At 73.4% G+C, this 56,024-nt stretch carries 48 protein-coding genes and 1 riboswitch (1 of these 49 running past the window's edge); of the genes, 18 read left to right on the top strand and 30 right to left on the bottom strand.

The window, feature by feature from the left end; all coding sequences use genetic code 11:
• Positions 1-441, bottom strand: the 5' portion of a protein-coding gene (locus tag ACZ5ID_RS20765) for a decaprenyl-phosphate phosphoribosyltransferase (RefSeq protein ID WP_406553163.1). Its footprint begins 504 nt before the window's first position; 441 of the gene's 945 nt are visible here — the first part of the coding sequence; the start codon lies at positions 439-441; its stop codon lies off the left edge, out of view.
• Positions 438-992, bottom strand: a complete 555-nt coding sequence (locus ACZ5ID_RS20760; RefSeq protein WP_468899829.1) for a phosphatase PAP2 family protein — start codon at positions 990-992, stop codon at positions 438-440. The genes ACZ5ID_RS20765 and ACZ5ID_RS20760 overlap by 4 nt, the downstream gene beginning before the upstream one ends.
• 187 nt (positions 993-1,179) lie before the next feature.
• Between ACZ5ID_RS20760 and ACZ5ID_RS20755 the strand changes: the two genes are divergently transcribed.
• Both ACZ5ID_RS20755 and ACZ5ID_RS20750 read left to right on the top strand, forming a co-directional pair.
• Positions 1,180-2,535 (top strand): FAD-binding oxidoreductase, encoded by a 1,356-nt coding sequence (locus tag ACZ5ID_RS20755; RefSeq protein ID WP_468899826.1) that lies wholly within the window; start codon positions 1,180-1,182, stop codon positions 2,533-2,535.
• A gap of 35 nt (positions 2,536-2,570) precedes the next feature.
• Positions 2,571-3,326, top strand: a complete 756-nt coding sequence (locus ACZ5ID_RS20750; RefSeq protein WP_468899823.1) for a decaprenylphospho-beta-D-erythro-pentofuranosid-2-ulose 2-reductase — start codon at positions 2,571-2,573, stop codon at positions 3,324-3,326.
• Between the two features lie 76 nt (positions 3,327-3,402).
• Here the strand turns inward: ACZ5ID_RS20750 and ACZ5ID_RS20745 are convergent, their stop codons facing one another.
• From ACZ5ID_RS20745 to ACZ5ID_RS20735, 3 genes are all read right to left on the bottom strand, one after another.
• Positions 3,403-3,999: a 2'-5' RNA ligase family protein gene (locus tag ACZ5ID_RS20745; protein WP_468899820.1), complete on the bottom strand. Its 597-nt coding sequence runs from the start codon at positions 3,997-3,999 to the stop codon at positions 3,403-3,405.
• A gap of 160 nt (positions 4,000-4,159) precedes the next feature.
• Positions 4,160-5,170 (bottom strand): tryptophan--tRNA ligase, encoded by a 1,011-nt coding sequence (gene trpS / locus ACZ5ID_RS20740; RefSeq protein WP_468899818.1) that lies wholly within the window; start codon positions 5,168-5,170, stop codon positions 4,160-4,162.
• Positions 5,171-5,327: 157 nt separating this feature from the next.
• Positions 5,328-6,614 (bottom strand): serine hydroxymethyltransferase, encoded by a 1,287-nt coding sequence (locus ACZ5ID_RS20735; protein WP_468899815.1) that lies wholly within the window; start codon positions 6,612-6,614, stop codon positions 5,328-5,330.
• Between the two features lie 26 nt (positions 6,615-6,640).
• A riboswitch (ZMP/ZTP riboswitch) is annotated at positions 6,641-6,730 on the bottom strand.
• 110 nt (positions 6,731-6,840) lie between these two features.
• On the opposite strand from ACZ5ID_RS20735, the gene rocD reads away from it, so the two are divergent.
• Positions 6,841-8,049, top strand: coding sequence for an ornithine--oxo-acid transaminase (rocD, locus tag ACZ5ID_RS20730; protein ID WP_468899813.1), 1,209 nt, complete (start codon positions 6,841-6,843; stop codon positions 8,047-8,049).
• A 50-nt stretch (positions 8,050-8,099) separates the two neighbouring features.
• Here rocD and ACZ5ID_RS20725 read toward each other — a convergent pair whose 3' ends face one another.
• Complete coding sequence (locus ACZ5ID_RS20725) at positions 8,100-9,281, bottom strand: glutathionylspermidine synthase family protein (RefSeq protein ID WP_468899810.1); 1,182 nt, start codon at positions 9,279-9,281, stop codon at positions 8,100-8,102.
• A gap of 3 nt (positions 9,282-9,284) precedes the next feature.
• Positions 9,285-9,611, bottom strand: a complete 327-nt coding sequence (locus tag ACZ5ID_RS20720; RefSeq protein ID WP_468899807.1) for a hypothetical protein — start codon at positions 9,609-9,611, stop codon at positions 9,285-9,287.
• A gap of 143 nt (positions 9,612-9,754) precedes the next feature.
• Between ACZ5ID_RS20720 and ACZ5ID_RS20715 the strand changes: the two genes are divergently transcribed.
• Positions 9,755-10,591, top strand: a complete 837-nt coding sequence (locus ACZ5ID_RS20715; protein WP_468900000.1) for a hypothetical protein — start codon at positions 9,755-9,757, stop codon at positions 10,589-10,591.
• 405 nt (positions 10,592-10,996) lie between these two features.
• Here the strand turns inward: ACZ5ID_RS20715 and pdxR are convergent, their stop codons facing one another.
• Positions 10,997-12,418 (bottom strand): MocR-like pyridoxine biosynthesis transcription factor PdxR, encoded by a 1,422-nt coding sequence (gene pdxR, locus ACZ5ID_RS20710; RefSeq protein WP_468899804.1) that lies wholly within the window; start codon positions 12,416-12,418, stop codon positions 10,997-10,999.
• Positions 12,419-12,507: 89 nt separating this feature from the next.
• Between pdxR and ACZ5ID_RS20705 the strand changes: the two genes are divergently transcribed.
• Genes ACZ5ID_RS20705 through ACZ5ID_RS20695 form a run of 3 tightly spaced genes read left to right on the top strand, consistent with a single transcriptional unit; the run spans position 12,508 to position 14,176 of the window.
• Positions 12,508-13,014: a carboxymuconolactone decarboxylase family protein gene (locus ACZ5ID_RS20705; protein WP_468899997.1), complete on the top strand. Its 507-nt coding sequence runs from the start codon at positions 12,508-12,510 to the stop codon at positions 13,012-13,014.
• Positions 13,011-13,460: a carboxymuconolactone decarboxylase family protein gene (locus tag ACZ5ID_RS20700; protein WP_406556803.1), complete on the top strand. Its 450-nt coding sequence runs from the start codon at positions 13,011-13,013 to the stop codon at positions 13,458-13,460. The genes ACZ5ID_RS20705 and ACZ5ID_RS20700 overlap by 4 nt, the downstream gene beginning before the upstream one ends.
• Positions 13,457-14,176, top strand: coding sequence for an isocitrate lyase/PEP mutase family protein (locus ACZ5ID_RS20695; RefSeq protein WP_468899994.1), 720 nt, complete (start codon positions 13,457-13,459; stop codon positions 14,174-14,176). Before ACZ5ID_RS20700 ends, ACZ5ID_RS20695 begins: the two co-directional genes overlap by 4 nt.
• Positions 14,177-14,311: 135 nt before the next feature.
• Here the strand turns inward: ACZ5ID_RS20695 and ACZ5ID_RS20690 are convergent, their stop codons facing one another.
• The 4 genes from ACZ5ID_RS20690 to ACZ5ID_RS20675 all read right to left on the bottom strand — a co-directional run bounded on the left by ACZ5ID_RS20690 (position 14,312) and on the right by ACZ5ID_RS20675 (position 18,307).
• Positions 14,312-15,301: a malate dehydrogenase gene (locus tag ACZ5ID_RS20690; protein ID WP_468899800.1), complete on the bottom strand. Its 990-nt coding sequence runs from the start codon at positions 15,299-15,301 to the stop codon at positions 14,312-14,314.
• A 252-nt stretch (positions 15,302-15,553) separates the two neighbouring features.
• Positions 15,554-16,567 carry a helix-turn-helix domain-containing protein gene (locus ACZ5ID_RS20685; RefSeq protein ID WP_468899797.1) on the bottom strand — a complete coding sequence of 338 codons (1,014 nt, stop codon included), beginning with the start codon at positions 16,565-16,567 and terminating at the stop codon, positions 15,554-15,556.
• A 354-nt stretch (positions 16,568-16,921) separates the two neighbouring features.
• Complete coding sequence (locus tag ACZ5ID_RS20680) at positions 16,922-17,428, bottom strand: DUF3017 domain-containing protein (RefSeq protein ID WP_468899794.1); 507 nt, start codon at positions 17,426-17,428, stop codon at positions 16,922-16,924.
• Between the two features lie 18 nt (positions 17,429-17,446).
• Positions 17,447-18,307: a bifunctional methylenetetrahydrofolate dehydrogenase/methenyltetrahydrofolate cyclohydrolase gene (locus ACZ5ID_RS20675; RefSeq protein WP_468899791.1), complete on the bottom strand. Its 861-nt coding sequence runs from the start codon at positions 18,305-18,307 to the stop codon at positions 17,447-17,449.
• 206 nt (positions 18,308-18,513) lie between these two features.
• Between ACZ5ID_RS20675 and ACZ5ID_RS20670 the strand changes: the two genes are divergently transcribed.
• Complete coding sequence (locus ACZ5ID_RS20670; RefSeq protein ID WP_468899789.1) at positions 18,514-19,140, top strand: hypothetical protein; 627 nt, start codon at positions 18,514-18,516, stop codon at positions 19,138-19,140.
• A gap of 129 nt (positions 19,141-19,269) precedes the next feature.
• Here ACZ5ID_RS20670 and purH read toward each other — a convergent pair whose 3' ends face one another.
• Positions 19,270-20,826, bottom strand: a complete 1,557-nt coding sequence (gene purH, locus ACZ5ID_RS20665; RefSeq protein ID WP_468899787.1) for a bifunctional phosphoribosylaminoimidazolecarboxamide formyltransferase/IMP cyclohydrolase — start codon at positions 20,824-20,826, stop codon at positions 19,270-19,272.
• On the bottom strand, positions 20,823-21,458 hold the full coding sequence (gene purN / locus ACZ5ID_RS20660; protein ID WP_468899784.1) for a phosphoribosylglycinamide formyltransferase: 636 nt from the start codon (positions 21,456-21,458) through the stop codon (positions 20,823-20,825). Before purN ends, purH begins: the two co-directional genes overlap by 4 nt.
• Positions 21,459-22,099: 641 nt before the next feature.
• Between purN and ACZ5ID_RS20655 the strand changes: the two genes are divergently transcribed.
• A complete protein-coding gene (locus tag ACZ5ID_RS20655) occupies positions 22,100-22,906 on the top strand; it encodes a hypothetical protein (protein ID WP_468899991.1) in 807 nt (268 codons plus the stop codon).
• Between the two features lie 516 nt (positions 22,907-23,422).
• On the opposite strand, the gene ACZ5ID_RS20650 is transcribed toward ACZ5ID_RS20655, so the two are convergent.
• Entirely contained in the window at positions 23,423-25,258 is a 1,836-nt protein-coding gene (locus tag ACZ5ID_RS20650; RefSeq protein WP_468899781.1) for a cell division protein PerM, read from the bottom strand.
• A 152-nt stretch (positions 25,259-25,410) separates the two neighbouring features.
• Here ACZ5ID_RS20650 and ACZ5ID_RS20645 point away from each other — a divergent pair, with 152 nt between their 5' ends.
• Positions 25,411-26,985: a SigE family RNA polymerase sigma factor gene (locus ACZ5ID_RS20645; protein ID WP_468899778.1), complete on the top strand. Its 1,575-nt coding sequence runs from the start codon at positions 25,411-25,413 to the stop codon at positions 26,983-26,985.
• 120 nt (positions 26,986-27,105) lie between these two features.
• On the opposite strand, the gene sucD is transcribed toward ACZ5ID_RS20645, so the two are convergent.
• The 5 genes from sucD to ACZ5ID_RS20620 all read right to left on the bottom strand — a co-directional run bounded on the left by sucD (position 27,106) and on the right by ACZ5ID_RS20620 (position 34,191).
• Positions 27,106-27,990, bottom strand: coding sequence for a succinate--CoA ligase subunit alpha (gene sucD, locus ACZ5ID_RS20640; protein WP_468899775.1), 885 nt, complete (start codon positions 27,988-27,990; stop codon positions 27,106-27,108).
• Between the two features lie 46 nt (positions 27,991-28,036).
• Positions 28,037-29,215 carry an ADP-forming succinate--CoA ligase subunit beta gene (gene sucC / locus ACZ5ID_RS20635; RefSeq protein ID WP_468899773.1) on the bottom strand — a complete coding sequence of 393 codons (1,179 nt, stop codon included), beginning with the start codon at positions 29,213-29,215 and terminating at the stop codon, positions 28,037-28,039.
• Positions 29,216-29,420: 205 nt separating this feature from the next.
• Positions 29,421-30,536, bottom strand: a complete 1,116-nt coding sequence (locus ACZ5ID_RS20630) for a vWA domain-containing protein (RefSeq protein ID WP_468899988.1) — start codon at positions 30,534-30,536, stop codon at positions 29,421-29,423.
• 68 nt (positions 30,537-30,604) lie between these two features.
• The gene (locus ACZ5ID_RS20625) at positions 30,605-33,058 is read right to left on the bottom strand and encodes a DUF5682 family protein (RefSeq protein WP_468899770.1); all 2,454 of its coding nucleotides are present in this window, start codon (positions 33,056-33,058) and stop codon (positions 30,605-30,607) included.
• Positions 33,055-34,191 (bottom strand): ATP-binding protein, encoded by a 1,137-nt coding sequence (locus ACZ5ID_RS20620; RefSeq protein ID WP_468899768.1) that lies wholly within the window; start codon positions 34,189-34,191, stop codon positions 33,055-33,057. Before ACZ5ID_RS20620 ends, ACZ5ID_RS20625 begins: the two co-directional genes overlap by 4 nt.
• Positions 34,192-34,342: 151 nt before the next feature.
• Here ACZ5ID_RS20620 and ACZ5ID_RS20615 point away from each other — a divergent pair, with 151 nt between their 5' ends.
• Both ACZ5ID_RS20615 and ACZ5ID_RS20610 read left to right on the top strand, forming a co-directional pair.
• Positions 34,343-35,737, top strand: coding sequence for an SWIM zinc finger family protein (locus ACZ5ID_RS20615; RefSeq protein WP_468899766.1), 1,395 nt, complete (start codon positions 34,343-34,345; stop codon positions 35,735-35,737).
• A gap of 86 nt (positions 35,738-35,823) precedes the next feature.
• Positions 35,824-37,446: a DUF5691 domain-containing protein gene (locus tag ACZ5ID_RS20610; protein ID WP_468899763.1), complete on the top strand. Its 1,623-nt coding sequence runs from the start codon at positions 35,824-35,826 to the stop codon at positions 37,444-37,446.
• A 375-nt stretch (positions 37,447-37,821) separates the two neighbouring features.
• On the opposite strand, the gene ACZ5ID_RS20605 is transcribed toward ACZ5ID_RS20610, so the two are convergent.
• A complete protein-coding gene (locus ACZ5ID_RS20605) occupies positions 37,822-38,235 on the bottom strand; it encodes a cobalamin B12-binding domain-containing protein (RefSeq protein ID WP_468899760.1) in 414 nt (137 codons plus the stop codon).
• A gap of 279 nt (positions 38,236-38,514) precedes the next feature.
• On the opposite strand from ACZ5ID_RS20605, the gene ACZ5ID_RS20600 reads away from it, so the two are divergent.
• Positions 38,515-39,495 (top strand): esterase/lipase family protein, encoded by a 981-nt coding sequence (locus ACZ5ID_RS20600; RefSeq protein WP_468899757.1) that lies wholly within the window; start codon positions 38,515-38,517, stop codon positions 39,493-39,495.
• 251 nt (positions 39,496-39,746) lie between these two features.
• Positions 39,747-41,204 carry a M23 family metallopeptidase gene (locus tag ACZ5ID_RS20595; RefSeq protein WP_468899754.1) on the top strand — a complete coding sequence of 486 codons (1,458 nt, stop codon included), beginning with the start codon at positions 39,747-39,749 and terminating at the stop codon, positions 41,202-41,204.
• A 42-nt stretch (positions 41,205-41,246) separates the two neighbouring features.
• Here ACZ5ID_RS20595 and pcrA read toward each other — a convergent pair whose 3' ends face one another.
• The gene (gene pcrA, locus ACZ5ID_RS20590; protein ID WP_468899751.1) at positions 41,247-43,712 is read right to left on the bottom strand and encodes a DNA helicase PcrA; all 2,466 of its coding nucleotides are present in this window, start codon (positions 43,710-43,712) and stop codon (positions 41,247-41,249) included.
• Positions 43,713-43,931: 219 nt separating this feature from the next.
• On the opposite strand from pcrA, the gene ACZ5ID_RS20585 reads away from it, so the two are divergent.
• Positions 43,932-45,104, top strand: a complete 1,173-nt coding sequence (locus tag ACZ5ID_RS20585) for a C40 family peptidase (protein WP_468899748.1) — start codon at positions 43,932-43,934, stop codon at positions 45,102-45,104.
• Positions 45,105-45,141: 37 nt separating this feature from the next.
• On the opposite strand, the gene ACZ5ID_RS20580 is transcribed toward ACZ5ID_RS20585, so the two are convergent.
• Complete coding sequence (locus ACZ5ID_RS20580; protein ID WP_468899746.1) at positions 45,142-45,495, bottom strand: hypothetical protein; 354 nt, start codon at positions 45,493-45,495, stop codon at positions 45,142-45,144.
• A 325-nt stretch (positions 45,496-45,820) separates the two neighbouring features.
• Between ACZ5ID_RS20580 and ACZ5ID_RS20575 the strand changes: the two genes are divergently transcribed.
• On the top strand, positions 45,821-46,903 hold the full coding sequence (locus ACZ5ID_RS20575) for a C40 family peptidase (RefSeq protein ID WP_468899743.1): 1,083 nt from the start codon (positions 45,821-45,823) through the stop codon (positions 46,901-46,903).
• Here the strand turns inward: ACZ5ID_RS20575 and ACZ5ID_RS20570 are convergent.
• The 4 genes from ACZ5ID_RS20570 to ACZ5ID_RS20555 all read right to left on the bottom strand — a co-directional run bounded on the left by ACZ5ID_RS20570 (position 46,867) and on the right by ACZ5ID_RS20555 (position 51,335).
• Positions 46,867-48,003: an alpha/beta hydrolase gene (locus tag ACZ5ID_RS20570; RefSeq protein ID WP_468899741.1), complete on the bottom strand. Its 1,137-nt coding sequence runs from the start codon at positions 48,001-48,003 to the stop codon at positions 46,867-46,869. The genes ACZ5ID_RS20575 and ACZ5ID_RS20570 overlap by 37 nt on opposite strands.
• Complete coding sequence (locus ACZ5ID_RS20565; RefSeq protein ID WP_468899738.1) at positions 48,003-49,220, bottom strand: alpha/beta hydrolase; 1,218 nt, start codon at positions 49,218-49,220, stop codon at positions 48,003-48,005. The genes ACZ5ID_RS20570 and ACZ5ID_RS20565 overlap by 1 nt, the downstream gene beginning before the upstream one ends.
• Before the next feature lie 136 nt (positions 49,221-49,356).
• Entirely contained in the window at positions 49,357-50,058 is a 702-nt protein-coding gene (locus ACZ5ID_RS20560; RefSeq protein WP_406556991.1) for a LuxR C-terminal-related transcriptional regulator, read from the bottom strand.
• Positions 50,055-51,335, bottom strand: coding sequence for a PspC domain-containing protein (locus ACZ5ID_RS20555; protein ID WP_468899735.1), 1,281 nt, complete (start codon positions 51,333-51,335; stop codon positions 50,055-50,057). Before ACZ5ID_RS20555 ends, ACZ5ID_RS20560 begins: the two co-directional genes overlap by 4 nt.
• Before the next feature lie 217 nt (positions 51,336-51,552).
• Between ACZ5ID_RS20555 and ACZ5ID_RS20550 the strand changes: the two genes are divergently transcribed.
• Positions 51,553-52,908 carry a PspC domain-containing protein gene (locus ACZ5ID_RS20550; RefSeq protein ID WP_468899733.1) on the top strand — a complete coding sequence of 452 codons (1,356 nt, stop codon included), beginning with the start codon at positions 51,553-51,555 and terminating at the stop codon, positions 52,906-52,908.
• Positions 52,895-53,161, top strand: coding sequence for a hypothetical protein (locus ACZ5ID_RS20545; RefSeq protein WP_468899730.1), 267 nt, complete (start codon positions 52,895-52,897; stop codon positions 53,159-53,161). Before ACZ5ID_RS20550 ends, ACZ5ID_RS20545 begins: the two co-directional genes overlap by 14 nt.
• On the opposite strand, the gene ACZ5ID_RS20540 is transcribed toward ACZ5ID_RS20545, so the two are convergent.
• The 3 genes from ACZ5ID_RS20540 to ACZ5ID_RS20530 form a co-directional block, all read right to left on the bottom strand.
• Positions 53,065-53,595: a DoxX family protein gene (locus ACZ5ID_RS20540; protein ID WP_468899727.1), complete on the bottom strand. Its 531-nt coding sequence runs from the start codon at positions 53,593-53,595 to the stop codon at positions 53,065-53,067. The genes ACZ5ID_RS20545 and ACZ5ID_RS20540 overlap by 97 nt on opposite strands.
• 107 nt (positions 53,596-53,702) lie before the next feature.
• On the bottom strand, positions 53,703-54,947 hold the full coding sequence (locus ACZ5ID_RS20535) for a hypothetical protein (protein WP_468899725.1): 1,245 nt from the start codon (positions 54,945-54,947) through the stop codon (positions 53,703-53,705).
• A 120-nt stretch (positions 54,948-55,067) separates the two neighbouring features.
• On the bottom strand, positions 55,068-55,871 hold the full coding sequence (locus ACZ5ID_RS20530) for a class II aldolase/adducin family protein (RefSeq protein ID WP_468899723.1): 804 nt from the start codon (positions 55,869-55,871) through the stop codon (positions 55,068-55,070).
• Between the last annotated feature and the right edge of the window lie 153 nt (positions 55,872-56,024).

Below are 56,024 nucleotides of genomic sequence, written 5' to 3'. Positions count from 1 at the left end.
GCAGTAGGCGAGCTGCATCGCCACGTACGCGGTGAGCAGGGTCGCCGTCATGGCGTTGCAGGTGAGGGCCGCGCCGAGCGGGGCGAGCAGCGCGAGCAGCCCCCCGGTGGCGTACGCGACGGACACCGGCACCTGTCCGGTGGCCACCGGGCGGCGGCACTTGAGCGGGTGCGCGCGGTCGGCGGCGGCGTCGCGGGCGTCGTTGACGAGGTAGACGGCCGAGGCGGCGGCCGTGAACAGTACGAAGATCAGCAGGAGTTGGCGCAGGGTGTGCCGCGAGTCGAGCTGCCCGGCGGCGGCGGGCGCGGCGGCCACCAGCACGTTCTTGATCCACTGCCGGGGGCGCGCGGTCCTGAGCAGGCCGGCGGGCACGCCGAGCGCGCGCCGCCCGGGGTGCCGGGCGACCCGTTCTTCGAGGACGGCGAGGCCGGGGCGGCTCATGAGGCGGCTCCCGCGGCGGGCAGCGGCCGGACGGGGGGACGCGGACGGCTCGGCCACCGTGCCCCCAGCCGTGCCGTGGCCCCGCCCAGGAGCGCTCCGGCCACCACGTCCGAGGGGTAGTGGACGCCGGCGACCAGCCGGGACACGCACATCGCGGCGGCGAGCGGCGGCACCAGACGCGCCCCGGCGGGCCGCAGCGCGCCGTAGGCGACGGCCGCCGCGGCGGCCGAGGCGGCGTGCGAGCTGGGGAAGGAGTGCCGCCCCGCGGTGCGCACCAGCGGCTCCCGGGCGGCCAGGAGCGGCCGGGGCCGCCGCACCACCCGCTTCACGCCCATACTGGCCAGGTGCGCGCCCGCGACCAGCGCGGCCCCGCGCAGCCAGCCCGCGCGCCGCTCCCGGTCGACGGCGGCGGCCAGCGCCCCGCCCGCCAGCCACACCGCCGCGTGCTCCCCGGCGTACGAGAACGCGCGGGCGACCGCGGCCACCCGTGGCCGGGCGCCGCAGTCGCGCAGCGCCGCCAGCAGCCGGTGGTCCGCGTCGGAGTACCGCATCTGCCACCCCAATCCCGTGAGACGGCCCCGCCGATCGGCCGTCAGCCGTACGCGACTCTCCCCGGCGGCGGCGCCGGATGCGCGTCAATGCCGCTTGACACTCACTCAATCACCCATTTCGGTGAGCAACATGCCAAACAGGGCATAACGCCACACTCGTCGGAGAAGCCCCGCTACGGTCGCTGTCATGCCTGCCGCCACCGCCCCGACGCCCGTGACCGGCTGGGGCCGCACCGCCCCGACGGCCGCCCGGCTGGTCCGCCCGCGCAATTACGAGGAGGCGGTGGCCGCCGTCCTGGCGGGCGGGGCACGCGGGTCCATCGCCCGGGGTCTGGGCCGGGCGTACGGTGACGCGGCGCAGAACGCCGGGGGCGCCGTCCTGGACATGACCGGACTCGACCGCGTCCGGACCATCGACGCCGAGGCGGGTGTGGTGGTCTGCGAGGCGGGGGTCAGCCTGCACCGCCTGATGGAGGTCCTGCTGCCACTGGGCTGGTTCGTGCCGGTGACGCCCGGGACCCGGTACGTCACGGTCGGCGGCGCGATCGGCGCGGACATCCACGGCAAGAACCACCACGGCGCGGGCGCCTTCTCCCGCCATGTACGCGCCCTCGACCTCCTCACGGCGGACGGCGCGGTCCGCAGGCTCACCCCCTCGGACGAGCTGTTCCACGCGACGGCTGGCGGCATGGGCCTGACGGGGCTGATCCTCGCCGCCGAGCTGCGTCTGCACCCGGTGGAGACGTCCCTGATGACGGTGGACACCGAACGGGCGGCGGACCTGGACGACCTGATGGCGAGGCTGACGGCGACGGACCACCGCTACCGCTACTCGGTGGCCTGGATCGACCTGCTGGCCCGGGGCGCGAGGACGGGCCGGGCGGTGCTGACCCGGGGCGACCACGCGCCGCTCGGGGCGCTGCGCGGACGCGCGGGCAGGGCCCCGCTGCGCTTCTCCCCGCCCCGGCTCCCGCCCGCCCCGCCCCACCTCCCCGGGGGCCTGCTGACCCGCGCCTCGGTGTCGGCGTTCAACGAGCTCTGGTACCGCCGGGCCCCCCGGCACCGGACGGGGGAACTCCAGTCGATCGCCCGGTTCTTCCACCCCCTGGACGGCGTCCCGCACTGGAACCGGATCTACGGCCGGGGCGGCTTCGTCCAGTACCAGTTCGTGGTGGGCCACGGGCAGGAGGAGACACTGCGCCGGGTGGTGGACCGGATCGCGCGCCGGGGCTGCCCGTCCTTCCTCGCGGTCCTCAAACGCTTCGGCGAGGCCGACCCCGGCTGGCTCTCCTTCCCGCTCCCCGGCTGGACCCTGGCCCTGGACATCCCGGCCGGCCTGCCGGGCCTGGCCGGGTTCCTGGACGCACTGGACGAGGAGGTGGCGAGCGCGGGCGGCCGGATCTACCTGGCGAAGGACTCCCGCGTCCGCCCCGAGGTCCTGGAGTCCATGTACGCCCGCCTCCCCGCGTTCCGCGCCCTGCGCCGCGAACTGGACCCGGACGGGGTCTTCGTCTCCGACCTCTCCCGCCGTCTGAACCTCTGAAGGACCGCCCGCCCGGAGTTACGAGGAGTCACGAGATGAAGGACGCGTTCGGCACCCCCCAGTCCCTGCTGATCCTGGGCGGCACGTCCGAGATCGGCCTGGCCACCGCGCGCCGTCTGGTGGCCCGCCGCACCCGTACGGTCTGGCTGGCCGCCCGCCCCTCGCCCGCGCTGGACGCGGCGGCGACGGAGCTGCGCGAGCTCGGCGCGGACGTGCACACGCTCGCCTTCGACGCGCTGGACGCCGAGGCGCACGAACGGGTCCTGGGCAAGGTCTTCGCCCAGGGCGACATCGACATGGTCCTGCTGGCGTTCGGAATCCTGGGCGACCAGGAACGGGACGAGGGGTCGCCGCTGGCGGCCGTACGGGTCGCGCAGACCAACTACACGGGCGCGGTCTCGGCCTCCCTGATCTGCGCGAAGGCCCTGCGGAGCCAGGGCCACGGCTCCCTGGTGGTCCTCTCCTCGGTGGCGGGCGAACGCGCCCGCCGCGCCAACTTCATCTACGGCTCCAGCAAGGCGGGCCTGGACGCCTTCACCCAGGGCCTGGGCGACGCACTCCACGGCTCGGGCGTCCACGTGATGGTGGTACGCCCCGGCTTCGTCCGCACCAGGATGACGACCGGCCTCCCGGAAGCCCCGCTGGCGACCACGCCGGAGGCGGTGGCGGAGTCCATCGAGTCGGGCTTGCGGAGACGGGCGGAGGTGGTGTGGGTGCCGGGGACGCTGAGGGTGGTGATGTCGGCGCTTCGGCACGTACCGAGACCGCTGTTCCGGCGTCTGCCGGTGTAGGAACTCCAGGGCCAGGGGTACGGCTGCGGACCGTGGTGGGTTGCTCGCGCGGCTGACGCGAAGGCGATGCCGGCGCTCAGGCCCGCACGGACGGCTCGTCCCGCGACCCGCACGGCTCGTCCCTCGACCCGCCCTGCGCCGGCACCCCGCTCAGCCCGAACCCGTACTCGTGCAGCTTCCGCCACACGCCGTCCGCACCCTGCTCGTACAGCGCGAACCCGCCGCACGTCCACTCGGCCTCGAAACCCGCCAGCTCCTCGAACGCCCGGTCCATCCCCTCCTCGGAGATCCCGTGCGCCACCGTCACATGCGGGTGGTACGGAAAGTGCAGCTCACGCACGAGCGGCCCGGCCTCGTCCCGTACCCGCTGCTGGAGCCACGCGCAGTCCGCCCCGCCCTCGACGACCTGCACGAACACCACCGGCGACAGCGGCCGGAACGTCCCCGTCCCCGACAGCCGCATCGGAAACGCCCGCCCGGCCGACGCGACCTCGGCCAGATGGGCGCGGATCGCCGGCAGCCGTGCCGCGTCGACCTCGGTCGGCGGCACAAGGGTGACGTGCGTGGGAATCCCGTACGCGGCGGGATCACCGAAGCCCGCGCGCCGCTCCTGGAGCAAGCTGCCGTACGGCTCCGGGACCGCGATCGAAACGCCGAGCGTTACGGTCCCCACGTCGTTCTCCTCCGTCGTTGTCCGGGTACGTCTGTGTCCGTCAGTGTGCAGTGTGGCGGGCGCCCGGCCCTTCTGGCCAGAGCCCTCGGCCGGGCCGTCGGCCGGGCCATCGGTCCCGTGGGCCCGAGCGCGCCCCCCGCACCCCGCGCCTCGGCTCGGCTCAGTGCTTGGCGGGCAGGAACCCGACCCGCTCATATGCCGTGGCCAGCGTCTCGGCGGCGACCGCTCGCGCCTTCTCCGCGCCCTTGGCCAGGACAGAGTCCAGCGTCTCGGGGTCGTCCAGATATTCCTGGGTCCGGTCCCGGAACGGCGTGACGAACTCCACCATCACCTCGGCGAGGTCCGTCTTCAGCGCCCCGTACATCTTGCCCTCGTACTCCGTCTCCAGCTCGGGAATCGTCCTGCCGGTGAGAGTGGAATAGATGGTGAGCAGATTGGAGACACCCGGCTTGTTCTCGGCGTCGTACTTGATCACCGTGTCCGTGTCGGTGACCGCGCTCTTGACCTTCTTGGCCGTGGTCTTCGGCTCGTCGAGCAGGTTGATCAGGCCCTTCGGCGTGGACGCCGACTTGCTCATCTTGATCGACGGGTCCTGGAGGTCGTAGATCTTCGCCGTCTCCTTGAGGATGTACGGCGCCGGAATCCTGAACGTCTCCCCGAACCGGCCGTTGAAGCGCTCGGCCAGGTCGCGGGTGAGCTCGACGTGCTGGCGCTGGTCCTCACCGACCGGGACCTCGTTGGCCTGGTAGAGCAGGATGTCCGCGACCTGGAGGATCGGGTACGTGAAGAGGCCGACGGTGGCGCGGTCGGCGCCCTGCTTCGCCGACTTGTCCTTGAACTGCGTCATCCGGGACGCCTCACCGAAGCCCGCCAGGCAGTTCATGATCCACGCGAGCTGGGCGTGCTCGGGCACATGGCTCTGCACGAAGAGCGTGCAGCGCTCCGGGTCGAGCCCGGCGGCGAGTAGCTGGGCGGCGGCGAGCCGCGTGTTGGCGCGCAGCTCCTTCGGGTCCTGCGGAACGGTGATCGCGTGCAGGTCCACGACCATGTAGAACGCGTCGTGGGACTCCTGCAGCGCCACCCACTGGCGGACCGCGCCGAGGTAGTTGCCGAGGTGGAACGAGCCTGCCGTGGGCTGGATTCCGGAGAGCACTCGCGGGCGATGCTGCATGGCGGAGCCATTCCCCTGAGGGTGGTGGTGGGCGACGGGCGGGCGATCAGAGGCCATGCTCATCATTCTCTCAGGTGCCGCCGACAGCTCGGAAACGGTGTGGACAGCAGGGAGAGGAGGAACACAGTGTGTTCCTCCTCTCCCTGGTGCGAGAGCGCTAGTCCGTGGGCAGACCCGGCGCCGGGAACGCGGCCATCAGCTCGGCCACCTCGTCCCGGATCGCCGCGAGGGCGTCCTCGTCGCCGGTGCGGGCCGCGCCGACGCCCCGGTCGATCCAGTCGGCGACGGCCGCCATGTGCTCGGTGCCGAGGCCGCGCGAGGTGAGGGAGGGGGTGCCGATCCGGATGCCCGAGGGGTCGAACGGCTTCCTGGGGTCGTACGGGACGGTGTTGTAGTTGACGACGATCCCGGCCCGGTCCAGGGCCTTCGCGGCCACCTTGCCCGGGACGTCCTTGGGAGTGAGGTCCATGAGGATCAGATGGTTGTCCGTGCCGCCGGAGACCAGGTCGAAGCCGCGCGCGAGGAGCTGCTCGGCCAGGGCGTGGGCGTTGGCGACGACGGACCGGGCGTAGTCGCGGAACGAGGGCTCGGCCGCCTCGCGCAGGGCGACGGCGATCGCGGCGGTGGTCTGGTTGTGCGGGCCGCCCTGGAGGCCCGGGAAGACGGCCTTGTCGATGGCCTTGGCGTGCTGCTCGCGGGACATGAGCATGGCGCCGCGCGGGCCGCGCAGGGTCTTGTGGGTGGTCGTGGAGATCACGTCCGCGTACGGGGCCGGGGACGGGTGGGCGCCGCCGGCGATCAGGCCCGCGATGTGCGCCACGTCGGCGACCAGGACGGCGCCCGCCTCCCGGGCGATCTCCGCGAAGGCCGCGAAGTCGATGGTGCGCGGCAGAGCGGTGCCGCCACAGAAAATGATCTTCGGTCGTTCCTTGAGGGCGAGTTCGCGCACCTCGTCGAAGTCGATCAGGCCGGTGTCGTGGCGCACGCCGTACTGGACGCCCCGGAACCACCTGCCGGTCGCGGAGACGCCCCAGCCGTGGGTGAGGTGGCCGCCCATCGGCAGGGCCATGCCCATCACGGTGTCGCCGGGCTCGGCGAAGGCGAGGTAGACGGCCAGGTTGGCGGGCGAGCCGGAGTAGGGCTGGACGTTGGCGTGCTCGACGCCGAACAGCCTCTTGGCGCGCTCCACGGCGAGCGTCTCGACCTGGTCGATGTTCTGCTGGCCCTCGTAGTACCGGCGGCCCGGGTAGCCCTCGCTGTACTTGTTCTGCAGCACCGTGCCGGAGGCTTCGAGGACCGCTTGCGAGACGTAGTTCTCGCTGGGGATCAGCCGCAGGGTCTCCGACTGGAGCCGTTCCTCGGCGGCGACGAGCGCGGCGAGTTCGGGGTCCGTGGCGGAGAGGGCCGGGTGCGAGACGGCAGGGCGGGAAACGGGCTGGCTCATGGCGTCCTCCGGGGTCCGTGGTGGTCCCGGGGTGCCCAGGCGGGCGGCACCTCGTGCGCGTGGCACGCACGGCTTCCCCGGGGTCGCTTCCCCGTGCGCCAGTCGCCGTACGTACCACCCACCCTAACGGGCACACCGGGAATCAAGGTTTCCCCGTCCAGCATCCGAGCGACGAGAGAAACTGGGCCCTACCCCGTCCCACGCCGCACGATGAAACGGAGACCCCGTGTCGACTACATCGGACGCCATCCGCTCTGCCGAGGCCCACAGTGCGCACAACTACCATCCGCTGCCCGTCGTCGTCGCCTCGGCCGAGGGCGCGTGGATGACCGATGTCGAGGGGCGCCGCTTCCTCGACATGCTCGCCGGGTACTCGGCGCTGAACTTCGGACACGGCAACCGCAGGCTGATCGACGCGGCCAAGGCGCAGCTGGAGAGAGTGACGCTCACCTCACGGGCGTTCCACCACGACCGGTTCGCCGAGTTCTGCGGGCAGCTCGCACAGTTGTGCGACAAGGAGATGGTCCTGCCCATGAACACCGGGGCGGAGGCCGTGGAGACGGCCGTGAAGACCGCCCGGAAGTGGGGGTACCGGGTCAAGGGGGTCCCGGACGGGACGGCGAAGATCGTCGTCGCCTCCAACAACTTCCACGGGCGCACGACCACGATCGTCAGCTTCTCCACGGACCCCGAGGCGCGCGCGGACTACGGCCCGTACACGCCCGGCTTCGAGATCGTGCCGTACGGGGACCTGACCGCGCTGTCGGCGGCCGTCACGGAGAACACCGTGGCGGTGCTCCTGGAGCCGATCCAGGGCGAGGCCGGGGTGCTGGTGCCGCCGGCCGGATATCTGCCGGGCGTACGGGAGCTGACCCGCGAGCGGAACGTGCTGTTCATCGCGGACGAGATCCAGTCGGGTCTCGGGCGGACCGGGAAGACGTTCGCGTGCGAGCACGAGGGCGTGGTGCCCGATCTGTATGTGCTGGGCAAGGCGCTCGGCGGCGGGGTGGTACCGGTCTCGGCGGTGGTGGGCTCGGCGGAGGTGCTCGGGGTGTTCCGGCCCGGCGAGCACGGGTCGACCTTCGGCGGCAACCCGCTGGCGTGCGCGGTCGGCCTGGAGGTGATCGCGATGCTGCGCACCGGGGAGTACCAGCAGCGGGCGACCGAGCTCGGTGAGCACCTCCACCACGAGCTGGGCCTGCTGACCGGCACCAGCGCGGTCCGGGCGGTGCGCGGGCGCGGCCTGTGGGCGGGTGTCGACATCGACCCGTCGTTCGGCACGGGGCGGCAGATCTCCGAACGGCTGATGGACCGGGGCGTCCTGGTCAAGGACACCCATGGTTCGACGATCCGGATCGCCCCGCCGCTGGTGATCAGCAAGGAGGACCTGGACTGGGGGCTCGACCAGCTGCGGGCGGTGCTGGGCCAGGAGTAGCACCGGGGCGGCGGGGCCGGGCTTCGGACGGGCCCGGCCCCGCCGGTCCGCTAGCGGATCACATGCGGGACGAACCGCGCGTACTCGTCCGTGATCGGCCCCGACGACTCGCGGATGCCCAGGCCCGCCGCCTCGTCCTCGACCACCCAGGCGCCCAGGACGACCCGGTTGCCGTCGAAGTCGGGGAGCGGGGCGAGGGCCTGGTAGCAGACGGGTTCGTCGCGCCGGACGGGCGGCGCGCCGGGGCGGTGGATCTCGACCCCGGCGCCCTCCCGGCCGAGCAGCGGCTTGGAGACGTAACCGCCGGCGCCGGCCAGCTCGCGCGGCCCGTCCAGGTAGGCGGGCAGCAGATTCGGGTGGCCCGGGTACAGCTCCCACAGGACCGCCAGCAGCGCCTTGTTGGAGAGCAGCATCTTCCAGGCCGGCTCGATCCAGCAGGTGCTGCCGGTGCCGCCGCCGTTGTCCAGGGTCTCCAGGACGTGCGGGGCGAACCGGTCGGTGGTCAGCCACTCCCACGGGTAGAGCTTGAAGCAGCTGCGGATGAAACGGATGCGGTCGTCGACGAAACGGCCGGTCAGACCGTCCCAGCCGATCCGCTCCACCGACAGCGCCAGCGTCTCGATGCCCGCCTGCTCGGCGGTCTCGCGCAGATACGCCACGGTCATCAGGTCCTCGCCGAGCTCGTCGTCGTCCGAGTGGGCGAAGTGCAGCGGGCCGGGCGGGAGCAGCGCGGCCTGCCGCTTCCAGGCGGCGACCAGCCGTTCGTGGAGCGAGTTCCACTGGTCGGCGCCGGGGAAGCGCTCCTCCATCCAGAACCACTGCGGGCTCGCGGCCTCGACGAGCGAGGTGGGGGTGTCGGCGTTGTACTCCAGCATCCTGGCCGGGCCCGTGCCGTCGTAGCGCAGGTCGAACCGGCCGTAGATCGAGGGGAGTTCGGCGCGGCGGTGCCAGGACTCGGCGACCCGGGCGGCGAGCGCCGGGTCGGTGATCCCCAGTTCGGCGAAACGATTTTGCTCGACGATGTGCGCGGCTGCGGCCAGGCACATCGCGTGGAGCTCCTCGACGACCTCCTCCAGCGCCTCGACCTCGGGCAGGGTGAAGGAGTAGTACGCGCTCTCGTCCCAGTACGGGCGGAGCGAGCCGTCCGGGTAGCGGGTGAGGGGGTAGATCAGCCCCTGGGCCTCGACGGTCTGCTGCCAGCCGGGGCGCGGGTCGATGCGGTGCCGCTGCATCCCTCAGCCGCCGCCCGAGCCGGAGTGGCCGCCGAAACCGCCCCGGTCGACGCCTCCGGAGGAGCCGTCGGAGGTGGAGGACCCCGAGGAACCGGAGGAGCCGGAACCGGACCGGGAGCGGAAGGAGCCGCCGTAGACCGTGCCGTTGCGGACGTGGCCGCCGTAGTAGTACGAGCCGTGGCCGCCGTCCTTGCACTCGTACTTGGGGAGCTCCTTGTGCGTGACGGGGTCGACGCAGCGGCGGTCCGGCTCGTGGGAGCACGCCGTCAGCGTGGCGGCTAGTACCCCCATGCCACCGAGCACCACCGTGGTGGACCTGAGTCTGCGCATGTGCGGACCTCCCCCTCGCGAACCGTACGTATGCCTGGGACGTAAACCGGCCACACCCTAGTTCCCGCTCCTCGGGGACGAGGAACCCTCTTGCTCCTGCCCCCCGAACTCCCTTCCATTACAGTCCGTCTGTGCTCTTTGGGATGATCTGTGCGCTGGGGTCGGCGGTCTGCTACGGCACCGCGACCGTTCTTCAGGCCGTCGCGGCGCGGGCGGCGTCCGGGCCGGCCGCCGGGTCCGGGGCGACGGGGGTCGATCCGGCGCTGCTGCTGCGGGCGGTGCGGCAGTGGCGCTACATCGCCGGGCTCGGCCTGGACGGGCTGGGCTTCCTCCTCCAGATCGTGGCGCTGCGAGCCGTCCCGATCTACGCGGTCGGGGCGGCGCTGGCCGCGTCGCTGGCGGTGACGGCGGTGGTCTCGGCGCGGGTACTGGCGGTACGGCTGTCCGGTACGGAGTGGGCGGCGGTCGGGGTCGTCTGCGCCGGGCTTGCGATGCTGGGGCTGGCGTCCGGCGAGGAGGGCCACGAGGCCGGGCCCGCCGCGCTGCCCTGGGCGCTGCTCGCGGTCGCGGCGGCGATCCTGCTGGCCGGGGCGGTCGCCGGGCGCCTGCCCGGACGCGCCCGGGCCCTGGTCCTCGGACTCGGCGCGGGGTGCGGCTTCGGGGTGGTGGAGGTCGCGGTCCGGCTCATCGACTCCCTCGACCTCACCGAACCGGCGCTGTACGCGCTGCTGCTGGGCGGGGGCGCGGCGTTCCTGCTGCTGACGTCTGCGTTGCAGCGGGGGTCGGTGACGACGGCGACGGCCGGGATGGTGCTGGGCGAGACGATCGGCCCGGCGCTGGTGGGGGTGGGGTGGCTGGGGGACCGTACGCGGGAGGGGCTGGGGTGGTTGGCGGTCGTGGGGTTCGTGGTGGGGGTTGCGGGGGCGCTGGTGCTGGGGCGCTTCGGGGAGGTGCCCGGGGGGGCTCGGGGTGAGGTGTAAGTGGCTCCCGGTGGTGGGGGTTGCTCGCGCAGTTCCCCGCGCCCCTGATCGGCCCGGGGGTCGTCCGCGGGCCGGTGGGGGCTGATCGCGCAGTTCCCCGCGCCCCTGATCGGCCCGGGGGTCGTCTGCGGGCCGGTGGGGGCTGATCGCGCAGTTCCCCGCGCCCCTGATCGGCCCGGGGGTCGTCCGCAGGCCGGTGGGGGCTGATCGCGCAGTTCCGCGCGCCCCTGAAGTCCTGGGCCTTCGGCCCGGACCCCTCCCGCCCGAGGGACAGGAGTGGCAGCGGCCGGAAGTACCTAAGGGGCGCGGGGAACTGCGCGAGAATTCCCACCGGCCCGCAGACAAAGACCGGGCAGCACAGGGGCGCGGGGAACTGCGCGACCAGCCACAGACGGCCCGCCGCCCCTACGGCAACACCCTGCACAGCGCATCCAGCGCCCCACCCCACCCCCAGTCCGGCGGCGCCGCATACCCCACCACCAGTGCGTCCCGGGACGCCGGCGTCGCCGGGTGGCGGAAGGCCGAGAGGCCCTGGAGGGCCAGGCCCTGCCACGCCGCGGCCTGGATCACCGCGCGTTCGGTGCCGGGCGGAAGCTCCAGCACCGCGTGCAACCCCGCCGCGATCCCGCTCACCCGCACCTCCGGCGCCCGCGCCGCCAGCGCCGCCACCAACTGGTCGCGCCGGCGCCGGTAGCGCAGCCGCATCCCCCGGACATGGCGGTCGTACGCACCGGACGCGATGAACTCCGCCAGCGTCAGCTGGTCGAGCGCGCCGCACGACCAGTCGATGTCCCCCTTCGCCTCCGCCACCTCCCCCGCGAGCCGCTCCGGCAGCACCATCCAGGCCAGCCGCAGCCCGGGGGCGAGGGACTTGCTGGCCGTGCCCAGATAGACGACGTGGTCGGGGTCGAGGCCCTGCAACGCCCCGACGGGCTGGCGGTCGTAGCGGAACTCGCCGTCGTAGTCGTCCTCCAGGATCAGCCCGTCCACCGCCCGCGCCCAGTCGACGGCCGAGGCCCGCCGGTCCGGCGGGAGCGCGACCCCGACGGGGAACTGGTGCGCGGGCGTCAGGAGCACCGCCCCGAGCCCCTTGACCTCGCCCAACTCACCGGTGAGCGTGCCGTGTTCGTCGAACGGCAGCGGCGGGGTGCGCAGCCCCGCGTGCGCGAGGAGGTCCCGGTGGACGTCGAGCCCGTACGACTCGACGCCCGTCACCCGCACCCGGCGCGCCCGCAGCACCCGTCCGAGCAGCATCAGACCGTGGACGAAGCCCGCGCAGACGACGATCCGCTCGGGGGCCGCGTGGACGCCGCGCGCCCGCGCCAGATACTCGGCGAGCACCGTGCGCAGCTCGATGCGCCCGCGCGGGTCGCCGTAGCCGAAGGCCTCGTGGGGGGCGGCCGTCAGCGCCCGCCGGGACGCCTTGAGCCATTCGGCGCGCGGGAAGGACGCGAGGTCGGGGCTGCCCGCGATCAGGCTGTACGCGGGGCTGCGGCGCGCCGGATGGCGGGGCCCGGACGGCTGCGGGCGGCGCGGCGCGGTCCGCTGGGCGACCCGGGTCCCCGAGCCCTGGCGTGCGGTGAGCCAGCCCTCGGCGACGAGTTCGGCGTACGCGTCGGCCACCGTGTTGCGCGCGATGCCCAGGTCCGCCGCGAGCGAGCGCGACGAGGGCAGCCGGGCGCCGGGGGCGAGCCTGCCGCTGCGCACCGCCTCGCGCAGCGCGTCCATGAGACCCGCGCGCAACCCGCCCGTGCCCACCTCCACATGGAAGTCGACACCGAAGACTTCAGCCAGGGTTCCGGAGGAAGTGGCCCAGGATTCCACCATGAAAATGGACCATACCCGTGTGACATGTGCCGCGTACCGTCATCCGTATGACGGCGACGAACGAGAACACCGGGAACACGGGAGACGGCATGAGCGGGAACGACCCGGGCGGGACCGGCTCCTACGCTGCCGAGCACACCCCCCGGCTGCACTGGGCGAAGGCCGCCCCCGAGGTCTACAAGGCGATGGTCAAGCTGGACGCGGCGGCCGGGCGCGGGGTGGACCCGGTGATCCACGAGCTGGTCAAGATCCGGGCCTCGCAGCTCAACCACTGCGCCTTCTGCCTCGACATGCACACCAAGGACGCCCTCGCGGCGGGCGAGTCGGTCGAGCGGATCGTGCAGCTCAGCGCCTGGGAGGAGTCCCAGCACTTCTACACCGCCAGGGAGCTCGCGGCGATCGAACTGACCGAGGCGATCACGGTCCTCACCGACGGTTTCGTACCGGACGAGGTGTACGCGAAGGCGGCCGAGCAGTTCGACGCGACCGAGCTGGGCCATCTGATCGCCGCCATCACGGTGATCAACGCCTGGAACCGCTTCGGCGTCACCACCCGGATGGTGCCGGGCCACTACACCCCCGGGATGTACAAGTGACCGCCCGGGCCTGGCAGGTCCCGCAGGAGGTCTACCGGGCCCTGGCGGGGGTGAGCGCAGCCGCCAAGAAGGTGCTCGACCCGACCCTGACGGAGCTGGTCATGGTCCGCGCCTCGCAGCTCAACCACTGCGCCTTCTGCCTCGACATGCATCTCGACCTCGCCCGCGAGCACGGCGAGACCGAGGGACGGCTCGATCTCGTCGCGGCCTGGCACGAAGCGGGCGACCGCTTCAGCGAGCGCGAGCGTGCGGCCCTCGCCCTCACCGAAGGCATAACGGTCCTGACCGACGGATTCGTTCCCGACGAGCTCTACGCGCTCGTCTCCAAGCACTTCGACGAGACCGAACTGGCCCACCTCATCGCCGCGATCACCGCCATCAACAGCTGGAACCGGCTGATGGTGGCGCGGCGCACCGCACCCGGAGAGACCGAATGGCACAGCTGACCCCCGTCGCCGCCTTCCGCGCCCTGCACCACGGGCGCGCCACGGGCGACCCCCTGATCCTGCCCGGCCCCTGGGACGCGGCCAGCGCCCGCGTCTTCGAGGAGGCGGGCTTCCCGGCACTCGCCACGCCGAGCGCGGGGGTCGCCGCCTCGCTCGGTTACGCGGACGGCGCCACGCCCGGGGACGAGATGTTCGCGGCGGTCGCCCGGATCGTGCGGGCCGTCTCCGTACCGGTGTCGGCGGATGTCGAGGGCGGCTACGGGCTCGAACCCAAGGAGCTGGTGGACCGCCTCCTGGAGACCGGCGCGGTCGGCTGCAATCTGGAGGACTCCGCCGACGGCGCCCTCAAGGACCCGGCGCGCCACGCCGACTGGCTGGCGGAGGTGCGCGCGGCGGCCGGGGACCGGCTCTTCATCAACGCGCGCGTGGACACCTACATCGAGGGCGTCAACGATCTGGACGCCACGATAGCGCGGGCGCGCGCGTATGTGGCGGCGGGCGCCGACTGCGTCTACCCGTACGGGGCGCCCGCCGGCCATGTGCCGAAGATCGCCGCCGCCGTGCCGGCCCCGGTCAACCAGGTGGCACTGGCGGACGGCCCGACCCCGCGCCGCCTGGGTGAACTGGGCGCCGCCCGCGTCACGTTCGGCCCGCTCCTCCAGCGGCGCGCGACGAACGCGGTACGGGAGATCGCGGAGCAACTGCGCGCCGGCTGAGCGGGGAGGGGCGCCGGCCCGTGACGTACGCCGGAAAGACGCCCGTCAAGACGCCGGAGAAGACGCCCGAAAAGACCACCCCCGTCGGCCCGGTGGGGCCGACGGGGGTGGGGGCGAGCCGGGGCTCGGGTGGTACTAGATCAGGCCGAGCTCGCGCACCGCGTCGCGCTCTTCCTTGAGCTCCTGCACCGAGGCGTCGATGCGGGCGCGCGAGAAGTCGTTGATCTCCAGGCCCTGGACGATCTCGTACGCGCCGTTCTTCACGGTGACCGGGAAGGACGAGATGAGGCCCTCGGGGACGCCGTAGGAGCCGTCCGACGGGATGCCCATGGAGGTCCAGTCGCCCTCGGCGGTGCCGTTGACCCACGTGTACACGTGGTCGATGGCGGCGTTGGCGGCGGAGGCCGCCGAGGAGGCGCCACGGGCCTCGATGATCGCGGCGCCGCGCTTGGCGACGGTCGGGATGAAGGTGTCGGCCAGCCACGCCTCGTCGTTCACCAGCTCGGCGGCGTTCTTGCCGGCGACCTCGGCGTGGAAGATGTCCGGGTACTGGGTGGCCGAGTGGTTGCCCCAGATGGTCAGACGCTTGATGTCCGAGACGGCCGAGCCGGTCTTCTTCGCGAGCTGCGAGATGGCCCGGTTGTGGTCCAGCCGGGTCATCGCGGTGAAGCGCTCGGCCGGGACGTCCGGGGCCGCCGCCTGGGCGATCAGGGCGTTGGTGTTGGCCGGGTTGCCGACGACGAGGACCTTGATGTCGTCCGCGGCGTTGTCGTTGATGGCCTTGCCCTGCGGCTTGAAGATGCCGCCGTTGGCGGAGAGCAGGTCGCCGCGCTCCATGCCCTTGGTGCGCGGGCGGGCGCCGACGAGCAGCGCCACGTTGGCACCGTCGAACGCGACGTTCGGGTCGTCGGTGATCTCGATGCCGCGCAGCAGCGGGAAGGCGCAGTCGTCGAGCTCCATGGCGGTGCCCTCGGCGGCCTTCAGGCCCTGCGGGATCTCCAGCAGACGGAGGTTGACCGGCACATCCGCGCCGAGCAGGTGACCGGAGGCGATACGGAAGAGCAGCGCGTAGCCGATCTGTCCGGCCGCGCCGGTGACGGTGACATTCACGGGAGTGCGGGTCATGGCGATCTCCGTTTAGAACAGCAGGTGGTGGGGGTTGTGCCCCCTAGTTCCGGCTGTCTCCTCACGTCAAGGTCCGGCTCGGGAACCGGCGCGGGGAACGACTCGGGAAAAGCTCGTCCCGCGGGCGTCCCGAACTGAATCTTGACGTGAAGAGACATCCAGCGGTCAGGCTATCCGACCCCGGCCCTCCCGAACCCCCGCCCCCCTGTGGGACGCCTCACCCGATGGCCCGTCCGGGCCACCGGGGCGCGCTCACCGCGCCGCGGTGCAGCCCTTCTTGCCGGAGACGAGGGTCGCGCAGGCCTGCGCCGATCCGGGGCCGTCGACCGCGAGCATCCGGGTGTACGCCTCCTTGTCCGCGTCCACCGTCCCGGTCCCGCCCGCCGTGGCGCCCGAGCCGATCCGCACCTCGTCGCCGGGCGCGGCCTGCTGGATACGGGCCCAGGCGGCCTGGCACGTCGGGCTGTAGCGGACCTGGACCAGGGCGGTGCCGATCTTCGCGGATGCCACCGTCTTGGCGAACGCCCCGCCGCACCCCATCGTTTCCGGGTCCTGCCCGGTGCAGCTGTCGCGGACGCACTTCACTCCCGGGGGCAGCGAGGGCGCCGGGGTGGTGGGCGTGGCCGAGGGCGCGGGGGACGCCTTGTCGTCGCCGCCCCCCACTCCGGTGAGCAGGACCACCGCGGCGATGACCAGCAGGACGCCCAGGACACCCGCCACGATCAGGGCGGGCCGGCGCCGGGCGCCCGGTCCGGGCCGGTCCCCGCCGCCCGGACCCCGGCCCGGTCCCCGGGGCGGCACGCCGCGGCCGGTGTCCGGCTCGGCCCCGGGGACGCCGAAACCGGCGGGGCGCGGGGTGGTGGGCAGCGGTTCGGCGGTGCGCCGAGGGGCCGGGGTCTGCGGTCCGCCGCCGCCGGGGGGCGGGCCGAACTCGCCCAGCGCCGCACGCGCCTGGGATATCCGGATCTGTTCCATCGTCATGTCGTGGCGCATCTCGGCACGGCTCCAGGCGCGCTCCGCGAGCTCCCACATGGTGGTGAGGTGGAGGGGATTGGTGCCGGTGACCTCGGCGAGCGCGACGATGGCGCCCTTGGGCGCGAGCAGCCGTCCGCCCAGATAGCGCTCCCACGAGGTCTTGCTGTAGCCGGTGCGGTCGGCGACCGCCGCCAGGCTCAGTCCACTGCGGTCGACCAGTCTGCGCAGCTGGCTGGCGAACTCCCGTACCTGCGGGTCGAGTTCCTCCGGCAGCGCCTTCCAGCGAGGCATGTGCTTCCCCCTTGTCCCCCCGTATGTGCCCGATGTGCCCCCCGGGGCCCGTTGCCGCCCCCGGCACACCCTTGGCCCCTGTTCCGCCCCCATCCTCCCATCGGCGGAGGGTGCCGTCACCAAGGCCCCCGCCGCCCGGGGAGGGCTGTTGCCCGACGCACACACAGTTGCGGAACGGTCACCTCCGCGCCACAGGCCTCCGGCTTCTCTTGTAGCCGCCTTGGCGCGTCCATGACTCTTACGTCCACGGGGGACAGACGGCGCCCGTCGTCCCACGGGGGAGAGGACGGGCGCCGCTCTGTTTCCGGGTGTTGCGGGCTCCGGGTGTTGCGGGCTCCGGGTGTTGCGGTCCGGTCAGCGCACCGTGAAGCGGACCGCGTCCTCCAGGAACGGGATGTCCAGCCAGGGCCTGGGCTGCGCCACCAGGGCGAGCAGCACGATCAGGACGCCCAGCGCGCCGTACGTGGTGATGTCGGTGAAGCGCGAGCGCACCGCCAGCATTCCCACCGAAGGCAGCAGCCAGCGCAGCACCGCGCCCGCCAGCAGGGCCAGCCCGATGATGATCAGGCCGACCCGGAAGAGGTCCAGCGAGACGAGCAGCAGCCCGAGCCCGGTCGACCCCAGCACGCTCAGCAGCGGCCACTGGCGCGCGGGCGCGGGCGAGGCCCCCGAGGCCGCCCGCCCGCCGCCCTCGGGCCGCGCGGTGTAGCGCGTGACCGAGGGGAACCGGCGGGAGGTCCTGCGGGGGGCGGGGGTGGCGGCCACGGCCGCTTCGGGGGACGCCTGGGCGCCGCTCGCCGACGGCGCGGCGGGCTCGTTGCCCCCGGCGCCGCCGTCGCCCGTACTCGTGTCGGCGTCCATGCCTCGGTCCCTTTCCGGTCAGCTCGCGGACGCGCCGCGCTCCGCCGCTTCGACGACGTTGACCAGCAGCTGGGCGCGGGTCATCGGGCCGACGCCGCCCGGGTTGGGCGAGACCCAGCCCGCCACCTCGGTGACCCCGGGGTGCACGTCGCCGAGGATCCTGCCGTTCTCGTCGCGGCTGACGCCGACGTCGAGCACGGCCGCGCCGGGCTTGACGTCCTCGGGCCTGACCAGGTGCGGCACCCCGGCGGCGGCGACGATGATGTCGGCCCGGCGCAGATGGGACGCGAGGTCACGGGTGCCGGTGTGGCACTGCGTCACCGTCGCGTTCTCCGAGCGGCGGGTCAGCAGCAGCGGCATCGGGCGCCCGATGGTCACCCCGCGGCCGACCACCACGACCTCGGCGCCGTTGATCTCCACACCGTGCTCGCGCAGCAGCTGGATGATCCCGTACGGCGTGCAGGGCAGCGGGCCGGGCTCGTTGAGCACCAGCCGGCCGAGGTTGGTCGGGTGCAGTCCGTCCGCGTCCTTGGCCGGGTCCATCAGCGTCAGGATACGGTTCTCGTCGATGCCCTTGGGCAGCGGGAGTTGGACGATGTAGCCGGTGCACTCCGGGTCCTCGTTCAGCTCACGGACGACCGCCTCGATCTCCTCCTGCGTGGCGGTGGCGGGCAGTTCGCGCTGGATGGAGGCGATGCCCACCTGGGCGCAGTCGCGGTGCTTGCCCGCCACGTACTTCTGGCTGGCGGGGTCCTCGCCGACCAGGACGGTGCCGAGACCGGGGTGGATCCCCTTCTCCTTCAGGGCCGCCACGCGGACGGCCAGGTCGGACTTGATCGCTGCGGCGGTGGCCTTGCCATCGAGAATCTGGGCGGTCATGGTTCCCATTCTTCCAGGGCGACCGATGATCGCCCAAGTTGCACTTGCACAACACATCCAGCGTCCGGCTGGACAAACTTATGTCTCGTTTAGAACGATGATCTGCGCAGTACCGCGGGCAGTGCCGGGGGGCGAACCGCTCACACATCATCTTTCCTCCGCTCGGGCCGCGTCGTCCCCGCACGGAACAACGGAGGAACCCCGCCATGAGCTTCGGCGACCCGAACAACCCTTACGGCCAGGCACCCCCGCCCCCGCCGCAGAACCCGCCGGGCTACGGCTACCCGGCCGCACCCCAGGGGCCGCCGCAGCAGCCGTACGGCTACCCGCAGCAGCCCGCGTACCCGGGTTACCCCGGCGGCATGGTGATGCCCCCGCAGATGCCGGGCCTCATGCAGACCGCCCGGGTGTTCCTGTTCATCGTGGCGGCCGTCCAGGTGATCATCGGCTTCGTCTTCCTGTTCATCGGGGCCGCCGCCAACGACGTCTCCAACAAGTCGGACGACACCTTCGGCGACACGCCGTTCGGTGACATCGGCCACGCCGCCGCCGGCATCATGGTCGTCTTCGCGTTGGTCTTCTTCGGCCTCACCGCGCTGTCGATCACGCTCGGCGTACGGCTGTCCAAGGGCCGTCAGGGCGTCCGCATCACGACGATGGTCTACGGCATCCTGGGCGCCGTGGTCGGCGTGCTCGCGCTGGTCGGCTCCGCCAACAACGACTCCTCCGGCGGCCTGATCTGGGCCGTCCTGTGGATGGCCTTCGGCGGCATCATGGCGGCGGCCATGATGACCCGCGACGGCGCGGCGTGGTTCAACCGCCCGCGTTACTGACACACCGCGCCAAGGGCCGCACTCCGCATACGGGGTGCGGCCCTCGGCATGTGCGCCCTCGGGCCACTCCGGTGCGCCCTGAGGCACTCGGACGCGCCCCGGGGACACTCCGGTGCGCCCCGGGGACACTCAGTGGAAGAAGTGCCGCGTACCGGTGAAGTACATCGTGACGCCCGCCTTCTTCGCGGCCTCCACGACGAGCTCGTCCCGGACCGAACCGCCCGGCTGCACGACCGCCTTCACACCCGCGGCGGTGAGGATCTCCAGCCCGTCCGGGAACGGGAAGAACGCGTCTGAGGCGGCGTAGGAGCCCCGCGCCCGCTCCTCCCCCGCCCGCTCCACCGCGAGCTTGGCGGAGTCGACCCGGTTGACCTGCCCCATGCCGACACCGACCGAGGCCCCGCCCTTCGCGAGCAGGATCGCGTTGGACTTGACGGCGCGGCACGCCTTCCAGGCGAACGCGAGCTCCTTGAGCTCGTCCGCGGAGAGCGCCTCACCGGTGGCCAGCGTCCAGTTCGCCGGGTCGTCGCCCTCGGCCTGGAACACATCGGTCTGCTGGAGCACGGCGCCGCCCGAGACCGGCTTGAGGTCGCCGGGCTGGTGCGGGGTGCCGTCGACCTTGAGGACGCGGATGTTCTTCTTGCGCGCCAGGACCTCCAGCGCCCCGTCCTCGTACCCCGGTGCCGCGATGACCTCGGTGAAGATCTCCGCGACCTGCTCGGCCATGGCGACCGTCACCGGGCGGTTGACCGCGATGACACCGCCGAAGGCGGACAGCGGGTCGCACTCGTGGGCCTTGCGGTGGGCGGTGGCGAGGTCGGCGTCGACCGCGATGCCGCACGGGTTGGCGTGCTTGATGATCGCGACGCAGGGCTCGTCGTGGTCGTAGGCGGCACGCCGGGCCGCCTCGGTGTCCACGTAGTTGTTGAAGGACATCTCCTTGCCGTGCAGCTGCTCCGCGTTGGCGATGCCGCCCGGCTGACCGTCCGTGTAGAGCGCGGCGGCCTGGTGCGGGTTCTCGCCGTAGCGCAGCGTGGACTTGCGCTCCCAGGTGCCGCCGAGGAAGCCGGGCAGTACCGCGCCGTCCTCGGGCGCGTACACGTTCGTCATCCAGGAGGCCACGGCCACGTCGTACGCGGCGGTGTGCTGAAACGCTTCGGCAGCCAGGTGCTTACGGGCTTCCAGATCGAAGCCGCCGCTCTCGACGGCCGCCAGCACGTCCGCGTACCGCTCGGGGCTGGTGACGACGGCCACCGACGGGTGGTTCTTGGCGGCGGCCCGGACCATCGAGGGCCCGCCGATGTCGATCTGCTCGACGCACTCGTCGGCCGAGGCGCCCGAGGCGACGGTCTCCTTGAACGGATACAGGTTGACCACGACGAGCTGGAACGGCTCGACACCGAGCTCCGCCAGCTGCTCGCGGTGCGAGTCCAGACGCAGATCGGCGAGGATGCCGGCGTGGACGCGCGGGTGCAGCGTCTTGACCCGGCCGTCCAGGCACTCGGGGAAGCCGGTCAGCTCCTCCACCTTGGTGACCGGCACCCCGGCGCTCGCGATGCGCCCGGCCGTGGAGCCGGTGGAGACGAGCTCGACCCCGGCCGCGTGCAGCCCACGCGCCAGCTCCTCCAAACCAGTCTTGTCATAGACGCTGACCAGCGCGCGACGGATCTCCCGCTTGCTACTCACGGCAACAGAACCTTTCGTCCCTCAATGCGATAGCCGTCGCGGGCCAGCCGCCCCACGACGTCGACGAGCAGCCTTCGCTCGACTTCCTTGATGCGCTCGTGGAGCGCGTCCTCCGTGTCGTCCGTGCGGACCTCGACCACGCCCTGGGCGATGATCGGGCCGGTGTCGACGCCGTCGTCGACGAAGTGGACGGTGCATCCGGTGACCTTGGCGCCGTACGCGAGGGCGTCACGGACGCCGTGGGCGCCGGGAAAACTGGGCAGCAGGGCGGGGTGTGTGTTGACGGTCCGCCCGCCGAACCGGGCGAGGAAGTGCTTCCCCACGATCTTCATGAACCCCGCGGACACGACGAGGTCCGGCTCGTACGCCGCGATGGCCCCGGCGAGCGCGAGGTCCCAGGCGTCCCGGGTCGGATAGTCCTTCACCCGGCAGACAAATGTGGGCAGACCGGACTTCTCGGCCCGCTCCAGCCCGACGATGCCGTCCCGGTCGGCCCCGACGGCCACGATCCGCGCCCCGTACCCCTCGGGGTCGGCGGCGATGGCGTCGAGCAGCGCTTGGAGGTTCGTACCGGATCCGGAGACCAGCACGACGAGGCGCGCGGGAGCGGCGGAAGGGGGCGGGGAGGCCACGGCTGGGCCCTTTCTCGCGTACGGGGTGCGGGGTGCGGCGTGGTGGGCGGGGGCGGGTCTGTGCCGGTGCGTGCGGTCCGCCCCGCCGGGCGGGGCCGGGCGTCCGGTCGGACTCCGCCCGCGACGCACCTTTGTGCGGTCGTACGAACGAGTCGTCCCCCTCGATACGGGGAACCCTACGAATGCGCCGACCGTCAGCAACGATACCGGCACACCGGACCGCCCCCACGGGACGGGGGCAGGCCCGGCAGGTAGCGTCTGGGGAGGCGCGGTCCACGGACGGCGCCACAACGACGACATGTGCACAGACATGAGCACGGACATGAGCACGGACGAGCACGGAGATGAGCACGGGCCGGAAGCACGCCGGGCGTCCGGCCGGACCGCCCGCGCGGGCGGTCCGCGCGACACTCGACGTACTCGACCTGGAAGCTCGACGAATGCGACCCCCTTGGCGAGGGGTCCGAGGGGAAGACGTTCACCAGATGCCGGACCGACGCGACCAGCCGTTCGCAGAACGCCAGTCCCCCACGACGACGGATTCGTCGCGATCGACGGACTCGACGGGTTCGACGGACTCGACGGGTTCGACGGACTCGACGGACTCGACGAATCCAGTGGGCTCGACGGATTCGACGCCGCTGTCGCGGGGGGAGGAAGGCGGGGGGCTCGGGGGCAGTACGGGGACGGACGCCGGCACGGGTGCGGACGCCGGCACGGGTGCGGGTGCGGGTACTGGCGCCGATCCGGGTGCGGGTGCCGGAGCGGAGACGGGCACGAGTGCCGGTGCGGGCACCGGGCGGGCGCCGGAGGACGGCGGCCGGGACCGGGCGCCCTCCGACGACAACCCGTTCGCGCCGCCGCCGGAGGGCCGGCCCGACCAGCCGTGGAGGCCGCGCCGCCCGGCCGAGGGCGGCTCGCCCTGGGGCAGCCAGTGGAGCAGCCGCCAGCCCGGCCGGGGCCAGGGCGGCTTCGGCAACCGTCCGGAGGACCCGGAGCGCGGCTCCGGCCCCGGCCAGAACCCGCCGCCCGGCCCCGCCCTGCGCTGGGACCCCACGGATCCGGCTCAGCGCCGTGCGCGCTACGCGCTGCTCTCGGGCATGTGGGGGTTCTTCTTCGCCCTGTTCGACATGCCGGAGGTCGCGCTGCTGCTCGGCTCGCTCGCGCTGTACTGGGCGATCAGCTCCCTGCGCGCCAAGCCGAAGCCGCCCGAGGCCACCGGGTCGACCCCGCCCCCGCCGCCCGCCAAGCCCCAGACGACGGCGGCGGTGACGGGCCTGGTGACGGCGGTCCTGTCACTGTCGATCGTGGCGGCGACGTTCACGATGCAGATCGTGTACCGCGACTACTACACGTGCGTGGACGACGCCCTGACGAAGACGGGCTCCCTGTCGTGCAACGACATGCTGCCGAAGCCGTTGCGGCCGGTGTTCGGGGTGGACGAGTAGGGGCCGGCGCGGGGCGGATGGACGCTGAGACCACGGGCGTTCAGCCGCCGACGCCGGGCGCTCGGGCGCCCCAACCCCGCTGAAGGCGGGCTGGTGGGCAAGGGGCGCGGCGACCACCGGCCCGCAGCCGCCAACAAGGGCCGACCCACCACGAGAGGCCCGGGCCGCCCCAACCCCGCCGCACGGGCGGGCGGGTGGGACAAGGGCCCGCCGCAGGCGGGCCCTACGACCACCGGCCCGCAGCCGCCAACAAGGGCCGACCCACCACGAGGGACCCGGGCCGTCCCAACCCCGCCGAACGGGCGGGCGGGTGGGCAGGGGTGCCCGCAACCACCGCCCCACAGCCGCCACCCAAGGCCAACCCACCACGAGAGCCCCGGGCCGCCCCAACCCCGCCGAACGGGCGGGCGGGTGGGCAGGGGTGCCCGCAACCACCGCCCCACAGCCGCCACCCAAGGCCAACCCACCACGAGAGGCCCGGGCGCTCCAACCCCGCCGAACGGGCGGGCGGGTGGGCTAGCGCGGGGAACCCTCATCCCCCTCCCCCACACCCCCCGCCCCCGGCCCCGCCCCCGCCGCGATATCCGGCATGAGCCCCCCGGACGCCTCCCGCAACGCGGCCCACCGCGCCTCCCGCGCCCCGCTCTCGTGCCACGCCCCCGCCGACGCGGAGTCGTACGGCTCGCTCTCACGCCGTTCCGCCTTCCCGCCCCCGGGCCGCCGCGACCACGCCGGCCGCGCCCACCGCCGCACCCCCGCCCCGCCCGTCGGCCGCCGCCACCGGGCCGCCCGCATCCACCGCCGCACCCCGGCCCCGCTCGCCGGCCGCCGCCACCGGACGACCCGCGACCACGAACGCCTCCACCCCCGCCCCCCGGGAACCGGCCCCTCCGACACCGCCGCCCGCACGGGCAGCCCCTCCGCGACGACAGCCGCCACCCCCGGCATCCCGTCCGCCACCACCTCCGGCACCACCCCCGGCCCCGCCCCCAACTCCCCCTCCGGCTCCACCGGCACCCGCCCCCACCACCACCGCAGCACCAGCGCCACCGGCGCCCCCACCCCCGCCGTCCAGCCCAGTGCCGCCCCGCCCGTGCGCCACCACACCGGCCCCAGCACCGCCAGCCGCGCCGAGCCGAGCGGGCCGCCCGCGAGCGCGGACAGGAGCGCGAGTGCCACCCCGCACACCACCGCCCCGTACAGCGCCGCCAGCGCCGTCTCCCCGCGCCGCCACGCCTCCTCCCCGCCCGTCGCCCGGCGCGCCGTCCACCAGCCGACCGCCACCCCGGCCGGCACCGGCAGCGCCGCCACCGACCAGGTCAGCCAGTTGCCGTGCGGTTCCTGCGGCAGGGCGCTCAGCAACGGGAAGTGCGGCACCGCCGGTGTCCCCGTCACCCCGAGCGGCGACGCCACCGCGCCCGCCCCGAGCCGGAACCCCGGCCCCAGCCCGTACGCCGCCCCCCACACCGCCGTGTTCGGCACCAGCGCCAGCGCCAGCAGCACCACCGCGAGCCGTCCCGGCCAGTCCTCCGCCAGCCGCTGGAACGTGTCCTCGGCCGTACCCATGTGCCACACCAGCGCCGTCCCCGCGAGCAACACCCCGCCCGCCAGCAGTACGGCGGTCCCGGCCGACCCGGCTCGTACAGCCGTATGCACATGACGACCCACCAGCACCCGCCCCACCGCCCCGGGCACCCAGCGCGGCAGCGGAACGCTCGGACGGCCGTACGCGGTCCAGAGCCCGGCCGCCACCGCGCCCGACACCACCAGCAGCAGATGCAGCGCGGCGCTCAGGGGCGCGGCGGGCAGCGGACCGTCGGACGCGTACAGCACGGCCGCCCCGCCCACCAGCAGATATCCGCCGCTCACCGCGGCGAACGCGGTCCAGGCCGGCGGCAGCACCACCGGCTCGTCGTCCTCCTCCGCCCCGGCCCCGGCCTCCGCCTCGTCGTCCCCGTACTCCCGGTCCTCCTGGTAGTCCTGGTGGTCCTGGTACTCCTGCTCGTCCCCGTACGCCAGCGCGTCCCGCGCCGCCCGGTGCGCCAGCCACACCGGCAGGCCCACCAGCAGCAGCGGCACGATCCCCACCGGTGCGGGCACCCCGCTGAGCGTCTCGGGTCTGACCAGCTGTGTTCCATGGGCGAGCAGCCACAGCGAGGCAGCCGCCCGCAGGGCGCCGCCCGGCCCGCTGTCGGGGTACGGCGAACTGATCCACACCACCGTCACCAGCACGGCGAGCGCGCCCAGGCCCAGCCCCGCCGCCATCACCCCGCGCAGCGCGCAGGTGGCCAGCACGGACGAGCGGCCCTGGGCCGTCGGCAACATCAGGCCGCGATCGGTCACTTGTGTCACGCCGCCATGCTGCCAACGACACGCGCCTTATCCGCGTAACGGGAAAATGCCCGCCGTGTCGCCCAATATACGTTTATGTACTTTTCCGCTCGGGGTAAGGCTGCGTGCGGTACGGCCGTCTCGGCCTTCGCGGGGAGTCCTGGGAGCCCTTCATGACAGAGCGCACGTCCGACACCGGTGCCGCCATGTCGTCGCCGCCCCTGCCGACCCCGGAGGAGCGGCCCGCCACGGGCTCCGGCGGACCCCCTCCGCCTGCGCCGCACCCCGGCGCCCCCTACGGGGACGGGGGCGCGGGCGAGGTCGCCGACGCCGGTGCGGATACGGGTACGGGGCCGGGCGCCCCCACCGCCCGGGTGAAACCCGGCGTGTCCCTCAAGCGCCACAGCACCCGCCGCCCGCGTTCCGCCGCGAAGCGCGCCGCCAAGCCCCCGGCCTCGGCCCCGGTCCGCCACGACCCGGCCCACGACCCGGCGCACGTCCACGACCCCGCGTACGTCCACGACCCCGCGTACGTCCACGACCCGGCGTACGTCCACGACCCGGCCCGCGTCCACGGCCCCGCCCCGGCGCCGGTTCCCTCACCCGCCGGTGAGGCCACGCTCCCGGCCGAACGTGCGGGCGGCACGCCCCCGGATCCACGGTCCCAGGACCCGGCCACCGACAACCCCCCGGCCACCGGAGCCCCGGCCCCTGAAGGCCTTGTCCCAGACGGCCCCGCCGCAGACGGCCAGAGCCCGTCCGACGCTCAGCCGAGTACGGAACCCGGCGCGCGGCCCGACGCCGAACCCGACGCGCAACCCGACGCGGAAGCCGACGCCGAACCCGGCACGGAAGCCGACGCCAAGCCCGCCGCCGAGCCCGACGCCGTCCCCGAGCCCGTCGCCCACCGCCACCCCCTCTACGACACCCCGGGCGACGCCTTCGACGCCCTCTACGCCGCCCTCGCCACCCCCCTCGCCCAGCAGACCTACCTGCTCACCGGGCGCCGGGGACTGGCCAAGGAAGCCGTCGAGCGTGCCTTCCACCGTGCCTGGCAGCACTGGCCCGAGGTCGCGACCGACCCGGACCCGGCGGGCTGGGTACGGGCCGCGGCGCACGAGTACGCCCTCTCCCCCTGGCACCGGTTCCGCCTCAAGCACCGGCGTCCCGACCGGCCCCCGGCCGACCGCGGGCTGCGCAGGCTGCGGCGTTCGCTCCTCGACCTGCCGCCCGCCTACCGCCGTACGCTCCTGCTCTACGACGGCCTCGGCCTGGACCTGCCCGAGACCGCCGCCGAGACCGAGGCCAGCACCCCCGCCGCCGCCCACCGGCTGCTGCACGCCCGCGAGGCCGTCGCCTGCCGCGTACCGGAGCTCGACGCGGCGACCACCCACGAGGAACTGTCCGCGCTGCTGCGGCAGCGTCTCGCCGACCTCGTCCTCGCCCAGCCGCCGGGCGTGGTCAAGCTGCCCGGGCCCCGGCGGGTGCGCACCGGTGGCGAGCGCCGCATCCGGGTCTGGACGCGCGCCGCCGTCAGCCTGACCGCCGTCATCGTCGGCGCGACCGCCTTCACGCTCTCCACCGCGCCCACCCGCTACATCCCGCCGATCTCCCCGGGCCAGCGCATCGGCAACGTACCGCTCAACAGCGGCCCGCAGCGGCAGGGCGAGGAGGACGTGGAGCTCCACCGCAAACTGCTCGACGAGCCCGTGCACGGACCCGAACGGCTGGTCCCGGAGCCCCGCTGACCTCCGGGCACGCGAAACGCGCGTGGGCCCGCACCCCTGCCGGTGAATTCCGGGGGAGTGCGGGCCCACGTGCGTGCGGACGTACAGACGTACGGACCAGCCGTACGGGTGACCGGGAGGTCAGCCGGCGAGGATCTCGCGCGCCAGCTTGGCCGTCTCGGTCGGCGTCTTGCCGACCTTGACGCCCGCGGCCTCCAGGGCCTCCTTCTTGGCGGCGGCCGTGCCGGAGGAGCCGGAGACGATGGCGCCGGCGTGGCCCATGGTCTTGCCCTCGGGCGCGGTGAAGCCCGCGACGTAGCCGACGACCGGCTTGGTCACGTTGGCCTTGATGAAGTCGGCCGCGCGCTCCTCGGCGTCGCCGCCGATCTCGCCGATCATGACGATCAGGTCGGTGTCGGGGTCGGCCTCGAACGCGGCGAGCGCGTCGATGTGCGTCGTACCGATGACCGGGTCGCCACCGATGCCGACGGCGGACGAGAAGCCGATGTCACGCAGCTCGTACATCATCTGGTACGTCAGCGTGCCGGACTTCGACACCAGGCCGATACGGCCCGGCTTGGTGATGTCGCCCGGGATGATGCCGGCGTTGGACTGGCCCGGCGTGATCAGACCGGGGCAGTTCGGGCCGATGATGCGGGTCTTGTCGCCCTTGGCCTTCGCGTACGCCCAGAAGGCGGCGGAGTCGTGGACCGCGATGCCCTCGGTGATCACCACGGCGAGCGGGATCTCGGCGTCGATCGCCTCGACCACGGCGGCCTTGGCGAACGCCGGCGGCACGAAGAGGACGGACACGTTGGCGCCGGTCTTCTCCATCGCCTCGGCGACCGTGCCGAAGACCGGGATCTCGTTGCCGTCGATGTCGACGGACGTACCGGCCTTGCGCGGGTTCACACCGCCGACGATGTTGGTGCCGTCCGCGAGCATGAGCTTGGTGTGCTTCATGCCCGTGGCACCGGTCATGCCCTGGACGATGACCTTGCTGTCCTTGTTGAGGAAGATAGCCATGGCTCTGGTTTCCTGAGTCCCTTTGTCGTGTCGGAGACGGGCGAAGTCAGCGCGCAGCCGCGAGCTCGGCGGCCTTGTCGGCCGCGCCGTCCATGGTGTCCACACGCTGGACCAGCGGGTGGTTCGCGTCCGACAGGATCTTGCGACCCAGCTCCGCGTTGTTGCCGTCGAGGCGCACGACCAGCGGCTTGGTGACCTCTTCGCCCTTGTCGGCGAGGAGCTGCAGCGCCTGGACGATGCCGTTGGCGACCTCGTCGCAGGCGGTGATGCCGCCGAAGACGTTGACGAACACGGACTTGACGTCCGCGTCGCCGAGGATGATCTCCAGGCCGTTCGCCATCACCTGGGCGGACGCGCCGCCGCCGATGTCGAGGAAGTTGGCCGGCTTCACACCACCGTGCTTCTCACCGGCGTACGCGACGACGTCGAGGGTGCTCATGACGAGCCCCGCGCCGTTGCCGATGATGCCGACCTCGCCCTCGAGCTTGACGTAGTTGAGGCCCTTGGCCTTGGCGGCGGCCTCGAGCGGGTTGGCCGCGTCCTTGTCCTCAAGGGCCTCGTGGCCGGGCTGGCGGAAGTCGGCGTTCTCGTCGAGCGAGACCTTGCCGTCCAGAGCCAGGATGCGGCCGTCCTTGGTCTTCACCAGCGGGTTGACCTCGACGAGGAGCGCGTCCTCGGCGACGAAGGTCTCCCACAGGGTCACCATCGCCTCGGCGACGCCCTCGGCCACCTCGGCCGGGAACTTCGCCTGGGCCACGATCTCGCGGGCCTTCTCGATGTTCACGCCTTCGACGGCGTTGACCGGGACCTTCGCGAGGGCCTCGGGGGTCTTCTCCGCGACCTCCTCGATGTCCATGCCGCCCTGCACCGACGCCATGGCCAGGAAGGTGCGGTTGGTGCGGTCGAGGAGGTACGAGACGTAGTACTCCGCCTCGATCTCCGGGGACAGCTCGGCGATCATCACCTTGTGGACCGTGTGGCCCTTGATGTCCATGCCGAGGATGTCCGTCGCCCGGGCGACGGCCTCGTCCGGGTTCGCCGCCAGCTTCACGCCGCCGGCCTTGCCGCGACCGCCTACCTTCACCTGCGCCTTGACGACGGACTTGCCGCCCAGCCGCTCGGTCGCCTCGCGGGCTGCCTCAGGCGTGTCGATCACTTCACCGGCCAGCACCGGTACACCGTGCTTGGCGAAGAGGTCCCTCGCCTGGTACTCGAACAGGTCCACGCGCGTCCGTCCCTTTTCAGTGGTCTCGCGGTTCGTTTTCTGCGTGGGCGTGCCGCGAAGGGCAACGTGACGGCGCTGTCACTGAGGGAGGCGTACACGGTGGCCGGGTACGCGGCATGTCCGTCTCGCAGGTTATCCCCGCCAGAGCGAGCTCCCTAAATCGCAGATCACACCGGAGCGGTGATACCTGTCACAGATCACCTGCTCACAGCGTGTCAGGTATCGGCAGAGCCCGCTTCTCGACGGCCGCCGCCATGATCTCCGGGAAGAGGTCGGGAGTGCAGGCGAAGGCGGGCGCGCCCAGGGCGGACAGGGCCGCCGCGTGCTCGTGGTCGTAGGCCGGGGCGCCCTCGTCGGAGAGGGCGAGCAGGGCCACGAACTGCACTCCGGAGGCCTTCATCGCCGCCACCCGCTTCAGCATCTCGTCGCGGATCCCTCCCTCGTAAAGATCACTGATGAGTACGACGACGGTGTCGGCAGGACGGGTGATCTGCGACTGGCAGTAGGCGAGGGCGCGGTTGATGTCGGTGCCGCCGCCCAGCTGGGTGCCGAACAGCACGTCCACCGGATCGTCGAGCCGGTCGGTGAGGTCGACGACGGCCGTGTCGAAGACGACGAGGCGGGTGGCGATCGAGCGCATGGAGGCGAGGACGGCGCCGAAGACCGAGGCGTAGACGACGGAGGCGGCCATCGATCCGGACTGGTCGATGCAGAGGACCACGTCCTTCCTGACGGACTGGGCGGCCCGTCCGTGGCCGACGAGCCGGTCCGGGACGACCGTGCCGTACTCGGGGAGGTAGTTCTTCAGGTTCGCCCGGATGGTGCGGTCCCAGTCGATGTCCCGGTGGCGGGGCCGGCTGATCCGCGCCGAACGGTCCAGGGCGCCCGTGAGCGTCGCCTTCGTCCGGGTCGCGATCCGCTTCTCCAGGTCCTCGACGACCTTGCGGACGACCATGCGGGCCGTCTCCTTGGTGGTCTCCGGCATCGCCTTGTTGAGCGAGAGCAGCGTGCCCACCAGGTGCACGTCCGCCTCGACGGCCTGAAGCATCTCCGGCTCCAGGAGCAGCGCGGAGAGCCCGAGGCGGTCGATGGCGTCGCGCTGCATGACCTGGACGACGGAGCTGGGGAAGTACGTGCGGATGTCGCCCAGCCAGCGGGCCACGCCCGGGGCGGAGGCGCCGAGCCCGGCGCCGCGCTCCTTGGAGGTTCCCTGTCCGCCGGAGCCGCCGTAGAGCGCGGAGAGGGCGCCGTCCATCGCGGCGTCGCGCCCGGTGAGCGCGTGGCCCGTCCCATCGGCGCCCCGCTCGCCGCCGAGCACCATCCGCCAGCGGCGCAGCCGCTCGCCCAGGGCCGCGTCGGGGGTTTCGGTGCCTGTCGTCTGACCTGTGCTCACTTCGCCGCTCCTGCCAGGGGGTCGGACTGCTCCGGGCGTGCCCCGGGGCCGTGGGCGCCGCCGAGGAGCAGCCGCAGCAGCGGCTCCATGGCGTCGGCGCGCTCGTGGTCGAGCCCGGCCCCGAAGCCGGGGGCCGCGGCGCCGGCGGCGGCCGGGCCGGTGGTGCCGGGGCCGCGCCGGACGAGCTCGCCGAGGGTGCGGCGCACCCCCGGTTCGTACGCCGAGAAGGTGCGGCGCAGCAGCGGCAGTACGTCGGTGAAGGCGTCGGCGGGGACACCGGTCAGCCAGGTGTCGACCAGGGCGAGCAGCCGCTCGTCGTGGACGAGGAGCATCCCGCCGCCCGACGCGCCTCCCACGAACCCCTCGATCCAGGCGGCGGCCTCGCCGGGCGGTGTGCCCACCGAGAGCGCCAGCCCCATGTGGCGCTCGGCCTCGCTGTCCTCCAGCCGTCCGTCGTCCAGGAGCAGCCGGACGGCGCGGCCCCGGATCTCCCCCGCCACCGAGTCGCGCCCGGCCAGCCTGGCCAGGACCGACGCCCAGCGGTCCCGCAGCGTGGCGGGTCCCGCGGTGGCCTGCGGGAGCAGGGCCATGGCGGTGTGGACGTCGTCGATACGGCGACGCATCGCGGTGGCGCCGTCCGCGTCCAGGCCGGTGCAGGCGGGCGGCAGGCCGACGCAGATCCGCTCGGCGAGCCCGGTGGCGACCTCCCCGAGCGCGGCCGTCCCGGTGCCCCGTACGTCTCCGTACCGCAGGGTGCGGGCCAGGGCGGGCAGTGCCTGGGCGAGGTGGGCGACGTCCGTGTCGAGCGCGGCCCGGTCGGCGAGCGCCCGCATCACCACCGGGAGCGCGTCGGTGAGCTCGGCGAGCAGACACCGCTCGGCCAGCGCGGTGATCTCGCCCAGGACCGTCGCCCCGGCGGCCTCGGACGCGGCCCGGGCGGTGGCGGCGGCCAGGACCGTCGTGCCCCACACCCCGGCCTCGGCCACCCGCACCGACAGTTCGGGCTCCCAGCGCAGCCGCCAGCTCTCCCGGAACGTGCCGGTGCCGGCCCGGGACGCCGACTGCTCGCCCCAGCCGATGCCGAGGAGGCCGAGCCGGTGCAGCAGCCTGCTCCGGGCGGCGTCGGTCTCCTTGCGCAGATCGAGCTCCAGCTCCCGCTCCAGCGCCTCCGGCTTGAGCCGCAGGGTGCGCTGGGCGCGGGTGAGGTCGCGCTGGAGCGGGACAGCCGGGGCGGCGTCCGGGACCTCGCCGAGCACATCGCCGACGACGAGACGGTCCCGGACGAGGGCGAGCGGCACGTCGGAGCCCTCGCACATCACCGCCCGCACCGCGTCGGTCGTCTCGGTCAGACCCGGCAGCGGGCGCCCGCGCATCGCGGCGAGGGTCCCGGCGAGCCGCACCGCCTCGATGACGTGGGCGGACGAGACCTGCCGGTCCTCGTCCCGCAGGAGTCCGGCGACCTTGGTCATCCAGCGCTCGACGGGCCGGTCGGGGGCGGAGAACAGATGCCCGTACCAACCGGGCGAGTCGATGCCCGCTCCGTAGCCGCTGCGGCGGGCGAGGCGGCGGTGGGTCCAGGGCACCCAGGTCAGCTCGGTCTTCACCTTGGGCAGGCCCTTGAGCAGCGCGCGGTCGGCGGTCAGGGTGGTGCGGGCGGCGAGCGCGGGCACGTGCCAGGCGCCGCAGACCACCGCCACCTCGTCCCCGAACTCACGTCGGGCGCCACGCAGTTGGACGCGCATGTACGCCTCGCGTACCGCGTCGCGCGGGTGGCCGCCGTCCCCGTACGCCTCGCGCAGCGCCGTCATCGCCTCGCCCAGGACGGTGAACGGGCCGTACGGATCGGCTCCCGGGGTGCCGTCACGGTGCTCCACGACGTCCTCCCACCAGGCCTCCGGGTCGTCGTATCCGGCGGTCTCGGCGAGCACGCCGATCGGGTCGACCCCCAGGGCCGGCTCGGCGGGGACGCCTTCCGGCTTCCCCTCAACGTTCCCCTCGCCGTTCCCCTCGCCATCCGGCCCCCGGTCCGCCGCGCCGCCCGGCCCGTTGTCCGTCGCGCTGATCGGGTCGGTCTCCGGCCCGGTCTCGGGCAGCGCCAGGGAGTGGGCCGCCGGAAGGTCGATGAAGCGGACCTCGGCGCCCTCCTCCAGGGCCCAGCGCAGGGCCACCCACTCCGGCGAGAACTCCGCCATCGGCCAGAACGCGGCGCGGCGCGGATCGTCCACCACATGGGCGAGCAGGGCGACCGGGGGGCGCATCTCCGGGTCGGCGGCGAGCGCGAGGAGCCCATCGGCCTCGGGTGGCCCCTCGATCAGCACGGCCCGGGGCCGCGCCGCCGCCAGCGCGGCCCGGACCGCTCGCGCCGACCCGGGTCCGTGATGGCGCACACCGAGCAGCCAGGGGCCCGGGGGCGGCGCCGCGCCGGGCGCCTTGGGGGGCCGGCCGGTCATGCCGAGACCTCTCGGCAGGCGCGGTAGAAGTCCTTCCAGCCGTCGCGCTCGCGCACCACCGTCTCCAGGTACTCCTGCCAGATGACGCGGTCCGCCGCCGGGTCGCGGACGACCGCGCCGAGGATGCCCGCCGCCACGTCACCGGCGCGCAGCACGCCGTCGCCGAAGTGCGCGGCGAGCGCCAGGCCGCCGGTCACCACGGAGATCGCCTCGGCCGTGGAGAGCGTGCCCGAGGGGGATTTGAGCTTGGTGCGGCCGTCGCCCGTCACCCCGTCGCGCAGCTCGCGGAAGACGGTGACGACGCGGCGGATCTCGTCCATGCCCTCGGGCGCGGCGGGCAGGTCGAGCGAGCGGCCGAGCTGGTCGACCCGGCGGGAGACGATGTCGACCTCTTCGTCGGCGGTGGCCGGGAGCGGCAGCACCACCGTGTTGAAGCGGCGGCGCAGCGCGCTGGAGAGCTCGTTGACACCCCGGTCTCGGTCGTTGGCCGTGGCGATGAGGTTGAAGCCGCGCACCGCCTGGGTCTCCTGGCCCAACTCCGGGATGGGCAGGGTCTTCTCCGACAGAATCGTGATCAGGGAGTCCTGCACGTCGGCGGGGATACGGGTCAGCTCCTCGACCCGGGCGGTCATCCCCTCGGCCATGGCCCGCATGACCGGACTGGGCACCAGGGCGTCCCGGCTGGGGCCGTGCGCGAGCAGTTGGGCGTAGTTCCACCCGTACCGGATCGCCTCTTCCGGGGTGCCGGCCGTGCCCTGCACCAGCAGCGTGGAGTCGCCGCTGACGGCGGCGGCGAGGTGCTCGGACACCCATGTCTTGGCGGTGCCCGGGACACCGAGCAGCAGCAGCGCCCGGTCGGTGGCGAGGGTGGTGACGGCGACCTCGACGATGCGGCGCGGACCCACGTACTTCGGCGTGATCACCGTGCCGCCGGGCAGGGTGCCGCCGAGCAGATAGGTGGCGACGGCCCACGGCGAGAGCTGCCAGCGGGCGGGCCTGGGCCGGTCGTCGGCGGCTGCCAGCGCCTTGAGTTCATGCGCGAACGCGTGCTCGGCGTGCGGACGCAGGGCCTCGGCGGCGGCCGTCTCGACGCCGCTCGCGACGCCTGCGGCCGTGGTTGCGGACATGGTCATGGATCCCCCTCCAGATCGGTCGACCCGATGTGACCCAACCGTGCACCACGCCACTGACAATCGGCCTCGGCGCGGGTGAAAGCGCAGCTCAACGCCCGGATCGACGTGGGGACCGGGGTGATTGTCAGTGGCGGCGGCTACCTTCGAAACCATGAATCAGCAGGGGGTGCGCTGGACGGCGGAACAGGTGCTGACCCTGGCTCCTGACGACTCGTCACGCAGAGCGGGGAGCAGGCTCGGCACGGCCGGGCCGTGGTCGGAGAGCGGCTGCGACGGTTCGGGGGTGTGGGGCCTGTGCAAGGGCAGCGGCAGCAGGCCGTACCAGACGGTGGTCGACACGGACGGGCTCGGATACAAGTGCAGTTGCCCGAGCCGCAAGTTCCCGTGCAAGCACGCGCTGGGGCTGCTGCTGCTCTGGGCGGCGGACGAGCGGGCGGTGCCGGCCGTCGCGGACGGGGAGGTGCCCGGCTGGGCCGAGCAGTGGCTGCGCGAGCGGCGGGCGCGGGCGGAGAACAAGAAGCACAGGGAGCACGGGGAGCCCAGGGAGAAGGAGAGCGGGACGGCCGGGCCGGCCGAGGTGCGGACCGCCGATCCCGAGGCCGCCCGGCGCCGCGCGGAGAAGCGTGCCGAGCGGGTCACGGCCGGTGCGGGCGAACTGGAACAGCGCCTGGAGGACCTGCTGCGCGGCGGCCTGGCGGCGGCCGAGCGGCCGGGGTACGGGCTGTGGGAGGAGACGGCCGCCCGCATGGTCGACGCGCAGGCACCGGGACTGGCGGGCCGGGTGCGGGAGTTGGGCGCGATACCGGGCTCCGGGCCGGGCTGGCCGGTGCGGCTGCTTGAGGAGTGCGCGCTGCTGCATCTGCTCGACCGGGCCTGGCTGGGCCGCGCGGCGCTGCCGGAGCCGCTGGCCGCCACGGTCCGGGCACGGGTCGGGGTGCCCACACAGCCGCAGGGGCCGCCGGTGCGGGACATCTGGCAGGTCCTGGCGCAGTACGACACGGCCGACGCCAAGCTGACCACACGTCGGATCTGGCTGCACGGCAGGGAGTCGGGCCGCGCGGCGATGGTGCTCGACTTCGGCGCGGCGGGCCGGGCTCCGGAGCTCGCCCTGCCGGTCGGCCTGGCGATCGACGCCGAGCTCACGCCGTACCCGGGCGGCGGGCAGGTGCGCGCCGCGCTGGGCGACCGGTTCGGGGCGCCGCTGGCGGCGGAGGGGCCTCCGCCGGGCGGCACCACGGCCGAGGCGATGGAGCGGTACGGACGGGCGCTGCGGGACGATCCGTGGCTGGACGCGTGGCCGGTGACGCTGAGCGGGGTGATACCGGTGCCGCCGGGCGAGGGCGGCGACGGGTGGCAAATCGCCGACGCAGAGGGCGAGTCGGCGCTGCCGGTCGCCCCGGCGGCGGCCGACCGGGCGGGACTGTGGAAGCTCGTCGCGCTGTCGGGCGGCGGACCGGTGACGGTGTTCGGCGAGTGCGGCCACCGGGGGTTCGCTCCGCTGGCGGGGTGGGCGCCGGGCGAGGCGGAGGCGGTGCGGCTGAGGTGAGACCCGGCCGGCGGCACGTACAGGTGCGAGAACACGGACAGGGACACGGACGGCGACACGCACAGGAAGGGGAGGAGGGCGCGCGTATGTACGGAGGGGAGGCCACCATGTCCGCTGCCGCTGGGGAGAGGGCCGGTTCCTGGGAGGAGCTGGTCACCACCGCGCTGCTCGGCACCGAGCGGCGGCCGGCCGCCGGGGAGCCCGCCGCGCTCCTCGACGAGGCCGCGCGGCAGACCGTCCGGCGCCGGGCGGGCCTGCTGCCCGCGTCCGCGCCCGTGTCCGTACGGCCGGGGAAGGCGCCGCAGGACGCCCGGCCGCCGCTGCCGCAGGCCGCACGGCGGCGGCTGGGACAACTGCTCGCGGACCGTTCGGCGTCGGCGCACTCCGGGGGGCGGCGCGGGGCGGCGCCGGATCTGGCGGAACTGCTGCCGCAGTGGCTGAGCGCGGCGGCCGAGCGGGGGTTCCGGGCGCCGCCGGAGCTGCTGCCCGCGCTGCTCGACGCGGCCCGGGCGCGTACGGACCTGCGGCCACAGGCGCTCGCCTTCGCCGGGCCGCACGGGATGTGGCTGGCCGGGCTGAACCCGGAGTGGCGGTTCGCGCTGCGCGGCGGCCTGGGGAGCGCGGCCCTGCCCGACGTCTCGGACGCCGGGGCGGTGCGGCGCCTCTGGGAGGAGGGGCTGTTCGCCGAGCGGGTGGCGCTGCTGGGGGCGGTGCGGGCGTACGAGCCTTGGGCCGCGCGGGAGTTGCTCGCCTCGACGTGGGCGGCCGAGCGGGCGGAGGACCGGCTGATGTTCCTCGACTCGCTGCGGACGGGGCTGTCCGGGGAGGACGAGCCGTTCCTGGAGCAGGCCCTCGCCGACCGCAGCCGCAACGTCCGGGCCACAGCGGCCGAGCTGTTGTCGGCGCTGCCCGCGTCCGCGCTGGCCGGGCGGATGGCGGCGCGGGCGGCGTCGTGCGTCGCGCTCGACCGGTCGGGGGACGGGGACGGGGCGCGGATAGCGGTGGAGGCGCCGCACGAGTGCGATGCCGCGATGCAGCGGGACGGGGTGGCGCCCAAGCCGCCGACCGGCCGGGGGGAACGGTCGTGGTGGCTCGGCCAGTTGGTGGAGGCCGCGCCGCTGGGGAGCTGGCCGGGGCGGCTCGGGGGGCGTTCGGCGCGCGAGATCGTGGCGTTGCCGGTCACCGACGACTGGGGGGACGAACTGCACGCGGCGTGGTGCCGGGCGGCGGTGCGGCAGGGGAACGCGGAGTGGGCGCGCGCGCTCCTGGGCGCGCCGTCCTCCCCGCCGGGCGGCAACGCGGGGACGGTGTCGCTGGCCGAGCGGGCCAAGCTGCTGTCGACGCTGCCGGAGGGGGAACGGGCGGATTGGGTCGCCGCGTTCATAGCCGCGCACGGGTTGTCGGAGGCGTTCCAGCTGCTGGGGGTGTGTCTGGTGCCGTGGTCGGCGGGGCTGGGCCGGGCCGTGGTGGACGCGCTGGAGATCGCGCGGGACGCGGGCAGTTATCCGTGGAGCTTCAGCGGGGTGATGGGGCTGGCGGAGCGGTGCCTCGATCCTGCGGAAGCGGGGAGGCTGGAGGGGCTGACGGCTGTGCAGGCGGAGGAGGAGGGGGCGTCGCCGGGGGCAGGGGGGTACTGGGCGGAGGCGTTTCAGCGGTTGGTGGGGACGTTGCGGTTGCGGGGGGCGATGCTGGTGGAGTTGGGGGGTTGATTTCCCCCACCCCGCCCGTTCCCTTAACCCTCCCGGGGGGGGAGGGGGGTGAAGCCGGCTTTCACGGGGGAGTCCGCCCCGGCCCCCGGCGGGGCCTGCGGCCCCCGCACCCCACTGCCGGGGGCTCCGCCCCGGCCCCCTCTTTCGTCCGCGGACCGTGCTGGCTTGCTCGCGCGGTTCCCCGCGCCCCCAGCCACCTGGGGGCCCGGGGAAGTGCGCGAACGGCCACAGACGGCCCGCTGACGAGCCGGCCCCGGGCCCAAAAGGGGCGCGGGGAACTGCGCGAGCACCGCGCCCCCACCACCCCCGCACGAAGAACCAGCCGCCCGGCTGAGGACTTTCGGGGAGGGGCGGGGTGGGGGAAACCGAAACTACCTACGCCCCGGCCCCGGCGCGGACGTTCCCCCGTACCCACTCCACGATCGACGTCGTCGTCGCCCCGGGCGTGAAGATCTCGGCCACGCCGAGGGACTTCAGGGGGGCGATGTCCGCCTCGGGGATGATGCCGCCGCCGAAGACCTTGATGTCCTCCGCGTCGCGCTCCTTCAGGAGTTCGATGACCTTGGCGAACAGGGTGTTGTGGGCGCCCGAGAGGATGGAGAGGCCGATCGCGTCGGCGTCCTCCTGGATCGCCGTGTCCACGATCTGCTCGGGCGTCTGGTGCAGGCCGGTGTAGATGACCTCCATGCCCGCGTCGCGCAGCGCCCGTGCGATGACCTTGGCGCCCCGGTCGTGCCCGTCGAGCCCCGGCTTGGCCACCACCACGCGGATCGGACCGGTTACACCCATCACTGCCTCCACACGAGGTGAACAACCTGAAGTGAACGAACGTTATCTACAGCATCCCGCACCCCGCCGTTTCGCGGACGGCGGGGAGGGGGAAATCACACGTGGGACATGTTCGTTTTGCGTCGCCGTACCGGATTGTCCGCCGCTCGTCGGCGTGACAGGCCGGGGCCGGCGCAAGGGGAGCCGCTCTGAAGGCGCCGGACCCCGTGCCGTCAGCCGCACAGCACGGTGGTCCGGCCCATGGCGTTCTGGACGAGCGCGTTTTCGCGGGGGCGCCCCATGAGGGCACACGGGGGACGGCGTTGTTCTCCGGGCGTGCCGTTCGGGAGGCCGTCCGTGCCGTTCTTTCCGCTCCTTCCCTCCTCACTACTCCCCTCCTCGCTGCTTCCCTCCTCACTGCTCCCCTCCTTTCTGCGCCGCGCCTGGATCTCCGCCGCGCTGCTGCGCGCCACGGCACTCGATCTCGCCGTCCTCGCCGGCCATGTCGTCCTCTATCCCTCCGGGATGGCGGCCGAGCGCCGGGAGGCCGTCCCGGACGACGCCCCGCGGCTGCCCACCGCCGGGCGGGCCCGGCCGCCCGTCGTGCTGCTGCACGGCTTCGTCGACAACCGCTCGGTCTTCGTCCTGCTGCGCCGCTCGCTGTCCCGGCACGGCTGGCGCCACCTCGAATCCCTCAACTACTCCCCGCTGACCTGCGACATCCGCGCCGCCGCCGAGCTGCTCGGCCGCCATGTGGAGGAGATCCGCGCCCGCACCGGGCACGCCGAGGTGGACATCGTGGGGCACAGCCTCGGCGGTCTCATCGCCCGCTACTACGTCCAGCGCCTCGGCGGCGACGCGTATGTCCGTACGCTCGTCACGCTCGGCACCCCGCACGCGGGCACCCGCTCCGCGCAGATCGTCAGCGCGCACCCGATCGTCCGCCAGATGTGCCCCGGCTCCGACCTCGTCGAGGAGCTGCGCCTGCCCGCGCCGGGCTGCCGGACGCGGTTCGTGAGCTTCTGGAGCGACCTCGACACGCTGATGGTCCCGGTGGAGACCGCCCGTATCGACCACCCCGATCTCACCGTCGAGAACGTACGGGTGTCGGGGATCGGGCATCTGGCGCTGCCGGTCCATCCGGCCGTCGCCACCGGGATACGCCAGGCGCTTACCGGGACCGGGGCCGAGGCCGGGAACGGGACCGGGGACGAGGAGTACGGCGGCGAGAACGAGAAGGGGAACTGCGGCGATTCGCGCGGCGCCTTCTCCGTCGCCTGACGCGAGCGGCGGGGCCGTACCGTTCCCCCGCCGGACCCCTCCATGCTCGAACAACCCTCGAACGCAAGACCAAGGCTCTGCCCACGGTCCGCCGAAAGACGCCGATTGCCCGTTTCCTCATCCAATAAAACCCGCGGAAGATTGTCGCTGTCGCGTACCGCCGGGTACAGTCGCGCCACTGCTTCCCCCACCGGGAGCCCCTCCCCAGGGCCCCGGTCCCAGGTCCTGTTGCCGAGGCGAGAGAGAAGTTGGTGACTGACCAGCACGCCCACGCCGGGTACGCCGGATACGACGGCCACTCCACGGCGGACGCCACCGGCGCCCTCGGCACCGACCCGCTCTTCGGTGCTCTCCCCGGCGACTACGACGCGCAGCACACCGGCACGTACGACACGGGCCAGTGGAACGCCTACGGCGCGCAGCAGTACCCGCAGCAGACTTCGTACGACACCACCGGCCAGTGGACGATCCCGGCGCAGTCGGCCGGGCCCGATGTCACGGGGCAGTGGGACGCCGACGCCTGGAACCAGGCGCAGCACACCGGGCAGTTCGAGACCACCGCGTTCGCGTACGACGCCGCCTACGACACGACCGGGCAGTGGACCGTGCCCGGCGCGGGATACGCGGCGGGCGCGTACGAGGGGACCGGGACGTACAACACGGCCGCCTGGAACGTCGGTGTCGAGCACATGGGCGGGCACGACACGCCGTCCGCGCAGACCGGCGCCGGACATGAGCAGGCATACGAGCACGACTCCGCGAACGGGTACGGGAGCGGGAGCGAGCGGGACGAGGCGGCGGCCGAGGGGACGGCCCAGTTCCCCGCGTTCGACGCCGAGTTCCCCGTGCTCGACCTGGACGACGCGCTTCCCGAAACTCCGCTCGACGAGGAGGAGTTGGACGCCGAGGGCGCGGCCGAGCCGGTGGTCGCGGTCGCCGCGACCGGTTCCGGGCGCCGCCCCGCGGGCAGCCGCAGCCGTCGGCGCAGTCCGGCCAAACGGTCCGCGCTGCTGACCGTCGCGGTGCCGTCGGTGTGTGTGATGGGGGTCGCCGGGGTCGCCGCGGCCTCGGTGAGCGGGCTCGGCGGCGAGGGCAAGGACGCGCACACGGCGGTCACCGCCTCCGACCCGTCCTCGGTCAAGCCGGTCGCCGCCAACAGCGAGCTGGACACCCAGCTCGCCAAGCTCAGCGCGGAGGCGGGCGACTTCGCGGACCGTGCCAGCCGGACGCAGGAACGTCTCGACCTCAAGGCCCGTCAGGCCGCGGAGAAGCAGCGCAAGGCGGAGGCCGCCGCGCGCAAGGAGGCCGCGCGCCCCAAGTTCCTGCTGCCGGTCAAGCAGCGGGGCCTGAGCGCGTACTTCGGCCAGGCGGGCGTCAACTGGATGTCGGTGCACACCGGCATCGACTTCCCGGTCTCGTACGGCACGCCGGTGATGTCCGCGATCGACGGCACGATCCGTACGCAGTGGAACAGCGCCTACGGCAACATGGCCATAGTGACCGCCGCCGACGGCACCGAGACCTGGTACTGCCACCTCTCCAGCACCAAGCTGCGGTCGGGGCCGGTCAAGGCCGGTGACGTCATCGCGTACTCGGGCAACTCGGGCAACTCCACCGGTCCGCACCTGCACTTCGAGGTGCGCCCCGGCGGCGGGTCGCCGATAGACCCGCTTCCGTGGCTGCGCGGCCACGGGCTCGACCCGACCTAGGCCGAGCCGCGCCCGCCCGCTCCGCGCGGGCGCGGCAGCGCTCTACAGCTTCTCCACCGGCGCGTAGCGCAACAGCAGCTTCTTGGGGCGCTCGTCGCCGAAGTCGATCGTGGCCTGCGCGTCCGAACCCGACCCGGTCACCGACACCACGGTGCCCAGACCGAACTGGTCGTGGGTGACGCGGTCGCCGACGGTCAGCGCGATCACCGGCTTGTCGCTGGTGCGCCGGGTCGCGAAGCCGGAGGCGCCCGCGCGCGTCCGCGAGGCGGACGGTCCCCCGCCGAGGCCCTTGCCCGAGACCGGTCCGGCCGGGGCGGCCATCGGTCCGGTGCGCTTCCACTCCAGGTGCTGGCCGGGGATCTCCTCCAGGAAGCGGGAGGGCGGGTTGTACGAGGGCTGGCCCCAGGCGCTGCGCATCGAGGAGCGCGTGAGGTACAGCCGCTCACGGGCGCGGGTGATGCCCACGTACGCCAGCCGGCGCTCCTCCTCCAGCTCCTTGACCTGACCCAGCGCGCGCATGTGCGGGAAGACGCCGTCCTCCATGCCGGTGAGGAACACCACCGGGAACTCCAGGCCCTTGGCGGTGTGCAGGGTCATCAGCGTGATGACTCCGGAGCCGTCCTCGTCCTCGTCGGGGATCTGGTCGGAGTCGGCGACGAGGGCGACCTGCTCCAGGAACTCGGCGAGGGTGGGTGTGGGCGCGTCGGCGCCGTCGGTCCCCTCCGCCTCGCCGCGCGCCTGCTCGAACTCCAGGGCCACGGCGGCGAGTTCCTGGAGGTTCTCGATCCGGGTCTCGTCCTGGGGGTCGGTGGAGGCCTGGAGCTCGGCCAGATAGCCGGTCTGCTCCAGGACCGCTTCCAGCACGACGGCCGGGCCCGCGCCCGAGTCGACGATCGTGCGCAGGTCGTCCATGAGCTGGTTGAAGCGCTTGACGGCGTTGGCCGAGCGGGCGGCCATTCCGTACGCCTCGTCGACGCGGCGCAGCGCCTGCGGGAAGGTGATCTTCTCGCGCAGCGACAGCGCGTCGATCATCGCCTCGGCGCGGTCCCCGATGCCGCGCTTGGGCACGTTCAGGATGCGGCGCAGCGGGACCGCGTCCTCCGGGTTGGCGAGGACGCGCAGATAGGCGAGGACGTCGCGGACCTCCTTGCGCTCGTAGAAGCGCACACCTCCGACGACCTTGTACGGCAGGCCGACCCGGATGAAGATCTCTTCGAAGACACGGGACTGGGCGTTGGTCCGGTAGAAGATCGCCACGTCACCGGCCTTGGCGTCGCCCGCGTCGGTGAGCCGGTCGATCTCGTCGGCGACGAACTGCGCCTCGTCGTGCTCGGTGTCAGCCACATAGCCGGTGATCCGCGCGCCCGCGCCCGCGTCGGTCCACAGGTTCTTGGGGCGGCGGCTCTCGTTGCGCTCGATGACCGCGTTGGCGGCGGAGAGGATCGTCTGCGTGGAGCGGTAGTTCTGCTCCAGCATGATCGTCTTCGCGTCCGGATAGTCCTCCTCGAACTGGAGGATGTTACGGATCGTGGCGCCACGGAAGGCGTAGATCGACTGGTCGGCGTCGCCGACCACGCACAGCTCGGCCGGTGCCTCGTCCTCCCCGGCCGGGCCGACCAGCTCGCGCACCAGGGTGTACTGCGCGTGGTTGGTGTCCTGGTACTCGTCGACCATCACATGGCGGAAGCGGCGGCGGTAGTGCTCGGCGACGTCCGGGAACGCCTGGAGGAGATGGACCGTCGTCATGATGATGTCGTCGAAGTCCAGCGCGTTGGCCTCGCGCAGCCGCGCCTGGTACATCGCGTACGCCTGCGCCAGGGTCTTCTCGAAGCCGTCGACGGCCTGGCCGGCGAAGGTCTCCTCGTCGATCAGCTCGTTCTTCAGGTTCGAGATCTTGGCGCTGAAGGACTTCGGCGGGTACCGCTTGGGGTCGAGGTCCAGGTCGCGGCAGACCAGCGCCATCAGGCGCTTGGAGTCGGCCGCGTCGTAGATCGAGAACGACGAGGTGAAGCCGAGCTTCTTGGACTCGCGGCGCAGGATCCGCACACAGGCGCTGTGGAAGGTCATCACCCACATCGCGTGCGCCCGCGGGCCGACCAGCTGCTCGACGCGCTCCTTCATCTCGCCCGCGGCCTTGTTGGTGAAGGTGATCGCGAGGATCTGGCCGGGGTGGACACCGCGGGTGGCCAGCAGATGGGCGATGCGGTGGGTGAGCACCCGGGTCTTGCCGGAGCCCGCCCCGGCCACGATGAGCAGGGGGGAGCCCGCGTGGACCACGGCCGCGCGCTGGTTCTCGTTCAGCCCCTCCAGAAGGGTCGCCGGGTCGACCACCGGGCGCGGGGCGCCGTCCCGGTAGTACGCGTCGTGGCTCGGGGGTGCGTCGAAACGGCCCTGAAAGAGGTCGTCCGGCACCTCCTCGCGGGCCGGGCCGTCCTCGGGCGGCGGCGGGTGCTCCTCCTCGGAGGGCTGGAGGTCCGCCAGGAAGCTGTCGTCAAAGAGGCTGCTCATCGTCTCCCGAGTCTAGGACCCCGCTCCGACAGCCCGCTGCCGCCTTCGCAGGAGACGAACCAACGACTACGGAGCGTAAAGGTCACAGGAATGTATCGGGCCTGTCGGACATCAACCTTCCCAGTGACCGTACGAGTTGGCTAGCGTGCCGCCTCAACCGGGAACGCCCCCGTCCGGGGACCGCACCCGCCCGGCACGATCCGTAAGGAGGTGTCGGCCTTGCCCTCCCACCGCAAGCCGCGCACCCGCATACGTCCGGCCGCTCCCGCCGTCGGCATCACCACGGCCGCGCTCGCCTCGGTGGGCATGCTGGCCCAGAGCGCGGGCGCGGCGCCCGGCGGCCCGGACCCGACGGTCGAGGAGGTCCAGCGCAAGGTCGACGACCTCTACCGGCAGGCGGGCACGGCCACGGAGACGTACAACCGGGCCAAGGAGGCCACCGAGGTCCAGCGCGCCCAGGTCGACGGCATGCTCGACCAGGTCGCCCGGGGCACCGCCCGGCTCAACGACACCCGCCGGGTGCTGGGCTCCTACGCCGCCGAGCAGTACCGCACCGGCGGCATGGCCTCGACCGTGACCCTGATGCTCGCGGACGACCCGCAGGCCTTCTTCGACCGCAACCACCTGATGAAGCAGCTGACCGGCCGCGAGGAACAGGCGCTGCGGGACTTCGAGACCCAGCGGGCGGGCGTCGCGACCAGGCGCGCGGAGGCGGCCCGGGGTCTGGAACGGCTGACCGCCTCGCAGGAGGCGCTGCGGGCCGGCAAGCAGGACGTGCAGTCCAAGCTGGCCGCCGCGCGCACGCTGCTGGGCACGCTGACCGCACGGGAGAAGGCGCGGCTCGCGGAACTGGAGGCGAGGAAGCAGGAGGAGGCGCGCAAGAAGGCGGCGGAGCTGGCCGCACGGCAGGAGGCGGCCAGGAAGGCGGCGGAGGCGGCCGAGGCGGCCGAGGCCGCGAAGCAGCCGCCGAAGGACACGGGCACCGGCTCCGGGACCGGCACGGGCACCGGCTCGGGATCGGGGGCGGGCACCCCGTCCTCGTCCACCAAGGCCGCCAAGGCTCTCGCGTTCGCCCGCGACCAGATCGGCAAGCCGTACGTGTGGGGCGCGACCGGGCCGTCCTCGTACGACTGCTCCGGGCTCACCCAGGCCGCCTGGAAGGCCGCCGGGGTCGATCTGCCGCGTACCACCTGGGACCAGGTCAAGACCGGCACCCGGGTGGCCACGGACGATCTGCGCCCCGGTGACCTGGTCTTCTTCTACGACGACATCAGCCACGTCGGTATGTACATCGGCAACGGGATGATGATCCACGCGCCGAAGCCGGGGGCGTACGTACGCGAGGAGTCGATCTACTACATGCCGATCTACGGGAGCGTGCGCCCCGCGTAGCGGCTGACGCGGTGCGCGCCCGCACGCGCGCCCCCGCTCACGTCCAGAGCGTCGCGATGAAGATGTTCGCCACGGTCAGCCCGCCCACCGCGCCGAACAGCGCCTTCTCCACCTTCTCGTCGTCGCGCTTCACATAGACCAGCCCGAGGATCACCACCAGCACCGCCAGCTTGAGGCCGATCTTGGCGGTGTTCACGGAGTGGTCGTCGGCCTGGTTCAGGCCCACCAGGGCCACGCCCGTGACCAGCATCGTCAGCGCGCCGTGCAGCATGGCGGGCACGAAGCGCGCGGTCCCGGCGCCCATCGCCTTCATCTGGGTCAGGAAGCCGCCCAGCAGCGAGGCGATGCCGATGATGTGCAGGGCGACGAAGGCATTGATGAGTACGTCCATGGTCCGCGAGCCTAGCCACCCGATATCACGGAGCGGCGGGCAGGTGTGCCCCGTCCGGCTCCTCGGTCACAGCGGCACCGGGAAAGGGGGGCACCCGATGGCGGACCGGTCATATCCGGTCGCGATGGCGCCGGAACAGAACACTTAGCGCTTTGCGTCACTCCCCCGTGTCAGTCAGGTTTAGCGTCCTCCCCCAGGCGACCTACTCCCCATCGCCGCTCCCTCGGGGCGCGGCCATCGGTCGCCGGCCGAGAGATCCGGCGGCGGGCCGTTCCCCCTGTGCGGTCCGTCGCCGGATGCGCACGGAAGGACGTGAAGGCACCTCGTGGCTGCACATCGAAAGCCCCGGCAGCACCCGCTCACCGGCCCCGCCGCCCGCACCGCGGCGACCCTCGCACTGGCCGGGGCCGCCACCGCCACCGCTTTCGAGGGCTCCGGACACGCCGAGCCCCGGCTGACCCCGGCCGAGGTCAAGGCCAGGGTGGACAGGCTGTACCAGGAGGCCGAGGTCGCCACCGAGGCGTACAACGGCGCCAAGGAGAAGGCGGACGACGCCCAGAAGGCGGTCACCGCGCTCCAGGACGAGGCCGCGCGCAAGGCCGAACGGCTGGGCAGCGCGCGCAACGCGCTGGGCTCGATCGCCACCGCCCAGTACCGCACCGGCCAGGTCGCCCCCGCGCTGCAGCTGATGCTCTCCTCCGACCCGCGGCGCTACCTGGACGACGCTGCCTTCCAGGAGCGGGCCGGGGACCGGACGGCGACCGCCGTCGCCGGGGTCCGCAGACAGCTCGCCGAGCTGAAGCGGCTGCACACCGCCGCCGACGGCCGGCTCACCGAGCTGCGCGACCGGCAGGCCGAGCTCAGGCACCAGAAGGAGACCGTCAAGTCGAAGATCGACTCTGCGCAGGCGCTGCTCGCGCGGCTGACCGCCGAGGAGCGCCAGGCGTACGAGAGCCAGGACGGCGCCCGGGTGGGCGCGGGCGCCACCGGACGCGCGAGCCGCTCCGCCGCCCCCGGCTCGCCCGTCGCCGCCCCCGCCGGGCTGCTCCCCGCCCCCAGCGGCCGGGCGGCGGCGGCCGTCGCGTACGCCTACACCGCGCTCGGCAAGCCGTATGTGTGGGGCGCGACCGGGCCGTCCGCGTTCGACTGCTCGGGGCTGACCCAGGCGGCCTGGAGCGCGGCGGGCGTCTCGCTGCCCCGGACCACGTACACGCAGATCAACTCGGGCCCCCGGGTGTCCCGTTCCGACCTCGCCCCCGGCGACCTGGTCTTCTTCTACTCGGGCATCAGCCACGTCGGGATCTACATCGGCGGCGGCCAGATGATCCACGCGCCGCACCCGGGGGCGCCGGTGCGGGTGGCGCCGATCGATCAGATGCCGTTCGCGGGGGCGACCCGGCCCGCCTGACCGAGCTCCTTGGTGAGCCAGCGGAAGACGTCGGGCACCTGGTGCTCCCAGACGCTGCTGCGGTGGCCGCCGCCGTTGAGCCGGACGACGTGGACGGTGGTCGGCGCCTTGGCGGCCTTCTTCAGCGCCAGGCCGTCGTTGTAGCCGTCGCCGAGGTCGCCGGAGACGAACAGCGAGGTGTGCGGAGGGGTCTTGGCGTTCTTGAGGATCCACAGCGGGTTGGACTCGCGGCGCAGCTTCGGGTCGTGCGCGGTGATCGAGGCGCCCTCGGCGGCCGGGTCGTTGTAGCCGGAGAGGTCGACGCCGGCGCGGTAGCGGTCCGGGTGCGCGACCGCGAGCTTGGCGGCGCAGTGGCCGCCCGCCGAGTACCCCGCGACGGCCCAGCCCTCGGGGCCGGTGGCGGCCCGGAAGTTGTCGGTGATCATCTTGCGTACGTCCACGCTGATCCAGGTGTCGGCGTTGACGGTGCCCGCCACGTTGGCGCAGCCGGTGTCGCGGCCGTCCAGGAGCGTGGTGCGCGGCGAGACGAGGATGAACGGCGCGACCTCGCCGCGCTGCATCATCGGCGTGAGCTGGCGCTGGGTGTGCAGCGAGCCGAACCAGGCGCCGATGGAGCCCGGGTAGCCGGGCAGCAGCTCGACCACGGGGAAGGCCTTGTCCTTGTACGCGGGGTCGTTGTACTGCGGCGGCAGCCAGACCGCGACATCGCCCTCGACGCCGGAGATGGCGCCCTTGAGCGTGGTCTTCATGACGCCGTTGCCGACCTTGCCCTTGTACTCCTTGAAGACCTGCTTGACCTTGGGCGCCGCCGCGGCCTTCTGGCCGCCGGTGCCGTCGGGGCCGAGGTCGGGGGCCGCGTTGACGTGGTTGCCGGTGCCCAGCAGGTCGTCCCAGTTGTCGTAGAGCCCGTTGGCGTTGTTGACCAGTACGAACACCACGAGGACCGCCGTGAACTGGGCGAACAGCAGCATGAGCAGCCGGGACGCCCCGCGCACCAGGGCCGGGCCGCCGATCCGGCTCCACAGGAGCAGGGGCAGCAGCAGGGCCACCGCCGCCACGAGGACGGCGGTCAGCAGGAAGGGGGTACCGGTCAGGCTCATCACGGACGGGAAGAGCCGCTTGTCCTGGCGGGAGTTGCCCCGCTTTGCGAGGCCTTTACTCTTCCGGTACTTGCTTCCGGGGCCACGGGCCCTGCGACGACCCCGCTGAGCCAGCGGAAGGCCGCCGGGACCAGCGGGCGCCAGACGGTCACGCGGTGGCCGCCCGTGGAGGGGACGACGGTGACGCGGGTGGGCGGCTTCGCGGCTCGCCGCAGCGCCATCGCGTCGTCGTACCCGTCGCGCCGCTCGCCGGTGAGGTAGAGCGAGGTGGGCGGCGGGCGGCGGGCGTGGGTGAGGATCCACAGGGGGTCGGTGGTGCGGCGCAGCCGCGCGTCGTGGGCGGTGATGGAGTCGGGTTCGGCGGCGGGGTCGTTGTAGCCGGAGAAGCCGACGGCGGCGCGGTAGCGGTCGGGGTGCGCGAGCGCGAGACCGGCCGCGCAGTGGGCCCCCGCCGAGAACCCGGCGACCGCCCAGCCCTGGGCGTCCCCGCGCGCCCGGAAGGTGTCGGTCACCATCTTCCGTACGTCCACGCTCAGCCAGGAGTCGGCGTTGACCACGCCCGGCGCGTTGGCGCAGCCGGTGTCCCGGCCGGGCAGCAGGGTGGTGCGCGGCTCGACGAGGATGAACGGCGCGACCTCGCCGCGCTCCATCATCGGCCGCAGCTGCGTCTGCGCGTCGAGGTTGTTCCACCAGTCGCGCGCGGAGCCGGGATACCCGGCGAGCAGCTCGACGACGGGAAAGTCCTTGTTCCGGTACGCCGCTTCGCCGTACTGCGGCGGCAGCCATACGTACACCTCGCCCTCGGCGCCCGAGACCGCACCCCTGAGATGGGTGAGCAGCAGCCCCGGGCCGAGGCCGGGCTCGCCGGTGACGGGGGTGAAGGCCTGCCGGACGCGGGGCGCGGCCCGCAGGTCCCGCCCCCCGGTCCCGTCGGCGCCCAGGTCGGGCGCGGCGGCTACATGGCTCTCGGTGCCGAGCAGGTCCCCCCAGCTGTCGTAGAGCCCGTACCGGTCGTTGACGGCGACGAACACGGCGACGACTGCGCTGACCTGAGCCACGACGACCATCCCGAGCCGCACCCCGGCCCGCACGGCCCGCGGCCCCCGCACCCGCCCCCACACCCCGAGCGGCACGACGACGGCGAGCACGGCGGCGACGAGGGTGACGGTCAGGAAGGGGGTTCCGGTGAGGCTGGTGAGGTCGGTCAGGAGGGTCACATGGAGGGAGAGGGAGGACCGGGTGTCCGGGTTGAGCGGTTTGCCGGGTTTTTACGTGAATGTTCCTTCAGGCTGCCGCCCCCGTCCCGTCGGGGCAGCTCTGGCGGCACGGCACCCCCACCCCGTGCCCGGCCCCTCAGACCAGTCGCCGCGCCGTCGCCCACCGCGTCAGTTCGTGCCGGTTGGACAGCTGGAGCTTGCGCAGCACCGCCGAGACGTGGGACTCGACCGTCTTCACCGAGATGAACAGCTGCTTGGCGATCTCCTTGTACGCGTAGCCGCGCGCGATCAGCCGCAGGACCTCCCGCTCGCGCTGGGTGAGGCGGTCCAGGTCCTCGTCGACCGGCGGGGCGTCCGTGGAGGCGAAAGCGTCCAGGACGAAGCCCGCGAGGCGCGGGGAGAACACCGCGTCGCCCTCCTGGACCCGGAAGATCGAGTCGATGAGGTCCGTCCCGGTGATCGTCTTGGTGACGTAGCCGCGGGCGCCGCCCCGGATCACCCCGATCACGTCCTCCGCCGCGTCCGAGACCGACAGCGCCAGGAAGCGCACCGGATTCTCCGCGTCCGACATCAACGGGGCCGAACGACGCAGGACTTCCACACCGCCGCCGCCGGGGAGGTGGACGTCGAGGAGGACGACCTCCGGCCGGGTCGCCGTGATCACGGTGACCGCCTGGTCCACGTCGGCCGCCTCCCCGACGACCTCGACTCCGGTCTCCTCGGTCCGGCCGATCTCGGCCTGGACGCCCGTGCGGAACATCCGGTGGTCGTCGACCAGGACGACCCGCACCCGCCGCTCGGCACCGCCCTGGCCCTGCTGGGACTGCTCCGTCGTCATCCGTCCGCCCTCTCCATCTCCAGCTCGACCTCGGTGCCCCCGCCGGGCACCGCACGCAGCCGTGCCGTTCCGCCGTTGCGCTGCATCCGGCCGATGATCGATTCTCGTACGCCCATGCGGTCGCCGGGGACCGCGTCCAGATCGAAGCCGGGGCCCCGGTCCCGTACGGACACGAAGACCGTACGGCCCTCGACCTCCGCGAAGACCTGGACGGCGCCGCCCTCGCCACCGTACTTGGCGGCGTTGACCATCGCCTCGCGCGCGGCCTGCATCTGCGCCGACAGCCGTTCGTCGAGCGGGCAGTCGCCCACGACCACGACCTCCAGCGGCACCCCGTGCTTGTCCTCGACCTCGGCCGCGGCCTTCTTCACCGCCTCGGCCAGGGTCTCCGGCTCCTCCGACTCGTCCTTGCCGGTGCCCTCCGGCTTGTAGAGCCAGGCCCGCAACTCCCGCTCCTGGGCGCGGGCCAGGCGCCGCACCTCGCCCACGTTCTCCGCGTTGCGCTGGATCAGGGTGAGGGTGTGGAGCACCGAGTCGTGCACATGGGCGGCGACTTCGGCGCGCTCCTGGGCACGGATGCGCATCCGGCGCTCCTCGGAGAGGTCCTGGGTCATCCGGACGAGATAGGGGCCCGCCAGGAGGGCTATGCCGGCGATGACCGCGAGCGCGGCCGTCAGGACGTTGCCGAGCTGGGCGGCCGAGCCGCGCACCACCACGAACCCGGTGAAGCCCGCGCCGACCAGCGCCACCCCCGCCAGCCCCCGCGCCAGCGGCAGCAGCCTGCTGCGCCGGGCGCCCTCGGTCCAGCGGGCCCGCCGGGCGTTGTCGGCCTGGCGCCACACCAGGATCACACCGGCGCCGACCAGGAGCGTGGGCCAGATGTACGGGCTGGCCCAGCCGCCCACGTTCACATTGCCCACGAAGATCGCCGCGCCGACACAGAGCGCGATCAGGGCGACGACCTGGCCCTTGTCGGGCTTGCGCAGCCGTCGGCGGCCGTCCGGGCTCACCTCGAACGCCGAGCGCGGCTCGGCCGCCGTACCTCCCAGGCCCAGCGGCACCACGAACCAGAACACCGCGTACAGCAGCGCCCCCAGGCCGTCGATCATGAACAGGCCGAGGAAGACGATCCGCACCCAGACGACCGGCAGCCCGAGGTGTCCGGCGAGACCGCGCGCCACCCCGCCGAGCAGCCTGCCCTCCGCCGAGCGGTAGAGCTTGCGCACGGGGGGTTCGGCGGCCTCGGGGGGCGCGTTTCGGGGAGCGGCGACTGGCATGGACCGATCGTCACATGCCCGTGCCGGGACGGGCATCAGGGTTGGCCCCCAGAACGCCCCTGATCCGCGATCCCCGCAGGAGGGAGCGGGGGTCCCCGCCCGGGGGAGCCGTTCTCCCCCGGCCGGGGGGCCCTGGCTCCGGATCAGGGGCAATCTCAGGGAGAGGCCAGGGTCGACGCGGGTGCCGGACCCGCCGACGGCCCGTCACCATGGAGTCATGACGCAGCCGACCGACACCCCAGCCGCGCCGCCGGACCCGGATCCGGGCGCGGCGCCCGCCGCGCCGCACCCGCGCCGCAGCAGTCACAACAAGGTGATCGGCGGCGTCTGCGGCGGGCTCGGGCGGTACTGCGACATCGACCCGGTGATCTTCCGGGTCGCGCTGGGCGTGCTCACCGTCACCGGCGGCCTCGGCCTGCTCTTCTACGGCTTCGGCTGGCTGCTGCTCCCGCTGGACGACGAGGAGGAGAACGAGGCGCGACGCCTGCTGTCCGGCCGGGTGGAGGGCCCGGCGCTGGCCGCCGTGCTGATGGCCCTGGCGGGCTGCGGGATCTTCCTGTCCATGCTGAGCAACGGCTCGGTGATGAGCTTCGCGTGGCTGCTGACTTTGGCCGTCGCGGGCGTCGGCGTCTGGTCCCAGCGTCGCTCGCTCACCCCCGCGGACGCCCCGCCGGACCCGGCGGGCGCCCCGGCGGCGCCCGGGACCGTCTCCCCGGCCTTCGGCCCCGGCACGGCCCCGCCCGAGACCAAGGCGCCGCCCACCCCCGTCCCGCCCTCCTGGTGGCGCGACCCGATCATCAAGGACGGCACCACGGGCCCGGTCGGCACCGGTTATCTGTGGGGCGCCGACGACGCCGACCCGGCGGTCGCCTTCGCGGGGACCGGTGCGCGCGCCAGGAAGCCGGACCGGGCCGGCAAGGCGGCCGACCGGGCCACCCGCGGCCCGCGTTCCATCGGCGGGTTCGTCTTCCTGCTCGCCCTGCTCGCGGCGGGCGCCGGCACCGCGGGCGCCTGGAGCCACCAGCCGCTGGGCACCGCCCTCCAGATCGGCCTCGCCGCGGCCCTCGTCGTCTTCGGTCTCGGCCTGGTCGTCAGCGCGTTCGCGGGACGCACCGGGTTCGGCACGCTCTTCATGGCCGTCCTCACGGCCGCCCTGCTGGCGGGCGCCTCGGCGCTGCCCAAGAACATCACCACCCAGTGGACCAGGACCGACTGGGCCCCGGCCGCAGCCGCCGACGTACAGCCGTCGTACGCGCTGGGATCGGGCGAGGGGACCCTCGATCTGAGCAGGGTCGTGGTGCCGGACGGGCAGAGCGTGCGCACGCGCGCGGAGGTCGGCGCCGGGCGGCTCAGGGTCGTCGTGCCCCTGGGCGCGACGGTGAAGGCACACATCGTGGTGGGCGTCGGAGACGTCCAGCTGCCCACCGAGAAGCCGGAGGACGTCGACATCCAGCCCAACCAGAAGAAGACCGTGACCCTGCCGCCGCCCGCCGGGGCGAAGCCGGCCGGGACCCTGGAGCTCGATCTGCACGTCTCCATCGGCCAGGCGGAGGTGGACCGTGCCGCGTCATGAGTTCCGGCCGGGACGGCTGGTCGCGGGAGTGGTCATGCTGGCCACCGCCGCCCTGTTCGGGGGCGACGCCGCAGCCGCGTGGCAGACGCCCTGGTACGAGGCGGTCCCGCTGGTCTGCGGCGGGCTCGGCCTCGCCGGGCTCGCCAGCTGGGCCGGCTACGCGGTCCGCAGACGGCGCCGCGACGCCAGCCAGGCGTCGGCGGACAGCAGCGGCGTCCCGGCGAGCACCAGCGGCAGCCAGGCCATCAGATAGGCCAGGTCGTTGCCGTAGTAGTAGGGCGTGGTCGCCCAGCTCACCGTCAGCCACAGGCTCAGCGAGATCAGCGCGCCGCCGAGCGCCGCGAGCCGGCCGAACAGACCGATCAGGATGCCGAGACCCACGGCCACCTCGCCGATGGCGATGGCGTATCCGAAGCCGACCGGGCTCTTGAGCGCGAGATCGACGAGGGCGGGGACGGCGGAGCTGTCGCGCACCGAGTGCATCAGCTCCCCGATCGAGCCGCTGCCGCTCGCCTTGAGGGTGGTGGTGCCGCCGGTCATCTTGTCGAACCCGGCGTAGACGAACGTGACGCCGAGGAAGACGCGCAGCGGCAGCAGCGCGTATCTGCCGACCGTCTCCCTCAGCCCCCGCGAGCCCCCGCCGGCGGTCGTCCCGCCGCGTCTGCGGGGCAGATTTCCGTGTGCCATCGCCGTTCCCGCCTTCCGTAACCCCTGTCACCAGACCATACGTACGGAAGCGGCGGCCGGCTCAACCGGTTCACCTCTCAACCGGTTTCCGGCGGGGCGGCGCGGGCTCAGTCGGTGACGTCGATGGTCACCCGGTTCGTCTCCAGGCCCGCCGCCGTCACCACCCGTACCTCCACCCGCCCCGGCTCGACGTCCACCGGGACCGGCACGGTCAGCACGGTGTCGCTGGGATTGGCGAAGCCGCCGGCGACCGGCACCAGCGGCACATGGACATGGACGGCGCCGATCCGCACGACCATCCGGGCGAGGCGGTCGGGGGTGCCCGCTCCGGGCGGTACGAATCCGACGCCGCGGATCTCGATGTCGTCACCGGTACGGATCGGCGCGTCCAGGTCGCCCGCCTCGCGCGCCCGGACCACCGAGAGCACGACGGGACGACCGCCTTCGGCGTACTTCCCCGCGAAGTACGTCAGCGCGGACACGGCCACCAGGAAGGCCAGCGCCCACGGCAGATCGGGCAGCCGGTCGGGCCGCCGGGCCAGGCGTACCGCGGCGAACAGCACGGCGACCGTGGAGACCAGGACGTACTGGACATCCGCGAAACTGCCGCGTCCGGCGTCGTCGGTGAGCAGATCGGCGGCGCGCGGCCGTTCCGCGCGCACCTTCTGCAGCCGCTGGCCCGCGATACGGATGGCCACCACCCGGCGCACCACCACGGTCACCGCGCTGACCAGCGCGACCACCGCCAGCAGGCCCGCGCCACGGGAGAGTCCGAGGCCGCGGATCAGCGCGTCGCGCTCCCCCGCGCGGGACGCCCCGGCCAGCCGTACGGCGAGGAGCAGCACCGTGAAGGCCACGAGCAGCACCCAGGCGCCGGCCACCGCGCGCGAGGTGGAGAGCCGGTTGTCCTCGCCGACGACCGGCGCGAGGACTCCGCCGCGCGCCCGGTGCAGCCACCCCGCGCCGCTCAGCACGACCGCCACCACCAGGGCGGCGACCAGCCCGGCGGTCCTCGCGTGGTTCCAGCCGGCGCCGATCGCGGTGAACGCCTCCACCAGGGCCAGCACCGCGACGCCCGCCCACACGACCGCCAGGGTGGCCGGCCAGACCGCGGCGGGCCAGGCCTGCCCCGCCTCGCGGCCCCGCTCGGCGAGCGTCCGGGCGGACTGGGTGAGCTCGTCCGACACCCATTGGCGGGACGCCCCGGCGGAGTGCGCGACCGCGGCGGGCAGCCCCTCCCCGGCGGCGAGACCGTCGCGCTTGGCCAGGAACGCCGCCACCGCGCGCCGGTGACCGTCCCGCGCCCCGGGACCGCAGTCACCACCGCATTGCCGAGCCTCCTGCACCGCCACGGAAATCTCGCCCTTCCCTCAAGTCCTGCCGACTGTCAGGGAATTGTGCCGTAAGAAAACCACCCCCATGTCGACAGGGGCACACGACAGGGGTGATTGACGCACCATCAAATTGACGTCCTACGACAGCAGTTCGGGCTCCGATTCACTGATCTGGCCCCACAGCGGCTGGTAGTTGATCCACGCGACGAGGTCGCTGCCCAGCTGGTCGCGGGTGGTGACCGCGTCCCGGCGCGCGATGGGCACGGGCTTTCCGGCCGCCCGCGCCAGCAGCTGCACCTCGGCGCACCGCTCCATCGACAGGAACCACCAGGCCGCCGCGTCGACCGAATCGCCCACGGTCAGCAGCCCGTGGTTGCGCAGGATCACCGCCTTGTACGCGCCGAGCGCCGCCGCGATCCGGCGCCCCTCCGCTGCGTCGACGACCACTCCCGTATAGGCGTCGAAGAGCGCGTGGTCCTCGAAGAAGGCGCACGCCTCCTGGGTGTACGGCTCGATCAGCTCGCCCAGCGCCGCCAGCGCGCGCCCGTGCACCGAGTGGGTGTGGGCCACCGCCACCACATCGGGACGGGCCCGGTGCACCTGGGCGTGGACCGCGAACGCCGCCTGGTTGACGTGGTGGCGGCCCTCGACGACCTGACCCTCCCCGTTGACCAGCACCAGCCCGCCCGCGGTGACCCGGGCGAACGGCACCCCGAACGGATTCACCCAGTAGCAGTCCTCGAACTCGGGGTCGCGCGCCGAGATGTGCCCCGAGACCCCCTCCTCACAGCCGGCCCGCGCGAGCAGCCGCAGGGCCCCCGCCAGCCGCTCCTTGCGGTACCGGCGCTCCTCGGCCGCGGTGGGGTGGACGGGCGGCAGGGTGAAGTGGAGCCGGTCCACGGGGACGGGGTCGGGGCCGGGCCGCTGCGGGAAGTCGGTCATGGCCGGAAGCTACCGCGCGTTCTCGCAGGTGAACAGAGCCGTGCGGCAGCGGATACGACGGCGGGGGGGGGGGGGGGGGGGGGGGGGGGGGGGGGGGGGGGGGGGGGGGGGGGGGGGGGGGGGGGGGGGCGGAGGGGGGGGGTCGGATTGTTC

This window comes from Streptomyces sp. NPDC031670, assembly GCF_055580545.1.
This window is presented reverse-complemented; position numbering and strand designations above follow the sequence as displayed.

What these genes read in the sequence shown, in the direction of transcription:
- ACZ5ID_RS20760 (WP_468899829.1), bottom strand. Translation starts at nt 992, where the DNA reads ATGCGGTACTCCGACGCGGACCACCGGCTGCTGGCGGCGCTGCGCGAC.
- ACZ5ID_RS20755 (WP_468899826.1), top strand. Translation starts at nt 1,180, where the DNA reads ATGCCTGCCGCCACCGCCCCGACGCCCGTGACCGGCTGGGGCCGCACC.
- ACZ5ID_RS20750 (WP_468899823.1), top strand. Translation starts at nt 2,571, where the DNA reads ATGAAGGACGCGTTCGGCACCCCCCAGTCCCTGCTGATCCTGGGCGGC.
- trpS (WP_468899818.1), bottom strand. Translation starts at nt 5,170, where the DNA reads ATGCAGCATCGCCCGCGAGTGCTCTCCGGAATCCAGCCCACGGCAGGC.
- ACZ5ID_RS20735 (WP_468899815.1), bottom strand. Translation starts at nt 6,614, where the DNA reads ATGAGCCAGCCCGTTTCCCGCCCTGCCGTCTCGCACCCGGCCCTCTCC.
- ACZ5ID_RS20725 (WP_468899810.1), bottom strand. Translation starts at nt 9,281, where the DNA reads ATGCAGCGGCACCGCATCGACCCGCGCCCCGGCTGGCAGCAGACCGTC.
- ACZ5ID_RS20720 (WP_468899807.1), bottom strand. Translation starts at nt 9,611, where the DNA reads ATGCGCAGACTCAGGTCCACCACGGTGGTGCTCGGTGGCATGGGGGTA.
- ACZ5ID_RS20715 (WP_468900000.1), top strand. Translation starts at nt 9,755, where the DNA reads ATGATCTGTGCGCTGGGGTCGGCGGTCTGCTACGGCACCGCGACCGTT.
- pdxR (WP_468899804.1), bottom strand. Translation starts at nt 12,418, where the DNA reads ATGGTGGAATCCTGGGCCACTTCCTCCGGAACCCTGGCTGAAGTCTTC.
- ACZ5ID_RS20705 (WP_468899997.1), top strand. Translation starts at nt 12,508, where the DNA reads ATGAGCGGGAACGACCCGGGCGGGACCGGCTCCTACGCTGCCGAGCAC.
- ACZ5ID_RS20690 (WP_468899800.1), bottom strand. Translation starts at nt 15,301, where the DNA reads ATGACCCGCACTCCCGTGAATGTCACCGTCACCGGCGCGGCCGGACAG.
- ACZ5ID_RS20685 (WP_468899797.1), bottom strand. Translation starts at nt 16,567, where the DNA reads ATGCCTCGCTGGAAGGCGCTGCCGGAGGAACTCGACCCGCAGGTACGG.
- ACZ5ID_RS20680 (WP_468899794.1), bottom strand. Translation starts at nt 17,428, where the DNA reads ATGGACGCCGACACGAGTACGGGCGACGGCGGCGCCGGGGGCAACGAG.
- ACZ5ID_RS20675 (WP_468899791.1), bottom strand. Translation starts at nt 18,307, where the DNA reads ATGACCGCCCAGATTCTCGATGGCAAGGCCACCGCCGCAGCGATCAAG.
- ACZ5ID_RS20670 (WP_468899789.1), top strand. Translation starts at nt 18,514, where the DNA reads ATGAGCTTCGGCGACCCGAACAACCCTTACGGCCAGGCACCCCCGCCC.
- ACZ5ID_RS20645 (WP_468899778.1), top strand. Translation starts at nt 25,411, where the DNA reads ATGACAGAGCGCACGTCCGACACCGGTGCCGCCATGTCGTCGCCGCCC.
- sucD (WP_468899775.1), bottom strand. Translation starts at nt 27,990, where the DNA reads ATGGCTATCTTCCTCAACAAGGACAGCAAGGTCATCGTCCAGGGCATG.
- ACZ5ID_RS20630 (WP_468899988.1), bottom strand. Translation starts at nt 30,536, where the DNA reads ATGGTGCTCGGCGGCGAGCGGGGCGCCGATGGGACGGGCCACGCGCTC.
- ACZ5ID_RS20625 (WP_468899770.1), bottom strand. Translation starts at nt 33,058, where the DNA reads ATGACCGGCCGGCCCCCCAAGGCGCCCGGCGCGGCGCCGCCCCCGGGC.
- ACZ5ID_RS20620 (WP_468899768.1), bottom strand. Translation starts at nt 34,191, where the DNA reads ATGACCATGTCCGCAACCACGGCCGCAGGCGTCGCGAGCGGCGTCGAG.
- ACZ5ID_RS20615 (WP_468899766.1), top strand. Translation starts at nt 34,343, where the DNA reads ATGAATCAGCAGGGGGTGCGCTGGACGGCGGAACAGGTGCTGACCCTG.
- ACZ5ID_RS20610 (WP_468899763.1), top strand. Translation starts at nt 35,824, where the DNA reads ATGTACGGAGGGGAGGCCACCATGTCCGCTGCCGCTGGGGAGAGGGCC.
- ACZ5ID_RS20605 (WP_468899760.1), bottom strand. Translation starts at nt 38,235, where the DNA reads ATGGGTGTAACCGGTCCGATCCGCGTGGTGGTGGCCAAGCCGGGGCTC.
- ACZ5ID_RS20600 (WP_468899757.1), top strand. Translation starts at nt 38,515, where the DNA reads ATGAGGGCACACGGGGGACGGCGTTGTTCTCCGGGCGTGCCGTTCGGG.
- pcrA (WP_468899751.1), bottom strand. Translation starts at nt 43,712, where the DNA reads ATGAGCAGCCTCTTTGACGACAGCTTCCTGGCGGACCTCCAGCCCTCC.
- ACZ5ID_RS20580 (WP_468899746.1), bottom strand. Translation starts at nt 45,495, where the DNA reads ATGGACGTACTCATCAATGCCTTCGTCGCCCTGCACATCATCGGCATC.
- ACZ5ID_RS20570 (WP_468899741.1), bottom strand. Translation starts at nt 48,003, where the DNA reads ATGAGCCTGACCGGTACCCCCTTCCTGCTGACCGCCGTCCTCGTGGCG.
- ACZ5ID_RS20560 (WP_406556991.1), bottom strand. Translation starts at nt 50,058, where the DNA reads ATGACGACGGAGCAGTCCCAGCAGGGCCAGGGCGGTGCCGAGCGGCGG.
- ACZ5ID_RS20555 (WP_468899735.1), bottom strand. Translation starts at nt 51,335, where the DNA reads ATGCCAGTCGCCGCTCCCCGAAACGCGCCCCCCGAGGCCGCCGAACCC.
- ACZ5ID_RS20550 (WP_468899733.1), top strand. Translation starts at nt 51,553, where the DNA reads ATGACGCAGCCGACCGACACCCCAGCCGCGCCGCCGGACCCGGATCCG.
- ACZ5ID_RS20540 (WP_468899727.1), bottom strand. Translation starts at nt 53,595, where the DNA reads ATGGCACACGGAAATCTGCCCCGCAGACGCGGCGGGACGACCGCCGGC.
- ACZ5ID_RS20530 (WP_468899723.1), bottom strand. Translation starts at nt 55,871, where the DNA reads ATGACCGACTTCCCGCAGCGGCCCGGCCCCGACCCCGTCCCCGTGGAC.